The organism is Candidatus Brocadia sinica JPN1 (genome assembly GCF_000949635.1).
GTDB lineage: Bacteria > Planctomycetota > Brocadiia > Brocadiales > Brocadiaceae > Brocadia > Brocadia sinica.
On the sequence record NZ_BAFN01000001.1, the window covers coordinates 3,055,932 to 3,113,602 of the forward strand.

Below are 57,671 nucleotides of genomic sequence, written 5' to 3' on the forward strand. Positions count from 1 at the left end.
TTCATTTTCTTTTGAACATCGTATCCCCTGTAGAGCTTGTCTCCTTCCAGCCTTTTCAACTTTGTATCTATTAATTGCAACCTTCGTAGTGCCTCTATCCGCTCGTTCATAGATTCCTCTTAACAGGTAATGTGCTTACGCCAAACCAGGCAAGACACAAGCGATCAATCCGCGCCGATTCCATCCAGGAATCCTTCCAGTTTGCGGCTTCTGATCGGGTGCTGCAACTTTCGCACTGCCTTTGCCTCTATCTGTCTTACCCTTTCTCTCGTAACTTTAAATATCTTACCAACTTCTTCAAGTGTGTATGTGTAACCGTCACCGATACCGTAACGAAGCTTAATAATTTCCCTTTCACGATACGTCAACGTTTCCAATACACTCTCAATTTTATCTTTCAACATCTCCTGGGTTGCCGCAGATACCGGAGATTCTGCCTTTTCGTCCTCGATAAAATCACCAAAGGAACTGTCTTCGCTTTCGCCAACTGGCCGATCCAGTGAGATTTGATGTCGGGATATTTTGAGAACTCGCCGTGCCTCTGACACGGTGATCTTTACCTCTCTGGCAATTTCTTCTATTGTCGGTTCTCGACCCTTTTCCTGGAGGAGTTTCTTTGAAACATTCCTGATCTTACTCATGGTCTCGATCATGTGTACGGGAATACGTATCGTTCTCGCCTGATCGGCAATCGAACGGGTAATTGCCTGACGTATCCACCACGTAGCATAAGTGCTGAACTTATATCCCCGGCGATATTCGTATTTGTCTACTGCCCGCATAAGACCCGTGTTCCCTTCCTGAATTAAGTCGAGAAAGCTTAATCCTCGATTTCTGTATTTTTTCGCAATGCTAACGACCAGCCTCAGATTCGCCCCGGAAAGTTTTCTCTTGGCAGCTTCATGTTCTCTACAAATATTTTCTACGGATTCTACACGTTGTTTTAAACTCTGAGAAGATTCTAATACTACCTCTTCCAGCTTTGTAAATTGAGATTCCAGGTCTTTATAATGACCATTCGATTTAGAACGCTGTTTGTATTCTATCATTTGTTTTTCTATAGCGTCCATTTCAAGAGCGATCTCTTGAAGTTTTTTCATCATGGGCTGTATCCGTTTCGTGCGAATATTGATTTCTTCGAGCAGGTCTATGCCCTTTCGTCTCCTATTTCTGATTGCACGAAGTAGTTTTATTCTTTCTTTCTCAGAGGTCTGTTTCCGTTTGGCGCGCAGGTAATCTTCCTTGTTTTTTTGAAGGAGTGATTTGAGAATTTTGGCGCTCCTGGGAAATTGCTCCAGAATCTCATCCTTACAATTGTCGACCATCGCGTTTACCTTCAGGGTACGATCAAATGAAAGCTCTCCATTATTCACATCTTCTAATATTCTTAAACAGGTTGCTAACGAAAGATCGGAATGCAACACTTTCTTTAAAAATCTCTTTCTCGTAATCTCTATCTTTTTAGCCAGCATGATCTCTTCGTCTCGTGTAAGCAGAGGAATTTCCCCCATCTGCGTGAGGTACATACGCACAGGGTCATCTATCTTTTCTGTAATTGTTGGAACTTCACCAAACTCTAAGTCGACTTCTGTATAGGTCTCTGCTTCCTCTGCCTCCACAATATCACGACTCTCAATCTCTGTTTCGTCAATCAAATCGATTCCCAGCTCATCCAGCATCATTAAAATATCATCAATCTTTTCGGGAGAAATATCCGCATCGTCGGGCAACATATCGTTCAGTTCTTCATAGGTTAAATAGCCCTTCTCTTTGCCTTTCTGTACAAGCTGCTTAATTTTTTGGTTTAAACTTTCCATCGAAAGATAGACCTCCTTACCAATGCTGTTTATGTAAATGGAGATGATTGATATTTGTCTTCTTTGTTTGTCAAATCCAGTCTCACGCCTGACGGCACAAAGACAATCTCAGTACTATGATTTATTTTTCAAGATATGAATGTGTTTATTTTTTTTATGGAATTCATTCAATAACACGATAATATCTTCCTCGTTGCTGCCAACCTTGATACTCTGTAACGTTTTTTCCTTTGTTTGGCGCCTTTCTTTTTTAGTGTTCCGCTTTTTAAAAAAATGGATACATGCCTCCAACCGCTCGTTCTGATTTGTAATATTTTGAAACTCTTTGGTTGTTATAATATCCATGAGTGTTTTGTTGAGTTGTGCGTCATCTAGTACATGCAATACACCTTCCTCTTTTACCACACTATTTTTATGGTATAGTTCAACGATTTTTTCGGCAATCTTAAAAAGGTTGTTATTGCTAAATTCTTCTAACCCTATTTCTTCTACGACCTTTGGTATAAGTTCATTGTACGATAACATCAAATACAAGAGTTCCCGCTGCGCCATAAAAGAGGCATCCAGTTGATGTCTGATGTCTTGTTTGTTTTGCAGAAAAGGTGCTTGTTTATTGAATTTCTTCAAATGTATCCGTAACGCAGGCTCATCAATAGACATTTCTTCGGCGATCCTTTTGATTTGCAAATTACGTTCAATAACATCAGGCATTTTCATTGCTGTTGAAAGGACGTCATTAATGGCATTTGCCTTTCCATGAATGGTTGACATGTCCCATTTGGATGCGGCCATCTCAACCTTAAAGCTGAAAAAATCCTTGGCGTTATTAACATACGACAAAAATTTTTCAGCTCCTTCCGCCACAAGAAAGTCACATGGGTCGTAATCCTTAGGCAGATGGGCAATTTTGACATCAAATTCTTCTTCGATAAAGATGTCCAGATTCCTATCGGAAGATTTCCATCCAGCAACGTCAGAATCCAGAAGCAGTATTACCTGATTGCAGTACTGCCTTAATTGCTTTAGGTGTTGTTTTGATATAGATGTTCCCATTACTGCCACCGACCATTCGATACCGTTCTGGTACGCCATGATTACATCTGTATACCCTTCCATGAGTATTACTCGCCGTTGCTTCAAAATAGTGCTTTTAGCAATATCAATACCGTAAAGGACGTTGCTTTTGTTGAAAAGAACTGTTTCTGGTGAGTTGAGATATTTTGGAAGCGAATCATCCAGCGCCCTCCCACCAAAACCGATGACTTGTTTTCTTGCGTCAAATATGGGAAACATCAATCTATTACGAAAGCGATCGTAATAGCTATTTCTGTCTTTTTTTGGTATGATCAAACCAGCTTTTTCTAAGAGTTTGTTTGAAATATTGCGTTCATTACATATTTTTATCAATGTATCCCAACTGTCAGGAGCGTAACCGAGACAGAAATTTTTTATGGATTGGTCATTTATCTGCCTTTTCTGTAAATAATCTCTTGCAAATCGTCCTTGTTCGCTCTTGAGCAAAATTTTATGATAACATTTTGCTACAAAATCATTTATGCTTATCAAACGGGTCTTTTCTGCAAGAGAAAATGCCCCCTTTTGATTATGCAAATGAGAAAGGTCTATATGTGACTTGGAAGCTACTAATTTTACAGCCTCAACAAAATCCATATCTTCTTGTTTCATGATAAAATTAAATACGGTTCCACCCTCGCCGCACCCAAAGCATTTAAAAAGTTTTTTTTCCGGATTTACCGTAAAGGAAGGGGTTTTTTCGGAATGAAAGGGACATAAACCAATAAAATTTCTACCGTTTTGTTTTAGGTGAACATACTCGGATATGATTTGAATAATATCTGTGGCATGCTGTATCTCTACAATCTTTTCTTGTGGGATAAAATTTACCATTACTGGGAAAGGATAAATTTTTGGAATAAGATACAAACCCTCAAATTATATCATTAAATTTCATAATGTCAATAAACCCGAAAATAATTCTTTATTATGGAAATGCCAAAAATTCAAATATTTTGTGATAAAAAATATATAACTATTTAGAAACTCTAACGTTAATACCTTTTTTTGTCAAATATTCCTTTACTTCCCTTATAGAGATTGTTCTATAATGAAAAATAGAGGCAGCCAGGGCAGCGTCTACCTTTCCTTTTGTAAAAACATCATAAAAATGTTCTAATTTGCCTGCCCCGCCTGATGCAATAATTGGAATATTCACGGCTTCTGATATGGTTCTGTTCAATTCGATATCAAATCCATCCTTTGTGCCATCGCAATCCATGCTGGTTAGTAATATTTCTCCGGCACCTTTTTCCTCGACTGCTTTTGCCCATGCAACGGCATCTAGCCCGGTAGGAGTCCTACCGCCGTTTATGTAAACCTCCCATTTTGTGGTATTCAGGGTGTCTTTTCTTTTTTTTGCGTCAATCGCGACCACAATGCATTGACTCCCGAATCGCCTTGATGCCTTTGTAACAAACTCCGGATCTTTAACCACTGCTGTGTTGATTGAAACTTTATCCGCCCCTGCATTGAGCAACCGGCGAATGTCATCGATAGTACGAATACCACCGCCAACAGTTAAGGGCATAAATACTTGTTCTGCAGTTTTTTGTACTACGTCGAGAATGATGTTTCTGTTTTCATGGGAGGCTGTGATATCCAGAAAGGTTAACTCGTCAGCGCCCTCCCTGTCATATACAGCCGCGATTTCTACCGGATCCCCCGCATCTCTCAGATTTAAAAAATTTGTTCCTTTAACGACTCGTCCATTCTTAACATCGAGACACGGTATAATTCTTTTGGCAAGCATAATAAAATTAAAGGCCTTGCTTTCATTTGGCGCAAGGAATTTCCTTGTTAAGGTTTTTACTTATACTTCGACTTCGCTTTGTGTGATGTCATTCCGGATGGAGTCGATGAATCTAATTTAAAAAAGAAGAAATTTTTTTCCAATATATTTATAGTAAAGACTTTGCATGAGGTGGAAAAAAAAGAAGTTTAAAAGTCCTTTTCCGGACTGCTGGCCTTTGCGTAGAGTCTCTTCGGTATGCGCCCGGAAAGGAATGCAAGTCGTCCTGATTCGCATGCTAGTTTCATTGCCTTTGCCATTCGTACGGGGTCTTTTGCAAGGGCAATCCCGGTGTTCAGCAGTACGCCTTCACAACCGAGTTCCATGGCTATGGTAACGTCTGACGCCGTGCCAACACCTGCGTCTACAATAATGGGAACCCTTGCTGATTCGAGGATGATCCGTATGTTGTTTTTATTTAAGATACCCTGACCGGACCCTATTGGCGCTCCTGCCGGCATAACGCTGGCGGCGCCAGCGTCTTCCAATTTTTTTGTAATAATAGGATCATCAGAGGTATAGACCAGTACGGTAAAACCCTCTTTTACCAAAACCTGTGTAGCTTTCAGCGTTTCTATTGGGTCGGGCAAGAGTGTTTCTTCGTCACCCAGCACTTCTAGCTTTACCATATCTGACATACCCGCTTCCCGTGCAAGATGGGCTACCCTGATAGCTTCATCGGCAGAATAACAACCGGCAGTATTTGGCAAAATCTTGTATTTCTTTGTATCGATATGATCCAACAAAGATGCTGTTTCATTGATCTTTACCCTTCGAACGGCAACGGTAACGACTTCAGCGCCGCTTGCTTCCAAGGCCTCTTCCATTACCTCCATCGAAGAGTATTTGCCCGTACCAACAAAAAGTCGGGAAACAAATTCATACCGCCCGATCTTTAATTTTGTGCCTTCTATTTTTTTCTCTGCCTTATCCGCCGCCAACAAAAGTTACTACCTCCAAAACATCCTCATCCTTTAGTATCCGCGTGGAAAGTTCCTTTCTAGGAACGACTTTTAAATTCAATTCTACTGCGACACGATTTTTATCGATCTTGCATAAATCAAGCAGTTTCTCTATAGTCGTTCCTTCAGGACATCCCTTTCGTTCGCCATTCAAAGTAACTTTCATTTGCTACAACTTGCCACAGCAACAGGTTTTTTCGACCTTACGTAGGCATCGATTGCCTTAGCTGCCTTTTTCCCGGCGCCCATGGCCAAAATTACCGTAGCGGCGCCCGTTACAATATCCCCACCTGCAAAAACCCCTTCCTTGCTTGTCTTACACGTCTCCAAATCTGCTACAATGTTGCCCCATTTATTTACCTGCAGATCAGGTGTCGTGGATTGAACTAATGGGTTTGGACCGTTGCCAATGGACATGATCACACACTCAGCATCTATCACAAACTCCGACCCTTTTACAGGAATGGGTCGTCTTCTTCCCGATTCATCAGGTTCTCCCAACTCCATTTGCACACACTCCAGACCTTTGACCCAACCCTTTTCATCGCCTAAAATTCGTATGGGATTTGTCAGGAACCTGAATTGTAAACCCTCTTCCTCTCCATGGTGGATCTCTTCGATCCTTGCCGGCATCTCATCTCTGGAACGCCTGTAGACGACGTATACATTTTCAGCGCCCAGACGCAATGCCGTTCTGGCCGCATCCATGGCTACGTTTCCCGCGCCAATTACAGCGACATTTTTTCTCATTGCGATTGGCGTTGCATATGTTGAATTGTAGGCCTTCATCAGATTGACCCTGGTGAGGTATTCATTGGCCGAATACACACCGTTCAGGTTTTCCCCGGCAATTCCCAAAAACATGGGTAGACCAGCGCCAGTGCCAACAAAGACTGCATCGAAATCGTTCTGTAATAATTCATCGACTGTCTGTGCTTTTCCAATAACGGTATTAAGCTCGATCTTGACTCCTAATTTTCGGAGATACTCAACCTCTGATTCCACAATGGTTTTGGGAAGTCTGAATTCCGGAATCCCGTAAACCAGCACACCGCCAGCCTTGTGCAGCGCCTCAAAGATTGTCACATCGTGTCCCATCTTGATCAGCTCACCCGCACAGGCGAGCCCGGCAGGGCCTGCGCCCACAATCGCCACCTTATAACCCGTTTTTTCAGGGATATTAGGTATTTCCACAGTCCCGTGGTTTCGTTCATAGTCAGCAACAAAACGTTCCAGGTTTCCAATCGCCACGGGTTTAAACTTTTTCCCTACGATACAGACCTTCTCGCATTGGTCTTCCTGTGGACACACCCGTCCGCAGACAGCAGGCAGGGCATTTGTTTCCTTTATCTTACGTGCTGCCGCAAGGAAATCACCTTCTGCAATGAGTTTAATAAATCCAGGAATGTCAATACTGACCGGACATCCCTCACAACAAAGAGGTTTCTTGCACTGCAGGCATCGCAAAGCCTCCTGGCGTGCCATTTCCGGCGTATATCCATACGGCACTTCTTCAAAATTCTTTATCCTGTTTTTGGGATCTTGTTCTGGCATCTTTTGTCGCGGAATAGCGCCCATTTTCTTTACGCCGGGTTTTCCGACGCCTGCTTCTGCACCCGAAAGCCCCTCGGCTAATTGATCAATAACGGCATGCCCTTCAGCGGCATGCATGGAGACCGCGGGTTTATGCGTCGTGCCTACACGGTCTTCTGGCGGTTTCCAGCACGAACTGTCCTGACTCACGCTTGGTATTCGCGGCTCCTTGCTATTGTATGTTTTCAAACGCTGCGTTAAATTCTCATAATCTACCAGGTGTCCGTCAAACTCCGGACCATCCACACAAACAAACTTGGGTTTATTATCGATCAAGACCCTGCAACATCCACACATGCCCGTTCCATCCACCATGATTGGATTGAGACTTACGATCGTTTTGATATTATAAGGTTTGGTAAGTTTGCTGACGGCAGCCATGAGCGGAACCGGCCCTACGGCAAATACAATGTCGATCTTCTTTCCCTGGTTTATCAAGTCCTGAAGCGCCTGCGTTGGAAACCCCTTGATACCTTTAGAACCGTCGTCAGTGGCAATCACGAACTCTTTGCTGCACGCCTGCATCTCTTTTTCACAAATCAAGAGATCTTTGTTCCTTGCGCTGATAATTGATATAACATGATTACCGGCATCGTAAAGCGCCTGGGCAATTGGCATCACCAGGGCAATACCCAGACCTCCGCCGATACACACGGCCGTCCCATAATTTTCGATATGCGTTGGATGTCCTAATGGTCCTACGATATCTAAAAGATAATCGCCGGCATTTAAACCGGATAGCTGCCGGGTCGTATCTCCTGCGACCTGGAAGATAATACTAATCGTCCCGCGTGCCGTATCAGAGCCGGCTATCGTTAAAGGTATTCTTTCACCAGGTTCGTCTATACGAAGCATAACGAATTGTCCAGCCTTTCTTTTGCTGGCAATCTTGGGAGCGTCTATCTTCATTAAAAAAGTAGATTCTGCAATCTTTGCCTTTTCAACAATCTTAAACATATCCCCATATCCCCCTACCCATGTATAATAAAATTCAGGAAAAATCTAATAAAATTTTATGGTAACGTATCTGGAGATAAAATGCAAGGGAAAAGAAGGTTTGACAACGTTCGTTGTTCTGCATATAATTGGTTTCTCCCTCTGGATTTGAATTTGGTATGTGGGATTGTCTTGAAGAGACATTTCTCGACAAGCCTCGACGAATTTCCTCTTCTTTTCGCTCTTTACAAATAGAGCCGAGAGTTATAGATAAAAAACCTGTTCAATTGACCAGGCAGGAGTGTATTTAGATGAAAGACGCCAGTATAAAGACGTATGTAGACAATATCCGTGACGTTATAAAACGTTACCACCATTTTCTCATTACCACCCATATCCGGGCGGACGGGGACGGTATTGGGTCTGAAATCGCCCTCTTCTATGCACTTGCGGGTATGGGGAAATCGGTCTTTATTGTCAACGACTCCCCGGTTCCGCAGATTTATAAATTCATTATTCCCGGCACAGGGATGTATGTCTACCCTGAATTCCCGAAAGATCCGGCCGGGGTTGTTTTTGCCCTTGATAGTCCCACCTTAGAGCGCCTTGGTAAAACACAAGAAATTATTCCCCAAGATGCGGTAATCATAAACATTGACCACCATATTTCTAACGAGTATTTTGGTGCTATCAATTGGGTGACAGAGAGCATGTGTGCTACCGGGGAAATTATCCTGACCCTCCTTAAGGAAATGAATATTGATATTACCCCGGATATCGCCACTGCTTTGTATGTATCGATCGTAACGGATACAGGGCGGTTTACTCATAGCAATACTACATCTCAGGCACTCAGGGCGGCCGCGTTTCTCCTCGAACGTGGGGCAAGGCATACGGAGATTTCCAAAAACGTTTACAATGCGAATCCATTTAATTCGGTACAACTGCATGCCCAGGTGCTTAACACGGTCAGCCTCCATGCCGGGAATCAAATTGCCACAATCTGGCTGACCAAAGAAATGTTGGAGAAAGCGAACGTTAATGCTATCGATACGCAGGAATTTGCTGACATTCCCGTGTCTATCGATGGGGTGACTGTTGGGGTATTGCTCCGTGAGATGACGAAGCCTAATTGGGTGAAAGTAAGTCTCAGGAGTAGAAATGGTTTTAACGTAAACGACGTTGCTAAAAAGTTTGGAGGTGGTGGTCATAAATATGCCGCCGGTTGTGAGATACAAGGCAGCATTGCTGAGGTTCAGCAACTCATTCTTGAAGAATTAGAGAAGGTTTTGTTGCAAAAAAGCGGTGTAATTTCGTGAAAATCCGCGGTGAACTATTGCCATGCATATAGATGATATAAAACAAGAGCTGACATCCATAATTAACGCTGTGAAAACTAAGGTTGAGATGGAAAAGGGCTTTGGAATAGAAATAATTACTCTTTCCAAACCAAGCAGGGTAATGAGTCCGCCTTCACGAAATCCTCTTACAGAAAGCAAGCGTATCGAAACCCCTGCTGTCGGCAAACAAATTCAGATGGTGAAGGGAGGGGCGAACGGCCGTTCGCCCACTGTTACAGTAAAGCCATTGGGTGATCAAACCTCTCTGAGTGAAAAAGAGAGAAGGATTCAGATTTTGGAAGAACTAAAACGTGAAATGTTGGCCTGCCATAAATGCCCATTGAGCAAGACGCGTACCAATCTTGTTTTTGGTGTAGGCAATTCCATGGCGAACCTTATGTTTGTGGGTGAGGCGCCTGGTCGTGATGAAGATTTACAGGGCGAGCCTTTCGTGGGTCGTGCGGGTCAATTACTCACGAAGATTATTGAGGCTATTGGTCTGAATCGCAGTGATGTGTATATAGCAAACGTCCTGAAATGCCGCCCTCCGGGAAACCGTAATCCCCTCCCCGAAGAAATCGTCCTCTGCATGCCCTATCTCTTGAAACAGATCGAGATAATTCAGCCAAAGGTCTTATGTGCCCTTGGCACCTTTGCTGCCCAGACCCTGCTCAGCACGAAGGCTCCGGTTGGTACGCTCAGGGGTAAATTCCATGACTACAAGGGTATTCCCATGATGGTCACCTTCCATCCCGCCTATCTCTTAAGAAACCCGAATGACAAGGTGAAGGTCTGGGAGGATATGAAGAAGGTAAGGGATTTTCTGGGTAAATTATCGGAAAAAGATGCACAGGTTTAGATTCCACAATATGGTCTGCTATAGAAGTGTGACATAGCACAATATTTGGCAACTTCCTAGTTCATGTAAAAAATTTCGACAAAATACTATTACCAATCTTTTCTTATCTATTGTTCTCATTTGAATGGCTAAAAAAAGACAGGGCAATCGTATCAAATAAGGCCAGACCTTCCTAATTCAAAATGCTTATTGAGTTCCCTCAGCAAGCCATAGCGATTAAAGCAATGCATGGTTTTTGAGAACATTGTCCATGTTCTGATTGTGGCAATGGATAAATTCAAATGAGCGGTTACTTTTCACTCATTAACACGAGACCGCAATCAGGGCATTCTTTCGTGTCGGGACTCACACAAAAACCACAAGCGGGGCATCTTCCCTGTAATTCCCATTCCTGGGAGGTTTTGATTTCAGGATACTTTTGTGTATGGAATTCCTCAATGCAATCGTGTGCGGCGTGCGCATCTCTTTTTGTCGTTAAAAGAAGATACCGGCATCCGCACTTTCCCGTACTGCAACCCGGAGCCAATGCAATTTTGGAAGAAATGCCGTTTCTCGAAAGTAAATCCGATAACTCCCGGATACCCTCTTTCCCTTCTTCCCTGATTGCAACCCATTCGTCAGGGAGATGAGCGGTAACGTCCGGTTTATTATCCCTCTTTTTTTCGATCTCTTCCGGCATTTTCAGAGGGATGCCACAGTCGGCGCATGCTGAAATATACGCATAATACTCTGATCCGCATTCCGGGCACAGTTTTATTTGCTCAGGAGACATATACGATTATCCGGCAATATTTTGCCATTTTAAAAAGTGTTTATAAGTATAATGAAATATTCTTGCGAGGCTGGCGGTTTATTTTGGTTGCAACTGTGCTGCGTTGCAGTTAAGGCTGTTTTTCTGGTTCAAGAATAGTGGGAGCAACGATTCTCCTTAAACCCGCCCCTTTGGCTGCATCCATGATATCAACGACGGTGCCATAAGATACATTTTTGTCTGCCCGCAAAATAAGGGTCTTGTCGTCCTGTTTTGAAAAGGCATTCTTTAATACCGATACAAGATTTTTTCGCTCGACAGGTTCATTCTGAAAGAATAGCTTCCCATCTCGGGAAATAGTTAAGACCCGCTCCTCAATTTTACTGGTGGAAGCATACTTGGTTGATGGAAGTTCCAATTTGATATTTGGCTGTTCTATAAAACTGGATGTAACCAGAAAAAATAAGAGTATCAGAAACAGCATGTCCACCATTGGGGTAAGGTTTATGATAGATTTTGTAAGACGTTTTTCACGGAATCGCATAGTTATTTATAATTTAAAAGTTTAGGTATTCAAGTCTTAGGAGTTACGAAAGTTATGTGAAGCATAGCAAACTGTTAACACACCCCCCAGCCCCGCTTCATAGAGGGGAGATTATGGCGTTTCCCCTCTAACAAGAGGGGATAAAGGGGTGTGTGTCCTTTATATTAACAAAAAGTCATTACCGAAAGGTAACCAAATTCAGTCTTCTTCGTCTGATTATCTTATTTTTTATCAGAATCTTGAGCAGGATAGAGTTTATTGAGGATATGCATGGAGTATTCTTCCATTTCCAGTACAAACGTATCCACCTTTTTATCAAAATAACTATAGGCAACCAGCGACGGGATTGCAATAAAAAGTCCAAATACGGTTGTTCGGATCGCTTCTGCCAGTCCTGCGGAGAATGCCCTGGCCTGCCCCAATCCCAGCTCGGAAATAATCCCAAAAATGTCCTCTAATCCCAATACCGTTCCAAGCAACCCCAATAAGGGGGCTACTGCTGTAATGACTTCTAATACCAAAAGTCTCTTTTCGAGCGCCTTGGTTTCTTGTCGTCCGGCTGCCTGTATATCAATAAATTTTTCTTCCCGTGTGAGATGGTTGTTGGTAAGGATGCGTCTCAGCAGATTGGAAAAAGGACCAGAAATCACTTCGCATTTGGAGATTGCAAGGGGTATATCTTTTTGACTGCGTATTGCCTCTATGGTCTGGATGATCTCCGGTTTTAGGATTTTATCCCTGCGCAAATTTATTGCCCTTTCAATGATCACCGCAAGAGCTAAAACAGAACAAATGAACAGTGGTATCATGATGGGACCACCACCTATGAGCCATTCCAAGGTATTATCTCCTCCTGTTTATAAAATAAAAATACTATTGTTAAAACTTGACCAGAAAATTTCAAGTTAAGATAAACACGGACAAACAAAGTTTGTCCGTGCCACCCAAAAAACCGCATAAATAAAATGAAAATTCCTATAAATTAGAAAAAATAGAAATTAAACCTCACATCGATTGATGGCTCCTTGATTTTGGAAGGGAAAGGATTCAATGGCGCTGCATTTTTGATCGAGGATACAAGCCGGGAGGCGAGATTAAAATTTCCTGCATCATCCACAATCTTGACTCCATCAATAGAACCGTCGGGTAATACTTTAAACTCTACAATAATCGGTTTGTCCTCTCTGGTTTCTAGTTTTATCTCCGCACGGGTTCCATACCCAAGGAACCAGTACAGGGATATCCTGTCTCTGATATGTTTAAAATAGTCGGCATACTCATGTTTTTTGACGTTAAAAGACGGCGCGCCAGGAATCGATGCATTTGATATCGTGTCCTCAAAAAGCACCGGGTCATTATTGGATCCCTCTGTCTTCGCATTAACGCTGAAAGAGACCTTGGGTTTTTTCGATTCATCCTGGCTTTCTTGCTCATCCAATCCCCGTTCAAGCCTGCGTTGAGGTTCAACGCCTGGCAATTCTGCCGGAGGCGCTGCAGGTATTTCAGGCTGAAGGATTGCGGTATTCTTTGTCTCCTTTGTCTCATTACGGTCTTTCATTTCTGCATCCGTCTTTTCTCCGGGTTCGTGTTCCTCAAGAGACGATTGTTTCCTGAGAGGCGCTAATGATTCTTCTTCTGTTTCAGCTTCCTTGTTTACTTCATCCTGTTTATCCGTAAATAGTACCCCTTCGCTATGGGGCAGGGGTTCTGCTTCTTCTTTCCTGATAGTATGCCCGATGGTGAGCCGTTCTCTTTTCGATGGTTGTGTGGCATTTTCTGCTTTTATCGTTTTGTCCAGTTTGATTGTCTTAACTTCTGTTGCATTCATCTTCCTCTTTTCTTCAGATGGCGCCTGGGACTGCGCCATGTGCAGGGGTTTTACAGGAGGAATCTCTTGTTCCTCCAGTCCTTTGGGCAGATTGGCATAGCGGGGAGGAGTATTTTTGTCGTGGTTACTATCCTCAGGAATAATTGCCTGTGCCGTAACCGCCTGTTCTTGTGGCTGTTGCCGGTTATCATAAGGGGCGCCAGCCTTCCCTTTGCCTAATAACGGGGCTTTAGAGCGCCCTTCAGCGTGGGGTTCATTATTGACCGATTGCTTGTCGTCAGGAAAATTATCCTTTGCTACGGCCCCCTTTTCGCCGATCTTATCCGTTTCAACGTTTGCTTCCTCGTCTTTGGTATTATCGGAAGTGTCGGTAAATATTTTCTGCTTCTTTTTTTCAGCATCTGCATCCTTCTTCGGCTTGTTTTCATTTTGTTCGGTATTTGAATCTGAACTATTTTCTATCCGGGTATCTGCATTTTCAAGTTCCAAGGTAACTGCATATTCACTTGGTTCACGGATAAAACTGTCTCGAAGTGACCTTAAACTGAGAATTTGACTTGCCTGTGGGGACATGAAGATGAGAATAGCGTGTATAGCAAGGGATGCAACAATAAGAAGTGAAAACAGGTTTTTATTGAAAAATTCTGGACGTAGTTTAATGGACATAATTTTGTGCTAAGTATTTGGAGGAAATGCTTTAAATTCATGTCTAGTTGGAAATTACATCAAATGTTAAAAACTTATAATTGATTCCCGATTATTTAGAAAGTGTACTGCATGTGGATTTTGTTGTCAATGAGATTCTCATAGAGGATTCAGACATGAAATTTTGGACATTTGCGTGTGTTCATCCGTGTCATTACCGATTTGGCAGTGCATATTTTTAAGCACAACTTTCGGCAGAACTTTTTTTAAGCCTCGATAGCAGAAAATCAATGATGGAAGAAGCATTGTCATTGATATGAAAAAAGGGTATATCGATTTCGGGTTTTTTGTCGCCAACGACTGCCATTAAGTTCAGGTCATCCTTACATACCAGATCAGCGCCGATTTCTGAACGCAAGACTTCAATCTTCGGAATAGCCTGGGTCTTGTAGCCCTCTGCAAGAATAATATCCATATCGTGTAAGTAGGTGTTCACAATTTCCGGGAGGGGAATCTCTTCGGACGTCATGCGTATGATTCCCGTCATCTTTTGTGAAGCCACAACAACTGCATCGGCCCCGGCCCTGGTGTGCAGCCAGCTATCCTTTCCCTCCTTATCTATTTCGAAACTATGGTGACTGTGTTTAATCGTGGCGACCTTAAAATGTCTGGATTTCAATTCCCGAACAAGCTTTACCATAAGGGTGGTCTTGCCGCTATTGGATTTACCCGCAATGGAGATTATTGGCACTTTTGATTGCATAGGATATTCATTATAAAAGATACGTTTCAGAAATAAAAAAGAATTTTACAGCTTTTCGAAGTATGAATGTGGTAGTGATTTAACCTTGACAAAGCAACTATTGGTAAATTAGAATTTTAAATGAGGTATTTTTATGGATAATACGGAAAAAATAGTGGACAGACGGCAACTTTTTAAAGATTTGTTTGCCTTCATGGGAAACAAAGTTGCGGATTATGCCAGTAAAAAAGTTGATCGTATAATGCCCAAGGGTGATTACCTGCGACCCCCCGGCGCTGTTGAAGAGTCCGAATTCCTTTCCTTGTGTACCCGCTGTGACGAGTGTATCAAGGTATGTCCTGCAAAAGCTATCAAGAAGTACCACGGACTGATGGATGTGGCTGTGGGCACTCCTGTTATTATGCCCAGGGAGAATCCCTGTGTTTTATGTAATGGGTTATTGTGTATTGCTGCCTGTAAAGAGGGGGCTTTGAAGCCCCTTGAGCATGTCGATAAAGTTAAGATGGGTGTCGCCAGGATTAATCAGTCACGATGCCTTGCATGGGGAGGGCAGGATTGTCAACTATGTTATATAAAATGTCCTTTACGGGGTGATGCGATTTATCAGGAGGATGGTAAGCCCGTGATCAATGAAGAGAAATGTGTCGGCTGCGGAGTTTGTGAATACGCCTGTCATACGATAAATAATACCTGTGCAATTAAGGTTATATCGAAAAGGTAGTTTTCGTTTGAAGAAGTAAAATAAGGATGTGAGTTTATGAAAGGGGATGTGATGTCAGACTGTAAGATTCCGTTTACCTGTGAGCTCTGCGAGAAACAGTTATCGTGTCAATTGGATCAGATAGAGCATAACAAGTGGGCAATTGCCCAACGTATGAAAGATATTAAATATAAAATCGTTGTGATGAGCAATAAGGGAGGGGTGGGCAAGAGCACGGTAACAACAAACCTCGGTGTTGCATTAGCCCGAAAGGGCTATAAGGTCGGAATAGCTGATGCAGATATCCACGGTCCCAACATCCCCATAATGCTAGGTGTGGAGGGAAAAAGGCTCAAGGGCAGCAGTGGTGGCGTGCTTCCTTTGGAAGTGTTACCAAATTTAAAAGTTGCATCACTTTCCTTTTTGATAGAAGACCCCTCAATGCCGGTCATCTGGAGGGATTCCGCAAAATGGGATTTTCTCTGCGAGTTGATGGGAAGCGTGTGCTGGGGAGAATTGGATTATCTTTTGGTGGATTTACCACCGGGAACCGGGAATGAAGCTATCTCTATTATTGAGCTTATCGGGAAGGTAGACGGTTCTGTGATCGTTACAACACCCCAGGATGTGGTGCTGTTAGATGTAAGAAAGGCTGTTGTTTTTTCCCGGGATAGCAATGTGCCCATTATTGGGATTGTGGAGAATATGAGCGGCCTCGTTTGTCCCCACTGTAATACACAGATTGATGTGTTTAAAACGGGTGGAGGGGAGAAGATTTGTGGGGAATTGGGAGTAGAGTTTCTTGGCAAGATACCATTAGATCCCGGGATTACGGAAAAATGCGATAATGGCGAGGCATTTGTAGCTGCCTATCCCAATTCTGAGGCGGCGAAGACTTTTGGTGAAATAGTCAGGAAATGTGAAGTCTTTGTCAGTACCCGCAAAGACGAACTCGGTAAAGTTACCGAATACAGGGAAGTGCCTTTTCTCGGCAAGGTCCCGGTAGATCCGGATTTTGTTGAAAAAATCCAGTAACAACGTGATAATTGAACAATTCAGATGAATTTGCAATACGGATAAAAAATGAGAAAATGGTTTGATTGATGCAATTTCCTGTTGAAGATTTTTCCTTATCTATTCTTAAACGGTAATTTCCTTTTCTGATGCCGTTCCTCTTTTCCATTTCGGAGTATCCTTCCCAAAAATTATTTGACAATGTATTTGGGAATAATCGATGAATTAGTGGTTCCTTCGCAGTAAGGTAGCGCAATGTTTCGTTCAATCAAGAACAAATTAATTTTTCTCTTTCTGATCGCTGTCCTTACTCCATTATTGGTAATGCGGCTTATTGCATATCCTTCGGCACAAAAGGCCATCCAGAAAACGACGATAATCAATTTGCAGCTGATCGGTTCCAAAAAAGTATCTCAGGTGAACGAATGGTTAAACAGATTAAAAAGCGATGCGGAACGCATCGCGCGCAATCCGTTTGTAGTAAATGCAGTGAATTTGACGAAAACGGATACCGATTCCATTTCTCAATTTCTCCTACATATACCATGTGAGGCAGGATTTCACAGGTTTATGATTAGCGATGTGTCCGGTAATGTCAGGTTGTCTACGGATGACAAATTGATAGGGTTAAACATTGTTGATGTTGAAGGTTTCAAGCATGCTGTTGAAGGTAAGACCTATATTTCAGATGTCGCATCCTCTGTTTTCTCTGATTTGGATGAAATCGGGACGGGATCTGAAGGATTACCTGTCATGTACGCCTCAGCGCCAATACGAAATAAGGACGGAGCGGTGACAGGAGTGATACTGTTTCAAGTTGATCTGTCCGTTCTCAATAAAGAAATGCATGAGATGCGGTATGGGGATAGTTATGATGCCTATGTCATCAATCAATATGGCCTGATGATTAGTGAATCCAGGTTTGCCAATCAATTAAAACATGTTGGATTAATCAAGGAGAGAACAACACTGGAATTGGCGGTTGTTGTGCCACAAACCGGGCAATTTACCAAAAGCGTGATTTCTTGTTTAAAGGGTGTTAATGGGTTTGATGTAAATGGCTATACGAACTACCTGGGAGAAAAAGTGGTGGGGGTATGGTATCGGATACCTGAGCTGAAATGGGGTGTCATTACAGAAGTTAGTGCCAGCGAAGTATCTTTAGCCATGAATAATTTAAAGAATCCTATCTTAAAAATTCTCTCTTACCTGACTATTGCGGGAGTGGTTTTGGCGGTTGCCGGGATTACATTTGCCCTGGTGATCGGGCAGAAGATTGCCAATCCGATTATGGAATTGATAACGGCTACACGGAAGATGTCTGCCGGGGATTTGTCTCAACGGGTTATGATAAAGACCGAGGATGAAGTCCGCGAGTTGGGGGATGCATTCAATGTAATGGCTGAATCCGTGCAGGAGAAGACAGCGAAACTGCAGGAAACATCGAATTTTTTAAATAGTATTCTGGTAAGTTCTACCGAGCATTCAATCATAGCGGCTGATCTTGAGGGGAATATCCTGGCTTTTAATGAAGGCGCAAAAAGGATGTTTGGGTATGAGCCGGAAGAATTGATTCGAAGATCGGGTATCCAAATATTGTATACAAATGCAGATGTTGAATCGGGGAAGATGAGAAAGATGTTGGAAACAACGCTGGTTACCGGCAGGTATAAAAGCGAAATGCAATTGGTGCGCAAAAATGGAGAGGTATTTACCGGATATAGTACCTTCACTACACGGCAATCTAGCGGTGGGAAACCGATCGGTTTTGTGCTGATTGCAAGGGATATTACGGAACAAAAATTATTAGAGCAGGAACTCCATAGCTATACAGTGCAACTGGAAAAAATTGTTGAAGAGAGGACGCGAAAATTGAGGGTATCAGAAGAAAAATACAGACGTCTCTTTGAGACAAGTAAAGACGTCGTTTTCTTCTGCGATACGGAATGCCAGTTTGCAGACATTAATCAGGCCGGTGTGGATTTATTCGGATATGAGTCAAAAAATGAGATCCTGAAATTGAACCTGGTTCAGCACTTGTTCTTCAGTCCGGCTGAGGGTAAGGCGATTAAGGAAATGGTATGCAAAAATGGTTTTATCAAGGATTATGAGGTAGAATTAAAAACGAAAGATGGTATCAGAGTGCCCTGCCTGATGACGAGCAATCTCAGACGTGATGAACGGAATAACATTATTGGCTATGAGGGGATTATCATCGATCTAACTGAAAGGAAGAAGTTAGAGCAGGAGAAGGACATCATGAATAACATTAACAAGATTCTCGCTTCAAACCTTGACATTCGGGAAGTATATAAGTCTTTCAGCGAGGAACTGAACAAGGTCATCGATTTTGACCGTATGAGCATTACTCTGCTTGATGAAAAAAGGGAAGAGCTTTTGATTTTTGCTGTTTCGAAAGATTACCGTGGTTCCAGGTTGGAAGAGGGTATGCATTATTCTAAATATGGAACACTGGCCGGGAAAGTTGTGGAAGATGGTGAAGTTTACATGGTTAATGACACGTCGCGGGGACGTTTCTCCACAGATCCGATTTTATTTAAAGAGGGGATCAAATCACGCCTGTCGTTTCCTCTGGTATGCAAGGGTGAGATTATTGGAAGTCTTAACTTCGGAAGTAACAATGTTCATAATTATTCAGAAAACCACGTGGATATTATCAATAAGATCGCTCCGCAACTCGCCATTGCAATTGACAACACATGTCTTTTTGATAAAATTAAGGAGTCTGAGGAAAAGTACAGGAATCTCGTTGAGGATATCGAAGATGTAATATTCAGGCTGGATAAAAAAGGCAGATATCTGTTTCTCAACAGTGCATTGAAGAATGTAACGGGATATGATCCACAGGAATTTTATGAAAACCCTTCCATTCCCATGGAAATGATTCATAAGCACGATGGTGAATTCGTCAGGGAAACAACACGAAAGGTGCTTGCCGGAGAATTAAAAGTATCTAAAGATTTGGAATATAGAATCTATTGTAAGAATGGCGAGGAGTTGTGGATCTCCCAGAATACCTATCCGATCAAAGACAAAAAAGGAAATATTATAGGCATTGAGGGGATTATGCGGGACATAACGGACAGCAAGAGAATCGAAGAACAGATAAGGCGCTCCGAACGGTTGGCCTCGATAGGTGAGCTGGCAGCCTCGATTGCCCATGAAATCCGTAACCCTCTGGGCGCCATATCGAATTCAGTGGGGATGTTGAAAAGAGACTTATCTTTGAAGGATGACGATCAGAAGTTGTTTGAGATGGTTGTGGAGGAAACTGACCGGCTCAATAGTATTATTACCAACTTCCTTACCTTTGCACATCCCGCCGAGTATCATTTCGTCAGGAGTGATATACTTGAGATCATTGACGAAACACTGTTTTTGTTAGAGCAGGATGCGCGGTTTCATGAAGAAATCAGGATTGTAAAAATTTATGAGAATGATATTCCCAGGATTTATGTAGATCGAAATTGGATCAGGAAGGTCTTTTGGAATTTATTGGTAAATTCGATTGATGCAATGCCACGAGGCGGAAAAATCTTCATTCGTGTGAGAAGGCCGAAGGTCCATGACAATAACGAGATAGAAATTGTGGTCGCAGATACGGGAATGGGAATCCCGTCTGAAATTATCAGGAAGATATTTGAGCCCTTTTTCACTACAAAAAAATCAAAAGGCACCGGATTAGGACTTTCCATTGTGCATCGTATCGTAGACAACCATGGCGGCGTAATAGATGTGAAGAGTAAGCAAAACAAAGGGACCATATTTACGGTTAGATTGCCGGTAAAAAATAAACAAATGAAGACCATTTCAGTATAGTTTTCCACAAGGTGTATGTTCCATATTCTGGTTGTTGAAGATCAAAAAAATATGCGAGAATCTCTCGTGATAGCTTTTAAGAGGGCCGGCTATACTGTCGATAGTGTTGAAAGCGGAGAAAAGGCCGTGGAATTTCAAAAAAACCACGTCTGTGATTTGGTCGTCGTGGACCTTAAAATGGAAGCCATGGACGGTCTGGAGGTGCTATCGCTCATTAAACGTATTACTCCATCGACAGAGGTTGTTGTCATGACGGCCTTCGGCACGATTGACAGTGCAATTCAGGCGATGAGGAATGGCGCTTACGATTACGTTACCAAGCCTTTTCAACTTTCTGATATACTTTCCGTGGTTGAACGGGCATTAGAAAAGAAACGCTTGTCAGACAAGGTCAATAGCCTCCAAAAAGGGATTCGGGAAAAGTACAAATTTGAGGGTGTTATTGGCAATTCTCCTGTGATGATGCGGCTCCTGAATATCCTTGTGGAACTGACAAACAGTGAAAGTACTGTCCTGATTACCGGGGAAAGCGGGACTGGTAAGGAGTTGATCGCGCGTGCCATCCATAGCAATAGCCTCAGGGCTGATAAACCATTTGTTGTGGTAAATTGTGGGGCATTGCCGGAGAACTTGCAAGAGAGCGAATTGTTTGGACACGTCCTGGGTTCGTTCACGGGAGCGGTAAAAGATAAAAAAGGTATCTTTTTAGAGGCGCAGGGCGGCACCTTGTTTTTAGATGAGATTGGCGAGACATCGCCTTCGACCCAGGTCAAACTCCTTCGATTCCTGCAAAATGGCGAGATACGGAAGGTCGGTGATAATAAACCAATTTACCTGGATATCCGGATTATTGTAGCTACAAATAAAGATCTTGAGGAGGCTACCAAAAATGGATCCTTCCGAAAAGATTTATTTTACCGGCTTAACGTGATCAGAATTCATTTGCCGCCACTCAGGGAAAGAAAAGAAGATATCCCTCTTTTACTCAACTATTTCGTGAATATGTACTCGAACAAGCTGAAAAAAAGACCGCCGGAGATATCCGGAGATGCACTGACACTACTCTTGAAGTACCCGTGGCCCGGGAATGTCCGGGAATTGGAAAATGTAATTGAGCGGGCTGTTACGCTTGCGAAGGGTAGCCACATAACCATTGCTGACCTGGCGTTGCAAAGCGCATCACCGGCGGATACTGTAAATGTTATGATTGAAATGGGAGGTATCCGGGCTGCCCTGGCGCAGGAGGAGAGAAAGACAATTATTGAATCCCTGCGGAAACACGCCGGAAATCGTAAACAGGCTGCATGCAATCTGGGAATTTCCACGACAACCTTATGGAGAAAGATGAAAGAATATCAGATAGTGTCGAAGACGAGTTATAATACGGAAAATACTTAACGCAGCACTTCCGCGGCTAAATCCCCCTTAACAAAGGATGTGGAGGGGGTTGTAAAAAATTTTTTAAAAGAGGTTTTTACAGGATACTAAAAAGATTCATATCATGAGCATTGTAGATAAATATTTGAGAAGGATAAATCGGCTAAGAATATCGATAACAGACCTCTGTAATCTGCGATGTATTTACTGTAGACCGGAGAGCGGATTGGATCTCTCGAAGCATAAGGATATTCTCACCTACGAGGAGATCGTGACTGTTGTGCGGCATGCCGTAAAATTGGGGATTAAAAGTTTTCGCCTGACAGGTGGAGAACCGCTTTTCAGGAAAAATATAGAATACTTACTTCAGATGTTAGGAAATGTTCAAGGTATCGAAGATCTTGCCATGACGACCAATGGTATCTATCTGAAGAACTATGCAAAGATGCTAAAGGAAATCGGGTTATTCAGATTAAACATCAGCCTCGACAGTTTGGATGAGGCAAAGTTTGAAGAGATCACAAGGGGTGGGAAATTAAGAGACGTCTTGGATGGGATTGAGGAAGTACTTCATCTGGGATTTAAAAATACAAAGATTAACGTGGTTGCCATGAAGGGAATTAATGACGACGAATTCGGGGAGTTTGCGAGACTTACCCTGGAACGCGACCTCGAAGTCCGTTTTATTGAGTACATGGCAATGAATAAAGAGAATCTGGCCTCCGGGGACAAATATATACCTATGGCTGATATTATTGATATCATTGAAAGGAATAACGAACTCATATCGCTTCCTCCGCCCATGCTTGGCAGTGGCGCTGCAAAAACATACAAGATCAGGGGCGCTATGGGAAAACTTGGATTTGTGTCTGCAGTAAGCCAGCCTTTTTGTAATTCGTGTAACCGCCTCCGCTTGACCTCTGACGGGAAGCTGCGCTCTTGCTTGTTATCCGGAGGCGAGATTGATTTAAAGACCATTCTGCGAAACAATCCCACCGAACAGCAACTTACCGATGCCTTTCTCCGTGCGGCAAACCTGAAACCTTCTGTGCATTCCGGCAAGGGGCACGTCGTGATGCACCAGGTGGGGGGATGAATAGTATCTTCCAAAAATAATTTTGACATTCCCTGCTCAAAACATACAGGGACAAGTTTTAGCAAAAAATCAGCGGAAGAAAACTTATTATAATGCAGGAGATTCCGAAACAATACTGAAACCAGGTTCAGCACATGGTTCGGAATGACAAAAGTGGAAAATGTCATGCTTAATCCTGATTTTCATTAGGACAAGCTTATTGCAGCATCTCCTATCAGAAAATACCCTTCCGACTTGTTCGGGTTAGGTTTTTTCCCAACCATTATTGCAGTACAGAAACCCGCATCCATTTCCTCTTAAGTTCATTCGAAAATGTTTCATTTGCCGCTTCCATAAAAAGCATAGGTTTTGTCATTCAGCCATACGCGGGGAATTCCGATACAACAACTCCTTAATCAAAAGAATGCGCAGTAATTCTATAATATGTATCGTAAACGTCTCAAATAAGTTAACATGCTGTTCTTTTTGTGTCATTTCCACTGGATTCCTGCTTTTGCAGGAATGACAGCTTTCCCTTTTTGTTTACTATACGGGTCTTTCGATTCTAAGTAATTTGCATATGCAAATTATTTGATTTGCATAATATTTATTTTATGGTATATTCATAGCGATGCATGACCGCTGCTAAAGAACCCCCTCTTTTTCCTTCCTTCGCAAGGGGGGGAACACAGGGGGGTGTTAAAAAAACTTGCTAAAGAGAAATAAGATGATTAGTTCAAAAGAAATAAGAGAACTCCGTGAAAAGATGGGGGCAACTCAGGCTGAATTTGCCAAAGCCCTGGGGGTGAGCTTTTCAACCGTAAGCAGGTGGGAAAGCGACAAGGCACAGCCTACCGATACACAGGAAGAACAGCTTATTGCGTTGAAACAATTGCTCGAAAATAAAGAGGTTGCCATTGATGCCAAAAAGCTGAAAAAGATGCTCGCCTTGATGGGCATTGGCGGGGTTATTGCTATTGCAATAGCCGCCGGATTATCAATCTCCAACCCGTTAGGCGCTGCCATATCTTCCCTGATAAAAGGCTCCGCAACAGGGAAGCTCCTGGATTTGTTTAAAAAAAACAAGAAGCATGCCGATAAACATTAGTTCCTTACAAAAAATATTTTGACATTTTCAGGAAAAATATTTTTATCAAAAACCGGAGTACCAGGTAATATCAAGCCCCGTACTTGATACGGGGTAATTTGTAATGTAACTAACTTTTAAAGTTTTTAGAAGACTAATCCGAACGAGTCGGAAGAGTATTTTTTGATAGGAGATGCTGAAATAAGTTCAGTATGACATTTTGCGTTTTGTCATTCCGAACTTGTTTCGGAATCTCTTGTATTATATTAAGTTTTCTTCCGACTCGTTCGGGTTAGGAATTGGAGGACAATACGGTGAAGAATATCATTTCTAAAAGACTCGACAAAGACAAACTCTATGGGACAATATATGAAGCCCTGGATGAAATATTTGAGTATCGGAAAGAGTTCAAACAAAAATACCCAAGGAAAGCAGGAATGACAGAAAAAATTAAAAATAAAATGAAACATCCATGAGCCGTTGCTCACAAAGAGAGAAGATTTTTTAGTTTCTGCCTTTTATTATTTTTTGTAACACTTTAGTTCTTTGAAAAATTAACAAGCGATTTTATAGGCCAACCCAGAAGGCGTTTTTACCGTAAGAGCGTTAAAACGCAAAAAAACGCTGGCGTCAGTTTGCCATTTATGGTATAAAGGGCTTCAGAGAAAAGGAATCTGATTATGAAGCCTATCCTATTCCACTACCGTTCACGAGAACTGCATGCAGACGATATAGCCTTTATCAAGGCTCTCACTGAGCGTCATTTTCTCAGAGGGCGAAGTTATATTTCCCGTGAACTCTGCAAGAGCTGGAACTGGATGCAGCCCAATGGCAAGTTGAAAGAATACGCAGCACGAGACCTCCTTCTGAGATTGGAAGAGCAGGGATTGGTTTCGCTTCCGTCACGAATACGGCCGAAAAACAATCTCAAACCCAAGGTCTTTGATCAGATGCCCCTTTTCGTCAAAAGAACACTGGAAGGTGCCATCACCGAGTATGAAACCCCGACGGTCCAGGTGGTAAGAGACCATCAAGAGAGGTACCTCTGGGGTTATCTCCTTCATCACTACCACTACCTCGGATGTCCCCGGCTTGTTGGCGAACACATCAGGCACATCGTACATATCGGCAACCAGGTCGTTGCCTGTCTTGGATGGGCAAGTGCCGCATGGAAGGTCAAAGACCGTGATCGTTTCATCGGATGGGATGAGTCTACCAAACGGACACACTTGCATTTGATTGCAAGTAACGTGCGATTTCTCATTCCACCCTGGGTTATGATCAAACACCTTGCATCCAAGGTATTATCCCTCGCCCTCAGGCGTTTGTCACATGACTGGAAATCCGTCTATGGCCATCCCGTGTATTTGGCTGAAACCTTTGTTGATACTGCACGGTTTCAAGGCACCTGCTACCAGGCAGCCAATTGGATGCGTGTTGGTAAAACCAAGGGGAGTGCAAAACGGGGCAATCGCTATCAGTATCATGGCCAACCTAAGGAACTCTACCTGTATCCTCTCCACAAAAATTTCCGGAGGTTTCTTACTCATGACCAGGGATGAAGCCATAGCTATTTTGGAGATGGACAGAGAGGATGCGATTCAAGCTATCCTGATACTGGCCGAGAAAGCAGAGAAATATGACCGACTCTGCGATCAACCGAGACCAACTACCCCTCCCGGCATGACACCGCCGTATCTCAAACCCACAAGCAAAAGGAAAAGACGGCCTTGTGGCAGGAAACACGGACATAAGGGGATTTCCCGGAAACGGCCGGAAAAAATAACTGCCTATCAGACACATACCCTCAAGAGTTGTCCTGATTGCCACCAGCCACTGCAAAATCCGGTAAGAACGTATAAGCGATACATCGAAGATATCCCACAGATTGATCCGGTCGTGACTGAACATACGGTTCATGGTTCCTGGTGTTCTTGTTGTAGAAAGATTGTCCAGCCTACGGTCACAGACGCGTTGCCAAATGCCCGACTCGGATTGCGCCTCGTTGTCTTTACCGCCTGGCTTCATTACTTAGTCGGCATAAGTATAAACAATATCGTAAAGATGGTTTCCGTATTTTTCAACTTTCACATAAGCGCCGGTGGTTTAACCCAGGCTTGGAAGTCCCTTGCAACACTCCTGGAATCACGGTATAACGATATTGGACAAAAAGTCTCCGCAAGTGCCGTTTTACACGCAGATGAAACAGGGTGGCGGTTGAACGGGAAAACCCATTGGTTGTGGTGTTTTACCACCAAAACCCTCTGCTACTACCTCATAACACGCAATCGGGGATCGCCTGTCATAAAAAAGTTCTTAGGCAGACTATTCAAGGGCATCCTGATTTGTGACTTCTGGGGCGCTTATAACAAGATAAACGCACTGGCAAAGCAGCGGTGTTTCTATCATCTGTTCACGGAACTGGTAAAAGTCGACACATACAATCGGTCAATTCCATGGAAAGCTTTCCGGAAAAAACTCTCTCGTGTGCTCAAAGACGCATTGCGGTTATCGGAGGAAAAGAACCATTTGAGTCCAGAATGCTTTCTTCGGTTGAAAAAGAGATTACATTATCGGCTTGAACAGTTTTTGATAACACCCTATCAGGATAAAGACGCACAAAGACTGATCAAACGTCTGAATCGCCATAAAGAGGAACTCTTTACGTTCCTGGAACATGAGGGCGTGAGTCCCTATAATAACCATGCTGAGCAACAGATGCGAAAGCCGGTATTGACTCGAAAGATCTCACAACAAAATCGTTCTGCTCAAGGTGCGAATACCCAGGCTATCCTTATGACATTGCTTCGCTCTGCGGAATTACAAGGTGCTAATCCCGTTGAAAACCTTCTGGCAATTGCCAAAAACGCCCTGACGGTAAAAACGCCTTCTGGGTTGGCCTATAAAATCGCTTGTTAATTTTTCAAAGAACTAAAGTGTTACGATTTTTTTTCTTTGTGACCTTTGTGTCTTTGTGTGAAAAAAAACAATTTTCGGGTGAAAATTCTCTTACCATCAAGCTCGTGAAAAAGGGAGAGGCGCACATGCAGTATTTCACTGCTTTCATTTTCTCCATATTCTTATTCATTTCAGGCAATCTCCTGGCATCGCCACCGATGATTTCCGGTGGAGGTTATCACAGCCTTGCCCTGAAATCAGACGGTACTGTCTGGTCCTGGGGACGAAATAATTTCGGACAACTTGGAAACGGGAAACATTCTAAAAAGAACATACCAGTATTAGTAAAAGAACTTGAAGATGTGATTGCCATTGCTGCCGGAACATGGCATAGCATGGCGCTAAAATCCGATGGCACCGTGTGGACATGGGGACTCAATAATTATGGACAACTCGGCGATGGAACCTTTAGAAACCGGAAAACACCGGTGCAGGTAAAGAATCTTACGGACGTCATCGCGATTGCAGGCGGTTACCTGCACAGTCTGGCTCTGAAATCGGACGGTACCGTGTGGGCATGGGGGAGCAACTGGAGCGGACAGCTGGGGAATGAAACCATCGTGGGTGCCTCAGAAATACCGATTCAGGTAAACAGCCTCTCAAATATTTCTGCAATTGCCTGTGGCGGTGACCATAGCCTTGCCATACGATCATCAGACGGCACCATCTGGGCATGGGGAAACAACTTTTATGGACAGCTAGGAAACGGGTCTGGCACAAACACTACCGCGCCAGTGTTAGTTAATGGACTGAGCGATGTATCAAAAGTAAATGGGGGATACATTCACAGCCTTGCATTGGTATCGGACGGAAGCGTATGGACATGGGGAAATAACCGGTACGGACAGTTGGGAGACGGGTCGACACGGGAAGAAAGACGCACTCCGGTACAGGTAATGAATATCGATAGTATAACCAGCATATCTGCCCGGGGATGGCACAACCTTGCCTTACATTCGGAGGGAAAGGTGTTTTCGTGGGGAAATAATTCCAATGGACAATTGGGAGACGGGACACGTACCGAAAGGCATATTCCTGTTGAGGTTAAAGAATTAGAGGATATTACCGATATTAGTACAGGCTGGCAGCACAGCCTCGCCTTAAAATCGGATGGGACGGTTTGGGCCTGGGGAGATAATAAATTTGGGCAGTTGGGAGATGGGACTTTTAAAGACAGGAAGACACCAGTACCAGTGAAAAATTTCAGTGTAAATTATGATTAAACCAAAATAGAAATATTAGACCGCGTTCTAGATTGCACCTACAAAATTCTGAATTCTATAAATTTTGCGAATAGCCCTGGCGCGGCGTAGCTGCAACAAAATAACCACCCCTGTTTTCCCCTCCTTAGCAAGGAGGGGATCAAAGGGGAGGTAAAAATTTACTAAAACTTGTCCTCATGAAACGTGTCCCTGCAAAGAGGGGAATGGGGAAAAGGTAACAATTTAGATTTTTGAAAAATCCAAGGAAAACGGCACACAGCCCTGGTAGGGGTGACCTGTTTGTAGTAATAGAAATAAAATTCGATATTGTAAAAAGCTCCGTAGGCGCGGCCTGTACTATGCCTAACCCGAACGAGTTGGAAAAGTATTTTCTGACAGGAGATGCTGAAATAAGCTTGTCCTGATAAAAATCAGGATTCAGCATGACATTTTCCGCTTTTGTCATTCCGAACCATGTGCTGAACCTGGTTTCAGTATTGTTTCGGAATCTCCTGCACTATAATAATTTTTCTTCCGACTCGTACGGGTTCGTTTCTTAAAAACTATAGAAAGTTCGTCATATTACAAATTGGCTTATATACCTTGTATTACAAGGCATTTCAGTTCTTAATAAAAATATTTTTGCCGGAAATGACAAAATTATCTTTGGAAGCCTATTGGGGCTGCGTTGTTCATTTTTTCCCCAAAGTTTTTCAAAAGGCTAAATTGGTATGGGAAAAGAAGTTTTTACGCTGTCATACTAATAAAGGACACAGATGCTGAAATTATTAAAAACAAACCCATGGATTGGATACGCAATAGTTGCCAGCGTTATGCTGTGTTTTATTGCCGTAATCTTCGTGCTGGATATTAACCCGCTAAGGAAACCGGTGAAGTAGGATGAGGTTCTACAGGTGTGCAGAGAAGTCGTGGAAAAGACCGGTGATATACCTGCATCTGACGGCAAGATGGAGGATGTAAGGCAGGTGGTGCATTTTCTCAGCAACACCCTTAAATCCCTTGAAAAAGAACACGTAATGCAGGCAATACCAGAATTGTCCGAACTGGGAAAACAGTTTGAAAAGGCCATCAGTAGCTGGGGAACGGTTACAACTTCAGTTGATAGCAGTCAGTAGTCAGCCGTCAGTTGACTGTTGACAGTTGAAAAGCAAGAAAAGAAAATTTCAATGAGGCTATGGAAATTTATAGTATAGGAATTTTCATCCCCCATTTACATGGGGGCAGGTTTATTTAAGCGGTTTCTGGGTGGCACGGACAAACTTTGTTTGTCCGTGCTTATCTTAACTTGATCGTATAGGAATTTTCATTTTTTTAATGCGGGTTTGCGGGAAGGCGTTGTTGTAAGGCCTGTAATTACAAATAGATATGGCTGTGTCTCTGGTTGCTAAACGTTAATAAGAGCATTTACGGGCCTGTCTGCCCTGCCGGCACAAACAGGGAATGGAGGGTTGAGCTTCGCTTTCTCTTCGAGTTGTACCTTAACCCAACTTACCAATGTTGAAATTATCCGATGAAGAACCCACCCCTTACCCCTCCCGAGAGGGGAATAGATGAAATCCCCTCTCGGGAGGGGGGTAAGGGGTGGGTAAATAATAAATGAACACAGAGGTACAAATTGTGTCATATCTTGTGGGAGAAAAGAGTCCGCCGCAGGCGATATGTTCAGCATATGGTTTACTGCTCGCTCCCAAACTCCTTCCCCATTTTCATGAGGACATGGTTTGGGAGTGTAATGGACGAGAAACTCAGTTTCTTTGCAATGATGTTCCTAAACAGATGCTTCAACAGGTTCAGCACATGGTTTGGGAACAAGGAGTGGCGGTTTATTTAAAGGCAATTTTTCAAACAGCTAAGATGTTACCATAATCGGAATATTCCTGGCGCTGTAATGTCATAATAAAATCCCCTTAGAAACTAAGGGGATTCAGGGGGTTGTCTACTCACACAACACCATACGGAACTATTGTAAAAAAACAACAACATGAAGAAAAATTTCCTGTTTATCGTTCTATTGTTTCATTTAATGTGGTATGTGAATACAGCCACTGCTCAGAGCGGTTCTGAGCTGGTAATCAATGGCGTGGTAAATGATACTATTAATAACGCTGTATCAAAGGAGCAAGTGGACAAAATATCGAATGCCATGTCAAAGGCAGCGGATGTATATTATTCCGCTAAATCATCTGCCATAGAGACACAAAGACTTTTAAGCGGTACGGCAACGCAAGGAACCCAACAAACACAACAAACAAAAAGGCGCAGTAAGATACTGGAGATTTTGAAGAAAATCGAGACTGTTTTTCTGGATGCATCGTTAAACAGCAACAACCACCAATAGGAGACCAATTATGTCATGGCTAAACATCCGGGGGAAGATATACCATTGCCTGAAATGTCCTGAGATTATTAAGGTCGAATACGAGGGAGGCGCTTGCTTAACACAAATCGGAGATGATCGGGTATATGAACAAATGGCGCTAACGCAAAGGTATGGCCAACCAACAGCAAATCCTGATGTTGAAGGCTATTACCTGCATGATGAAGTCATTTGTGAGACGTGTTTTAAGGAGCGTTATATAAAAGGTGGGCAATATGAAGTTGCAATGCATATGGAAGCCCTTTGTAATCGTCTTTCGGGAATTAAGGATAAACATGCAGAGAACATCAGAAAAGCGACTGAATCAGCATTCAATAATTGGTTAGAAAACATTTCGCCGGGTAATTTTCGTGAAATAAACACATCAGCCTTTGATAAAACAATCGGCCTGAAAATATTTACATTGCGGGGAAAGCGCAGGGACTTAATAGGACAATTTGTCTCCAGCGCCAAAGATTCAATAATTTTTTTTATTTACAATCAGGTTAATAGTGATACATCTCTTCAGGAGGTAATCGGACAGTACGCTTTGGAAATACAACCAGTCATTGAAAACATAAAAAAATTACTGGCCGATCTTAAAGGAAAAATCTTTATGGCACACAGAATAAATAAGCCGGAAAATTTGAACGACTATGTCCGGTATGAAATGACGACAAGGACTCCCGTAGAATCAACGCCGGACAAAACCGTTTTTTATGATACGAACATGAGTAAGCATGATATCACAGAATTTATGAATTTCTGCGACCCTTCAAACCAGATTGAAATCGATGAGGACAAATGGATAGGTAAATTAAAAAACAGGCTGGAAGCGTTACAGGGTTAAACAGAAAACAGACGATAATGGCAATCCGAGGTATTTTGAATTTCAAAGAGTAGGATGGGTCAAGCGAAGCGGACCCATCACAAAGCTGATCACCTGCGTTCCTCTTAACCATCGTGAACTTTAGATGCAATAAAAATTATTTTTACTTTTTTCAACGAAAGGGGTTAAATATGGCTGCTCGTGATTGTGACGTGTGTGGCGGTCGTGGATACACGAATGAAATATGTCCCTTCTGTAATGGCAGTTCTTCCAAGTATGTTGATGATGGGAATGAGGAAGATTAAATGGATAGCTCCACAAAATATACCATGTATGTTTTGGAAAAATTGATACTGCATTTCTGAATGCAGAGCAGGATGGTAACAATCACAGAACAGAATGTAAGCAGGTAAAAATACTACGATGTAGTACTGTATTTTTTAGAATTTAATGGAGAATAAACTTATGGAGTTAGAAAACAAAAATAATATACAGACTCAAATAGTTTCTCATCCACTAACAAAAATGGAATTTGAAGACCTGTTTAATAACAACAGGAAATTGTTTAATCTTTATAGTGAGTTTATAAAACAGAAGATTGGGAATTCGCTTGGATTGCCTCTGGATATCGTTAAAACAATTACACTAGGTAAAGCATCAAGTGGAGAATTTGTAATCTTTTCTGAGAATGTTTTCAAAGGGCTCAAAGAAGGTAGATATTATCAGCCTGTATCCAAAAAAGATGGATTGGTTTCTACGGTAGCGCATAATAGTAAGGATGGTACAATTGTAGAGCATGGGAGAGTAGGTCGCAGAATGACATCGGTGCTTAGCGTTGGGATCGGGGTTGCACATGCTATTAGTAATCTTGATATGCAGAATCAATTAGAGGAAATAAAGGATGCCGTAGACAGGATACATAGATTTCAGTTGTCGAATAGAATTGGTGATCTCAAAGGTGTTTATGATACGTTACAAAACTGGTTAGATAGGGTATCAAGGGAGGGTTTAACTGTAGTAAATCAAATAAAAGGACAGGATATTTCAGAACGTTTAGATAAGTTAGAACAACAATTTTTTGAAACGGCAAAATCAGAACTTGAAACAGTCAAGAATCCCGCTGATTATGGGCGAGGCAAAATGGAATTCATTAAACATATAAAATTCATTTTCACAAAAACACCGGAACAGAAAGCTAGGGAAAAATTAAAAGCAGTGTTTGAAGATTTACAATATACAAAAATTTGTAATTTTCTAAATATGGTAGTTTGCGGGGAGCTTGAAGATGTTAATGCTTATCAAAGATCTAGTGAGCGATTATACTTAAAATTTGAGAAGATATATAATGAGCTTGATAGAAAGTGTCAATATTCAACAGAAGTATATCGAGCTTTAAAAGAAGGAGATATTTTAGTGCAAGAATTAAATTGTATTGATAAACGCCGAAAACCTGAATTATCTATTGAGGTTGAATCTGATGGAGAAAGGAGAAGTTAATATGTCTCAAGAAAAGAAAAATTGTAAGGAATGTGGAATGCTTTTTACCCCTGGTCCGAATAATTCTGAATATTGTCCAGAACATCAAAGGAAGAAAACTTCTATTTTGAGTTATATTAAAGCAGGAGGGATGATTGCAGGAGGTGTAATAGCATATATTTTTCTTGCGCCATTTTTGGGCAATAGGGATGATGATGCTTCTATTTGAGGATTTTGTTTTTGTGTTTAATACTGTGCTATACTTTATTTGAAAAATAATATTTGGTGGTAATCCGCTATGCCAAGGTCGTGGGGTGTGGGCCTTTAATCAAGCGCAAGGATTGGGTGTGTAATAAATTTAAATAGCAAAATTAAAGCCCTTCTCTATAAAGTACTGGGGAGGTAATTTATGCTCAAAGGATGGCCAATAATTTCACAATTAGAAAATCAAGACCCTTATTTACCAATTGATTCTAAACACGTAGAACAAATTTGTAATGAATTGTCAACTTTTAACAATGAACTTAAAAACGATCTAATCAAGCTGCTCCGTTCTAATAAATTTGGTAAATGGGCTTCTGGATTAAACGGAGAATACAAAACATCTGACGAAAAACTCTTCAATTGTTATTTCTCAAACCAAGCCTTTTCTCCAGATGTGCTATCAAGACCTCCACGACATTTAGGTGGACCGATATGTGCGGTCTTGTTTTACTTATCATTTGATTTACAAAATATGCTTATAGAGCATATGAGAAGAATATCAAGTGCTAAGATAATTCCATTCAGTAATGATGAAAAAAATTTAAAAAGCAAACATCGTATTTACCAATTCGTTGAATTTGAACAAGTAATACGTGTAATTAAATCGGTTCAATATGAGTTAGAAAGCTTTTACTCGATGTCGGAAAACATTTTTTGTAACAACGCTCAGATCTTAAAGCCTCCCACAAATAATTGGTCGTTCGACTTTGAACAATTACAAGAAACAGTATTATTAGGATTTATGCGAGGACCTGAAGGTATAATCAATCGGGGAATCCTAAGTAGTGCAATAGTAGCTGCGGGCGTTATTCGTTCACATTTAGAAGCAGTTCTTTTTAGAAATGATTTTCAAGCATCCTTAAATATGCAAAATTTAATAAATGCAAAAAAAATGTGATGAAGCACTAAAAATTCATAAAAACAATGGCAATTTACATAATAACGAAATTACATGGGTAGAAAAAACTTATGGATTATTATCAGGTTCGGTGCATCAGGGGTTAGCGCTGTCGCGAGGTGAAATTTGGATGATGATCCGTGTTGTTAAGCATATTTCGAATAAGCTCTTAAATAAAAATTTAAAAAAAATTCGGATAACTTTATGAAAAACATTATTGTAGTCGCTGATAAAGATTTAAAAAGTTTCGGAAGAGAACTTGTTCATGCAATATCGAAAACAAAAATAGCAAAGGCATCATTGTTTACACCTAAACAATATACCGATAACGAATATCAAATCGGAGGTACTCAGTGTGTCATCTTCTTGGGGAAAAATGATGTGTCAAAAGATTTCATTCCCTTAATTCAAAAGAAATATGAGAAACACGGCATTGTTTGGGGATATGACGCTTCAAAGACTGTAGTTTATATTGAATCTACTAATGTGGATTTAGATAATTTGAAAAAGGAATTTAGCCTAATTAAAGAAGAAAGAAAAGCTTCTTTTGATAAAACTTGGATTTGCGGAAATGCTATTATTGACATATTGTTGTACGAATTATGGTTTAAATGGTTCGATCCAATTTATTGGATTTCTTATTTAATAAAGTACAAAAAGAAAATAAAATTAACAAAAGAATTACAAATGAAACTTGGAATCATCTCATTTTTAAAAGACGGATTTGATGAATTTGTAAAGGTTGATTTGACATGAATAACTTCAAAGATTCGTTTCAAAAGACAATGGAATCTTTTGGCGGTTCTTATGGAAGCTATGGTGGCGAAAATTATGTAAATGAGGTTCAAGAAGAAATTGAAAAAACAGTTCACAAAATAATTGAAATTGGAAATACTAAGGTGTACCCCATTGTCTAGACAATTATTTAATAAAAATAAGATAGAATTTTAGTATTGTTTATGCGAAGTATCTTTTAATTATTTGATGAGCAGGAAAACGGAATGGAGCGGAGCGGAATGGAGTTTTTCTGCTCATCCGCTGTGCATTTCTCCGTTCTTGCTTTCTTGCCATTTTTACCCGGTCAGTTCAAGAGTATTTACCATCTCTCCTTTCCGTGCCTTTTTGTTACTACAATACAGCGTTGCTGGCGCTCTGTATTCAAGCGACTGATGTAATCTCTCGTTGTTATAAAAATCAAAATACCTCCTTAAACCATCCACTGCCTCTCTTACCGTCTTATAGTCTTTTAAATACACCTCCTCGTATTTTATCGACCTCCACAAACGCTCTATAAAAATGTTATCAAACACTCGTCCCCTTCCATCCATGCTGATCTTTACCCCGGCTCCCTCTAATTTCCCAGTAAACGCATTGCTCGTAAACTGCGATCCCTGGTCCGTGTTAAATATCTCAGGGCATCCCTTCCTTATTGCCCTGTCTAATGCTTCCAGACAAAATCCCACATCCAGGGTTATTGATGTCTCCCACGACAGCACATACCGACTATACCAGTCCATTATTGCCATGAGATATACATACCCCTGATTGAGCCGTATGTACGTTATATCCGCACACCACACGTGATCTGGATACTCTATACTCAATCCTCTGAGTAAATATGGGTATTTCTTGTGTCCTTCACCTCCTTTACTTAGCCAAGGCTTCGGATAGATCGCATATAATCCCATCTTCCTCATTAACCGTTTTACCCTCTTAGGGTTTACCTCATGCCCTTCCTTTCTTAACCATGCCGTCAACCGCCTTACCCCATAAAACGGATACCCCGTATAATACTCATCTATCAGGTTCATCAATTGAAGATTATATGCACTCTCACCAATCGCCTTATAATAAAAGACTGAACGGGATATCCCCAGTAACTCACACTGCCGACTTACACTTATCTCCTCATTTTCTGGCTCTATTAACCTCTTCCTTTCCTCAACCGTTGATCCCAACTTTTTTTTTCAGCCAATCCAGTTCAACCTTCAATTGCCCTATCTGCTGGTACAACGACGCACGCAATTCATCCTCCTTTCTGGCATCTTGCACCTTCTTCAGCGAAAATATCCTCGGTATCTCTTCTATTACCTGCTTCTTCCACTGTGCTATCTGCGTTGGGTGTACCCCATATTGCCCTGCTAGCTCGTTTGCAGTCTTCTCCCCCTTTATCGCTTCTATCGCTACTCTCGCCTTAAATTCCCCATTATATTGCTTCCTCTCCACCTCTTATTTTATACCCCCTTTCCAAACCTTTTTCTCTTCCATGCCTGCCTTTAGCCAGGCATGATTTTCTATCTTAACATACTGTCCAGTTTTTGGGGTACATTATATACCGACAAAAATATTCATTATATTAAAGGAGATATTGCCGAACCGTGGCATGCTGGAACTACCAATATTTATGCAGTTACAAAGGGCATAGAAGGAATTGATGCAGTAGTACCAAGAGATAGAACTCCGATCGATATTACTGCCTATAGTCCAATTGAATATTTAAAAGAACAACTAAAAGCACAAGTAAAATATTATAAAACTCCAGAAGCTACGGTAAAAGCGATAAGCAATCCTAAATATGATGGACTAATAAAGATTGTCCCATCCGATCAATTAGAAGCTGTCAAAGAAGCTGCATATCAACTGTACTTAAAGAATCTCCAGACAAGACCTGAAATGGCAAATCAATATCTGCATACCTATCAAGCAGCAACGGATAGGCTAAGCCTGGAAAATGCGCATAGTACACCCCTTTCTGAAAAGGAAGCACTTGCTATTGCTAAAGAAATTATCAAGGATAAATTTGATCCTGAAAGACATGGCCTAAATACACTGAATTTTATCAGTTGGTCAGATATTGCACGCCAATCAGGAGAAGCAGCCCTTAATGCCGCCGTCATTACTGCCGTTTTAAAATCGGCTCCACATCTATGGACAACCTTAAAGACCTTTCTTGACGAAGGGAGAGTAAATAAAGAATCACTTCAAAAACTCGGATTCTCAACCTTGAAAGGTTCTTCAGAAGGCGCCCTGAGAGGTGGAATTTCTGCTGCATTAACTGCTTCATGTAAAGCGGGTCTTTTAGGAGAGGCTTTTAAAAATGTTGCTCCCACAGTAATTGCCGCTGCCACTGTTGTTGCTTTAAATACAATGCGTAACTCAATAGCATTATATGAAGGCAAATTGTCCCCTGGACAGTTTGCAGAAACCTGCATACGTGATGTTTTTGTAATAAGCTGTGGTGTTTTAGGGGCAAGCACGTTCCAAACGATTATACCTATACCACTTCTCGGCGCTCTTGTGGGTAATTTTATAGGAAGCACGTGTGCCGTGTTAATTTTTGAAGGGAGCAAATCCGTTTTCTTATCATTCTTTATTGAATCTGGTATTTCTTTCTTTAATATCGTTAAACAAGATTACATTATCCCACGGGAAATCCTTGAAAGATGTGGCTTTGATTTAATTCAGATTGATAAGATCGAACTTGATACAATCGAATTAGACACTATTAAACTGGACAAACTTAATTTAAGCACATCCAAAACGGAAGGTATTGACATTACGTTATTGAAAAGAGGGTTGATTAACGTTAATACGATAGGATATGTATATTAAGCAGAGAACGGGCGATCGGATCAGGTCTTTCTTTTTGATGTAACGAGTTTCGCAGGTTGGGCGGGAATAATTTGAATCGTTGAGTTTCGCTCCATTCAACCCAAACTACGTAATTGAAACACACCCCTCTAACCCCTCTCAAGAGGGGAATAAACCTGTCCTCTACTTCGGTTGAGGAAAATCCCTCCCGGGAGGGGTGCAGGGGTGGGTAAATTTCACCTCATAAATCTTTTCGAAAGGAAGGTTACCATGAGTACGATTAAGAAAGTCGTAAATATTGCCAAAAAGAAATTAGGCCGCAGTGTGAATGAGGCGAAGGATTGGATAAGACAGGAAATCAAAAAGCTTACCGAAGGCGAAATCACACTAACGGAAGGTTTTATTAATGACTGCATCAGCGAATTCACACAAAACCATTCGGTCGAATTACATGATGGGTGTCTTGTATACAGTGGAGAAAACCTTATACCGGTTGCAAAGAAAATTGAGGTTACGTGTGCGTATGATTCGTGCGATTTTCGTAACGATACGAAGGCGATAATCATCAAACTCTTAGACCTCAAACCTTTTTACCTGAAACCGGCATTACTTGCGCTCCCCATAAAATTTCCATTTATAAAAACTTCAAAGAATGCAGAGGACACAAGATTGGTCACCTGCCATCTGAACGAAATCCCTTCACTCAAGGACAACAAGATACTGAACAGCCCATTTATGAAGTATCTCACGATAGAATACCTGAAATGCGAAGAGGGCAAGGTCACGATAAAACTGGGGAGGGCAGGAACCCTGGAAGACGTTATCAATGATGCTGTGGCAATTGTATCAAAACAGGAATAATTTGAATCGTTGGGTTTCGCTTCGCTCAACGCAAACTCAATAATTTGAAAACAGGTCTATATTTTCTGACAGTCTGTTGACTTTCCATTTCAATTCTGCTAGCTTTAAAATATAATTTCCCTGATGGGACTTGATTATGTTACAATGATTCACCGAAAATTCAGAGAAATACATAAATAATGACTTTAAAACGGAAGATAAATTATGAAATTACTTAATTGTCGGATTTTACTCAGGAAGGAACCAGAGGGCGGTTATACAGTAATTGTTCCTAGTTTGCCAGGCTGTATTACATATGGAGATACTATTGATGAGGCAATCAAAATGGCAAAAGAAGCAATTGGGCTGTATATAGAAAGTTTGAAAACACATGGTGAAGAAATACCTACCGAGGAGGATACCTTAGAATATACCTTAACGATAAAATCTCATGCCTAAACTTTCCCCCTCTTACTCCTCAACAGGTCATTAAGCTCATTGAAAGAAAAGGGTTTATTCTTGATAGGACAAAAGGCAGTCATCATATTTACTACCACCCAGAAAACAAAAGAAGGGTTGTTATCCCATTTCATAAAAAAGACCTGCCTATAGGAACCTTGCATGAAATTTTAAAACAAGCAGGTATAAGTCGGGAAGAAATACACGAACTTCTGAAATAATAATTCAAAATGCTTATTGAGTTTGCTCAGCAAATATCAATATATTGTACTGACACTCCCCAAAATACCCCTGCTAATGATAATTTGCTGTGTGAACTCAATAAGCATTTTTTGTAATAAGCTGTAGTGTTTTAGGGGCAAGCACGTTCCAAACGATTATACCCATACACTTCTTGGTGCTCTTGTGGGTAATTTTTAGGGAGCACATGCGCCGGGGGTAGAGTAGGGCCGCATCTTAAAAGTTAAATAATCATACTTTTATTTAATAATATTTAACAGGTTGTCCGGGAATTCAACGACAGCCACAAGCGATGTGACCCTGTGAACTTCTCTATGCCATGTTTATCAGTAATTTTCCATTGACAAATATTTTACAATTAAGTAAACATAAACAAATGCGTACAGTAAAGCAAAAAGATTGAAATAATTACGGAGTTAAAATTATGATAACGATAAAGAAAGAAGCGCTGGAAGTAATTTCCAGGCTGCCTGATTCAGCTAATATGGACGATATTATGTATCATCTTTATGTTTTAGATAAAATTAGAAAAGGGCAAGAAGCGATAAAAGACGGTAAAATCATTTCAGTTGAAGAATTGAAAAAAGAAATGAAATCATGGTAGTCTGGTCTATTCCTGCAAAACAGGATTTGAAGGAGATATATGATTACATAGCAAGAGACTCGAAATATTATGCAGAAAAGGTTTCGCAAGGCATTGTAGAAAAATCTGAACTGTTACATAAATTTCCCAAAATTGGAAGAGTTGTTCCCGAAATTGGCGAAGCGAATATTCGGGAAGTGATTGTCTACTCATATCGTCTTATCTACGAAGTATCATCCGATAAAATTGAAATTCTCACACTAATTCATTGCAAGCAGGATTTTTCATCGGCAAGTTAAATCTTTTTATTCATAATTGCCTTGAGTGCTTTAACTGATTTTTGATAATCGTCACCACTGCCTCCTCTATCAACATAAAAAAATCAATGCTTCGCTTAATTTATCAGCGCGATTCTTTGCTTAATTACAGCAGGCTCAAGTTTGCATGTCTGTGCGTAACTGCACACAAGCAGGCAACATTAACCCACTGATGGAAATTATCAAATATAAATTTAATCCCGAAAGACACAGCTTAAATTAAGGGTATTTATCGGTTGGTCCGATATTGCCCGCCAATCGGGAGAAGCAACCCTTAATGCTGCCGTCCTTACCGCCGTTTTAAAATCGGCTCCACATCTATGGACGACCTTAAAGACCTTTCTTGACGAAGGGAGAGTGAATAAAGAATCACTGCAAAAACTTCGGCGGGTTCAGGTTTATAACCTGAACCCATGAATTTATATGGAGAATAGCGCTGTATACAATCGATAGCAAAGTAAGCAGTATAAAGCATGGGTTCAAGTTGAAAACTTGAACCCGCGGATGAAGTTTTTAAAAATGTTGACCACTATCGCCATTGCCTTGCCTTTTTAACACAGGGAACAGACTGGAAATACTGAAAGGCAACCGCAAAGGTCAATTTAGTATCAGAATCAATGATCAGTGGCGCATCTGTTTCATATGGCGGGACGTGGATGCCTATGAAGTAGAAATAGCGGACTATCATTAGAGAGAGGTGTGTCATGAAGAAAAAGTTACATCCTGTACATCCCGGCGAAGTCCTTTTGGAAGAATTCCTCAAGCCAATGGATATAAGTCAGAACAGCCTCGCGCTTAATATTGGTGTGCCAGCGCGGAGGATTAATGAAATTGTCCTTGGCAAGCGTGGAGTAACTGCTGATACTGCCCTCAGACTCGCAAGGTTTTTTGGAACATCTGCGGAGTTCTGGCTTGGTTTGCAAGCACAGTACGATTTAGATGTTACTGCTGAGAAGCTTGGCGAACGATTGGAGCAGGAAGTACAGAGATATACGAAGGTTGGATAAAGCTGAAAAACCAGCATTCCGAAGTCTTTATCACGGGAAGATGAGAGAAGAAATATTTTCAGTGATCATGATGGCCGCATTTCGTTTCTGAAAATTTTGGGAAAAATGTCGGACAGGTTTGAGGTTGAAGTTTATGCCTATGTTCTCATGAATACTAAATCGTGGTTTATTAATCTATCTTTTATGGGGTACAGGTTGGTGTAACAATCAAGAAATCGGATTACCATTTATAGACATCCTTTCTAAGTCGAACATGATAAATAACTACGGCCTTATTTTCAGTGTCAACCTGATAAATTACACGATAATCTCCAATTCGCAAACGATAGCTTGTCTCCGAGCCTTTCATTTTTCTGGATTGAACTGGAAAAGGGTTATCAGCAAGTCCTCCAATAGCATCAAGAATCTTTGGAATGAATTGTCTGTCAATTTTTCTCAGATCGTGTTCTAACGAACCTCTTGGCTCAATTTTATAAGAGCCCATCGGCTTTTAACCTTTTTTTAAGTTCTTCAAGACTAATAGCTGGTTCGTTTTTGCGCTCTGCTATGACTGTTAGATCGTGAATATCTTCTAACAGCTCTTCATAATCCTCAAGCGGTAAAATAACAGCTGTCTTGTTACCTGATTCATCTACTATAAATTGAGTGTCCATCATTCACTCCTTTCGTAAAGCGCTTTAAATCAAATAGGGAAAAATCAATGAACTGAATATATCAAGGCCTTTTACCGCTGTCAAGCAAGTATAATTCATAGTTACCAGGATGCCTGAGAATAGAGATTTTTGGGCCATGCAGGAGTCATGGTCAATGAAAGGGGCAAGATATAAGGGATCTTCATATTCCAATCGTAATGAAAGGTTCTTCAGAAGGCGTCCTGTTTGCTGTAGCTTGGATTAAGCGATAACGAATCCACCTTTCCCTGGTTGCGTGCGTTTACGCACAGGCAGACTGGAAATATTATTGGTGGATTCGGCGTAAAAACCAACGCCTTAATTGTTCGATTGAGCCTCACGACGAAGTCCACCCTACTCATAATTTAAGTACAACCAAAACGGAAGGTATTAACATTCCGTTACTGAAAAGAAGCCGTTTGTTACTACTGATAGGGAATTCTTGAAAATTTCCGAGGAAATGGATTTGGTACTATACGATGGAAAAGTTTAATGAGTTTCTGTTTGACAATTAATTATAAGATGTATAACATCAAATAAGACATAGCTAATAAATCATATATAGATATTGAGGTAAGACAATGAAGACATTAGTAAGTGATCGGGGGCAAGTAGTTATTCCAAAAAAGATACGGGAAACTATCCATATCGGCAAAGGTGATGAGTTGGAGGTTGAGGTTGTCGGAGAGACCATTGTTTTAAAGCCAATCAGGAGATTTAAAGCCAATAAGTGGCAGGATTATGCCGGAATAGGAGAAGGGATTGTGTCCGCCCATCTTAAGGACAAGAAACTTGCAAAAGATATGAATCTGCCTGTTATAACCGATGATCCTGAATTTAAGAGCGTCGGAAATATTATTAAAGTCATACCATTAACATCATAAGAGACCGGTATTATATGAATATCGCTGAAGATTTTTTATGAGGAACTCTGAATTAAGCACAGAGTAAAGCAGTTATCTCCAAAGGTTCAATCGAGATTAGTTGGAGTGGAAATAGGGATTAAATGAAAATGATTAAAAGAGAGGACATAGTATCTGAGAGGGGTAGGTCATCCTTGATTAGTGATTTAATTTTTTTCCCGTAACAATTAGTCAGGCAATTAAGATGTCACCATATCTGATTTTAATTTGACAGGGGTACAAAATGGGCAAGCACGTTCCAAACGATTATACCTGCATCCTTACGCCGTTTTAAAATCGGCTCCCCATCATACGGAAGCACTTTACAAAGAAACGAATAAGAATTTTGATGAAATGAAAAAGAGTGTTATGGACTTGTCATACCAGCTTGGCAGATTAAGAGGTAATCGCATAATGCCGCTCAGTGAAATTCTAATTGCTGAATTGGGTAGGGTGCCGGAAGATGTTCAAAATATCCTCTTGTCTTTAAAGGATGTTTGGATCAAATCTCTATGAAGTATGCTGTAAGGAAAAACGTTGTCTGGTAACGCTGGATTTGGATTTTGCGGATGTAACCCGCTTTCCTCCAGGTTCATCAAGTGGAATAGTTGTCATTCGTATTCACCGGAATCCAAGTTTTGCTTTACTGGAACAACTGGTACGGCAATTTCTGCAGGCACTCACTCAAATCCCGTTGAGAAGAAGCTTTGGGTTGTTGAGGTTGGTCGAATCAGGATTCATCAGCCGGAAGCAGAAGGAGGCTAATGAATCATATATAATATTGAGGTAAGACAATGAAGACATCAGTAAGTGATCGGGGGCAAGTGGTTATCCCAAAAAAGATACGGGAGACAATCAAAAGAATTAGAGATTTCTTTAATTTTATCACATGTGTATCGTAAAATATAACGCCTGTTGTTTCTTCTTTGTGAACAAAAATCCATTCCCTAAAGTCCTTGTTTTCTGTTAAAAGTAGTGCCTGAGTATGATTTCACAAAATTTGACGAAAGGGTATCCTCCTCTCATGCTCTACGTTCTCTTCTTTTTACAAAAGGCTTTTAATTTATCGGGGGGAAATGTATTAATTACGTTCTTTGCCTCCAGCCATCCCCTGCGCGCTATTCCCACGCCCAATTCAATCATCCACATCTGATCCAGATGGTGGGCATCCGTACTAATTGAAATCATGGCTCCTGTCTCCTTGGCCTTTCTGCAATTGATGTCGTTCAGGTCGAGGCGGTCATAAAAACAATTAATCTCAAGGGCTGTACCCGTCTCTGCGCAGGCCTCTATGACCTTATCCAGATCTACTTCATATCCCTCACGCTTACTGATCAGGCGTCCTGTGGGATGGGCAATGATATTCACATACGGATTGCGAATTGCTGCAATCATTCGCTCGGTGATTTTTTCTTTTCCCTGTTTAAACCCGCTATGGATGGAGGCTACAACAAGGTCAAGTTTTTCTAATATTTTGTCTGGAAAGTCCAATGACCCATCGGCCTTGATGTCCACCTCTGTTGCCTTAAGCAAGGTAAAACCTTTAAATTTTTTATTGAGTTTATCGATCTCCTCAATCTCTTCAAGCAGTTCATCATCTTTCAGACCATTCGCCACATGAAGCGACTTTGAGTGATCAGAGACCACAAGATATTTATAGCCCATCTTCATAGCATGCCTTGCCATCTCTTCGAAAGTAGGAATACCGTCACTCCAATTAGAGTGATTATGGAGATCTCCCTTTATATCGGAAATCTCGATGAGTTTTGGCAATTTTCCCGCCTGGGCAGCCTCAATCTCCCCCCTGTTTTCACGCAACTCGGGCGGTATCCAATCCATACCTAAAATCTTGTAGATATCGTCTTCTAACTGCCCGCCGATTTTTTTGTCTCCCTTGAAAATGCCATACTCACTGATCTTTAATCCCTTCTTCTTGGCGATCTCACGGAGGTGGATATTGTGCTCCTTTGAACCGGTAAAGTACTGCAACGCCGCACCAAACTCATCTTCACGAACAACCCGTAAATCTACCTGCACACCCTCCTCTACACGCACGCTTCCCTTGGTATCACCTGCCGCCAATATCTGCGTTACCCCCCGCATATTCACAAAAGATTTGATAATTTCCGTACCTTCTGTACCAGAAACGAGGATATCGATGTCTCCAATTGTTTCCTTCATCCTTCGCAACGAGCCCGCCGCCTGGATGTCCCTGATCTGGGGATTATGCCTCAACCCTTCTATAATCCTTTTCACAACAGGATACGCCATTCCAATGGATATACGCTGCTGACTCGTCTTGAACAACTCAATTCCCTTAACTATGTTTTCAATTTTCTTATCACCGATCCCAAATAACCCTTGTAATTTATCCTCTTGTAAGGCTTTCTCAAGGTCGTTCAAACTGGCTATACCTAATTCCCTGTTTAACATGGCCACGGTTTTTGGGCCCAAACCAGGTATCTGCATGAGGGCAACCGTTTCTTCAGAAACGCCCTTCATTACTTCCTCATATTTAGACATCTTTCCTGTGTTTATATATTCAACAATCTTTTCGGCCGTACCCTCTCCTATACCGGGGATATCTGTCAATTTTTCTGCCCTTGCGAGATCCTCTATATCCCCGGTTAAATCACCAATTACCCGAGCGGCCTTCCGGTAAGAATTTATGCGGAAAGTATTCTCCCCTTTAAGCTCCAACACATTGGCAATCCGTTCAAATAATGCCGCAATCTCGTGATTTTTCACTTAAGGAATACTCCTGATCTTTTCACTACCAGACAAAAGAATTCAATGGATTTTTTTAAGCGTCCAGACCATGAACAGCCGCATTCAGCCTGACACCTGTTCCTGACAGGTGAGGGCTGATCACCGAACGTCCCTGAGAATATCTGATTACACCAGAGGATTATACCAACAACCGTAAAACACATCAAATTTTATTTATTGACATGCACACGACACTTTCGCATAATCTAAACGTTTTAAAAAATTTGATTAATAATTTCGGCCACTAAGGGGCAAAAAACACGAAGCTATGAACTCTTTGTGCCATTGTATCTTTGTAGCAAAAAAGGATTTTCGCAAAAAGGAGATGATACGAAATGGGTGAACAGGTGATTGGTATTATTGGAGGCAGCGGTCTTTATAATATTGAAGGAATTGAGGGTGTAAAATCTGTATCGATCGATACACCCTTTGGCAAGCCTTCCGATAGTTTTACCATAGGTTCCCTGGAAGGTTGCCAAGTGGCTTTTCTGCCGCGGCACGGTAAGGGACATACGATCTTACCATCAGAACTTAACTTCAGGGCCAATATTTACGGGATGAAAAAACTGGGCGTGGAACACATCATTGCCGTTAGCGCCGTGGGAAGTATGAAGGAGGAAATCCAGCCCCTCGATATCGTTATTCCAGACCAGTTTTTTGACAGGACACGAGGCAGGATCAGCACGTTCTTTGGTGAGGGGATTGTGGGTCACGTAAGTTTTGCTGATCCGGTATGCGGGGTGCTTGCTGATACATTGTTCAATGCCGCTAAATCAATAGGTGTCCGTGTACACAAGGGCGGTACCTATCTTTGCATGGAAGGTCCCTTATTCTCTACCCGTGCAGAATCGAACGTATACCGGCAGTGGGGAGTCAGTGTTATTGGTATGACGAATCTTCAGGAGGCAAAGCTGTCGCGAGAGGCAGAGATCTGTTATAGCACCCTGGCCATGGCTACGGATTATGACTGCTGGCATGTAAGCGAGGAGGCAGTAACACTGGAAATGATCATTGGAAATTTAAATAAAAACGCCGAAACTGCAAAACGGATTCTTAAGGAGGCCATTCCAAAAATTGACAAAAAAAGGACGTGTTCCTGTGCAACGGCAGTACAAAATGCCATTGTAACCCACAAAGACCTTATTCCAGAAAATACCAGGAAGAAACTCGAAATTATCTTTGGTAGATATCTCAGATAGTCTCTATTGCATTAGAGAAAAGCTTGCTAAAAATTTTTGAAGGGGAGAACATCACATTACTATAAACTTTTGAGCATGATTCCCGCCCCAAATCTCCCCGTTTCCGTGTTCTGGTGGCGGTATGAAAAAAATAGTGTATGATTACAATGAGTACACATCTGTGCAACTTCTATATTCCCCCTGGGGATACCCATTTGCATCAGTTGAGTCTTGTTTGCCTCCCATAAATCGAAATAACCCTTACCATCAGGAGTTCTGTTATTAATATAGCCTTTCTCATTATGAAAGGCCTCCTCAATTTGAACGATAGTTTCATGGCCGATCTCATAACAACACGGACCGATGGAAGGGCCAATTCCCACAAGAATATCTTGAGGCGAACAATTGAATTTTTCCCGCAATATCTTCACCGTGTTGTATGCTACCATGCGAACCGTTCCCCTCCATCCTGCATGGGCAACTCCAATTACCTTTTTCTTCGCGTCAAAGAATAAAATAGGAACGCAATCGGCCTGGAGAACCACAAGGCAGATATTGGAAGTGCCAGTCACCATAGCGTCAGTGGCGCTTATTGCTGTGTCATAATGAAATGCGCCACTGCCTATTAACTCCTTGGGTACGATTTTTACATTACAGCCATGGACTTGCTGTGCGATGGTAAAATTACTCAGGGGAATTTCAAGGGCTGAGGCGAGCCTCTTGCGGTTCTTGAGCACTAGTTCCGGATTATCACCAACATGAAATCCCAAATTGAGTGAATCATACGGTGGATTACTAAGGCCACCATTTTTCGTGGATACAAAATGGCAGATTTCTCCGTATTTTAGCAGATGCTGAAAAAACCATAGCGGTAATGAGTTTATACTTTTTGCGATCATGTATTGAAACACTATTATGATAAAAAACAAGGGCGTTGAGTTCATAAAACTCAACGCCCTCTTTTACACGAATAGTATGATGTAATCAACAAAATACTAGACGGCCTTTTCACCTCTTTCGCCTGTACGGATACGGAGCACATCCTCGACTGGAGAGATGAAAATCTTCCCGTCGCCGATGCTCCCTGTCTGGGATTCCTTTGTAATACACTGAACAATTTTTTCTACTTCATCATCAGAAACAACCATCTCAATCTTCACCTTCGACAACAAATCAACCCTGAATGTCCTTCCACGCCATTGCTCGGTTATTCCTCGCTGGGCGCCATGTCCTTTTACATCGGTGACGGTCATACCAGGATAGCCTAATTCTTCCAACGCGTCCTTGACAATGGATAGTCGCTCTGGTCTTATTATTGCCTCAATTTTTTTCATGTACAAACCTCCTTCATAATTTTAATGCCCTAATTTCTGCTGCAACAAGTCGGGTCATTTTGTTCTAAGTATAACAGGACAATAAATAATTACGTGCTTTCGGTTTCGTAATAGTGGTAAGCAATTTCTTTGTGTTGAGAAATATCCATACCAGCAATTTCTTCCGATTCGCTTGGCCTCAAACCAACGGTTGCATTTACAAACCAGCCTAATAGCGTTGTTATACCAAAAGACCATGCCCATGCGGCCAGGATACCAATCCACTGTTTTCCGATGATAGCAACGTTGCCGTAAATTAGACCATCAACCCCGAGAGGGTTTACGGATGTGCTACAAAAGATCCCGGTAGCAAATGCACCCCAGGTTCCGCCCATAGCATGCACCCCAATTACGTCAAGGGCATCATCATATCCCAAAGCCTTTTTCATCTTTGTTACACAATAGAAGCAAATCAGCCCTCCACCAACACCTATTGCAATTGATGCCATAGGGCCAACAAAACCAGAGGCCGGTGTAATGGCAACCAGACCCGCTACGGCGCCAGAACAAGCGCCAAGGATCGTTGGTTTCTTATGATGTATCCATTCCAGCACAGACCAGGTAAATCCCGCGGCTGCCGCTGAAGTATTGGTGACTACAAACGCGCTTGCAGCAAGGCCATCGGCAGCAACTGCGCTTCCGGCATTAAAGCCGAACCAGCCAAACCACAGCAAACCAGTACCCAACATCATAAACGGCAAATTATGGGGAGGTTTTATTTCTTTCGGGAACCCTTTCCGTTTCCCCACAAGCATCATCAGGGCGGCACCTGAGGCGCCAGAACAAATGTGAACCACGGTTCCACCTGCAAAATCCAATGAACCAAGCTTTAATAGCCAGCCATCAGCTGCCCAGACCCAATGCGCCATAGGTGCATAAACTGCTCCCGTCCATAAAAGGACTAATAATAGCCAGCCATTAAATTTAAACCGTTCAGCAAAGGTACCCGTCATCAGTGCAGGGGTAATAATAGCAAACATACATTGAAATATCATGAAAGTTAAATGAGGTATTGTTGTTGCATAGAGGTCACTTGGCGCCTGCCCAACAGCGCCTGCCCCCAACCCACACCATTGGAGACCGCCAATAAACCACGACCCCGGAGCGAAAGACAGACTATATCCCCAAAGTACCCATTGCACACTTACGATGCACATGACAATAAAGCTCAACCACATCGTATTTACCATATTTTTCGCCCTTACCATCCCCCCGTAAAACAAGGCAAGGCCGGGCGTCATAATCAAAACCAATGCCGCCGATGTGAGCATCCATGCATTATTACCCTTATCGATTTCCGGTACATCAGCTGCCAACGCATTTGATGCAAATAGCATTATCATCGACAATGCAAAAATCGATGAAATGCCTAAAAAGGCCCCTTTTCTCATAAACCTCTCCTTCTTAAAGTTATAAATAAACTCCTCACCACAAAACCGCATACAAAGTGACACCATGAAACAAACGGTTTTCCACCGGATGAAACAACCACTTCATAAAGCTGAATTATTTCATCCTACCACCCCCTTCCTCTAAAAAACTTAGTTTTCGCACGGTCTAAGCTTTATTTCCCACAGGTAACCAGCCAGACTATCCATGTCTTTTTGCAGAAAGAGAGAAGGCTCTTTTTCCTTCATTCGGTCAACGACGCTCTTACATCTCCGTTTTGAGTATAATAACGATACGTCCGATATCTTTAACGGGTTGTGACAGGGTACACAGTTATTCATATATACACCTTCAGTAAAGTCGGCAACATCTTTCTTCGAAATCTCTTTGAGCGACTCAAATTCGGCAAGTTTTCCTTTATCAATTTCGCCTTTTTGGTATTTTTTAAATAAATCAATTATCTCCTGTTCGTCCTGTGTAAATCTTTCTTCCTTCTCCATCTGCATCCTGTTAAATACATGCAATATATCCTCCTCAACCCAATTTTTATGAGAAAATATATATTCCAAAATATGGCATTGACCGCACTTCTTGCTCAGGGTTGCTTCCATGTTTTCTTCGGAATGTATTACTGATTTTAAAATTCCCTTATCATCTTTATTTGCCGAAATCAACAACTTTGCATCTGTGGGAGAACTTATGATCGTTATGCCCTCGGCCAAAGCGATATAAGGCATAAGACCAAAAAAGCTTTTCTCCCTTCCTATTTCAATCTCGGTATTATCCCTGTAATAAAAAATACGTCTGCTTATCTCGTCATAAACTACTTCCTTTGGCAGTACATACAATCTTTCTTTGTATCTCTTATGATTGGCAATATTTCTGGCGCCTTCATCAAGCACTAACCGGATATAAACTCGTTTATCTTTGATAATTAACGATTCTTTCCGTACGATACTGTCCTTAACGGCAATCTCCTGATTATTTTTTTCTGAAATCCCGTTAACTACGTAATTTTGAGAAAATACGGGAAAAGGCAACAACCCAGGAATGAGCAACGGCGCCACAATTACCACAAGATAAAAATACAGTTTATGATTATGCATAATTAAACTATAAGCCTTATCTCTGTAAGCGTACCACAAAAAATCATGGAATGAACGAGGAAGCCTACCATAAATCAACGACAAACAGGTACTAATTTATCTTTGTACACCACTGCACCAACATAGGGCATACAACATCGTTATGCTCTTTCAGTCTGACAGGAGATAAATTGCATATCTCAACGAGAGGTAATTAGCACTAAGCATACCAAATTATAATTTATATACAAAAAAATATTTTAATAGTTTACTAATAAATATATTAGAACTTATTTTAAATTTTAAAATATAAATTTGCATGACATTTGCTAAGCTTGTCCCGGTGGCCGATTTAAACCAACAACATCGCAACCCGGCGACACAACAGATTTTTGTCTTTTTATGACCTGTAATTACAGGAAAGACCTAAGGAATGACAAAATTTTTCCCAGAAAAGGCTTTTTTCCCGAGAAAGGGATTTTGAGTTTGAAACGAAATCAGTGTCTGAGTAATACAGTAAAAAAAGAATTAAAAATAGGGAAAGGTGCCAGGAGAGAGCAAAAAACTTATTTGTCATCACTAAAATCAAAGAGAAAACAAACAAGTTCTTTTTTAGAAAGGGTTTTTGAATTTTTGGGGCAATTGAACAATTCAATTCATAGTTCTGCAGTATCTCAATAGTCCCCAAATCAAATTCCAGGATAACAACTTGTACCATGTTCATAAATATCTATTCCAGAACGTTCGATATTGACAGGTACCCTCAGCCCCAGGAGGCGCTTCATAACAAAGAAAAACAAAAAACCTACAGAAAAACACCAGGCTATCAATGTAACACAGGCTATAAACTGTGCTAATAATTGCCAGCCAGAACCCGTAATCAGACCTTTTACGCCACCATACGTCCCGTCGGAAAAGATACCCACTGAAAGCAAACCCCAAAGACCATTTGCCCCATGAACCGAAATGGCGCCCACCGGGTCATCTATCTTCAGCCTGGTTTCAATAGTATACAAAGAAATCCTTGTGATTAAACTGGCAACAACGCCTATGATAATTGCAGCCCAGTGTGGAACATATGCCCCGGATGCCGTAATTGCAACACAACCTGCCAACGCACCATTACAGGTCATAATAACATCCGACTTTTTTGTCATGCAAAATGAAAGATAAAGGAGGGTTATAGATCCCGCCGCTGCCGAGAGAAAAGTATTTACCGCAATAATCGATACGCGAAGCTCAGTAACCGCAAGCGTACTTCCCGCATTAAAACCAAACCATCCAAAGATCAAGGTAAGAGTCCCTATTACGATATAGAGCAGGTTGTGGCCGTGAATCACATTAGGACTGCCGTCCGGATTATATTTTCCGTACCTCGGCCCCACCATCCACGCAGCGACAAATGCAATCAAACCGCCAATTCCATGTACGATCCCTGAACCTGCAAAATCTCTGGCGCCCACACCAAATGGTAACAACTCCAGCCAACCCTTACCCCACATCCAGTGTCCAAATACAGGATAAAATATGCCACACAAAAAGATACTGTGAATTACATGTACATGAAACTTTAATCTCTCTGCCACAGCGCCCGTGACGATTGTACAGGCAGTTGCGGCAAACATAATCTGGAACATCCAAAGTACCGATGTGGATACATCGTAGGAATCCCCAAGCAAGAGGAATCCGCTGTAACCGATGAATTGATTCCCGCCCAAGAGTCCCGGCGCCAACCGTGAACCACCGAACATAAGGCCAAAGCCAAAGAGCCAAAAAACAAATGCACCGACACAAAAATCTATAAAGCTCATGGCCAGATAATTGAGCGTATTCTTCTTTTGAATAAAACCGGCGCCAAGGAACGTAAACCCCGCCTGCATATTAAAAACCAAAAAAGCACTCAGCAATGTCCATGCAAAGTTCACCGAAAATTTCAATCCCTGGATACTTTCGGAATAGGTATTGGCGCCACTCGGGTCCCCGGCAAATACATCGATGACGTGGAAAACCAGCAGGCCACACAGTAGGACGAATAGAAAAGTATATCTCTTCAATTTTCTGCTTCCATGAAAACTGCTGATATTGTCCCGCTAAAAGCGGGACAATATCAGCAACACAACGCCGGACTTTATGACACGGCGCTTAGATTGCCGCCTCGCCAGACTCTTTAGTGCGGATGCGATATACGTTTTCTACGTTGAAAACGAATATCTTTCCATCCCCAATGCTTCCTGTCTGGGATTCATTAATGATCGTATTAACAATTTTATCCACGTCGGTATCCTTAACGGTAATCTCAATTTTGATCTTTGACAGGAGATCAACCCGGTATCTTCTTCCACGCCATACCTCACTGATACCTTTTTGGCTACCATGTCCTTTTACCTCGGTAACAGTCATCCCCGGATATCCCAACTCAGTCAAAGCATCCCTGACGATGTTAAATTTCTCCGGTCTAATTATAGCCTCGATCTTTTTCATGAAAAAACCTCCATCCATTCAAATACTATCTGATTACATTAAAATCACAAATGCAGTCTATTTCCTCATTTTGTCTTGTTTTTTTCCGTCTTTATCCTTGCATACACCCATCGGCCAAGTTTTTCTGAATAAATCTTCTCTCTTTCTCTATCCTTACTTAAAGCTTCTTCGAGCAGAGATTGCTGTTCTCGTTCCTGCTCCAAATCAATTGCGGCTTCACCTGTCAGAGGCGTAAGGAACTCTTCTTCAACAGGATAACAGGGAGAACCGTGAATATGTATATCAACACCTTCATGTTCCGTAAGTTCTGAAACCCTTAAACCCATGGTATATTTTAACGCGAAGAATATTGCTGCGCCCCATGCAAATGCCCATGCTATGGCAACGATTGTTCCAATAAATTGAGCAAGCAGCTGCCATCCCGATCCCATTATTAAGCCATTTACTCCCTGATACGTACCATCAGCAAAAATACCGATAGCCAGCATGCCCCAGATGCCGTTTGCAGCATGGACGGCTACTGCGCCGAGTGGGTCGTCGACTTTAAACACAACCTCAACCAGCCATAAAGCACCCCTCATAATCAACCCGGAAAGAAGTCCGATAACAGCAGCTGACCAGGGGGCAACATAAGCACATGGAGCGGTAATGGCAACCAAGCCAGCAAGCGCGCCGTTGCAAATGAAAGGCACATCAATATAACCCGTTAGTGCCCATTGTACAAAGAGCATTATGCTAGCGCCTGTTGCGGCCGCTATAAAGGTATTCGTTGCGACTACCGATATGCGCAAATCAGTTGCAGCAAGCGTACTCCCGGCGTTGAAGCCGAACCAGCCAAAAGCAAGCACCAAAGTCCCTATCACCACATAGACAAGATTATGACCTGGAATAGCATTCGGCGTTCCGTCCGGATTGTACTTTCCTTTTCTAGGTCCCAATATCCATGCCCCCACAAATGCCATAATTCCACCAATTGTATGGACACAGGCGCATCCTGCAAAGTCTTTTACTCCTGCGCCAATTGGAAGCGCGCTTAACCATCCACCACCCCACACCCAATGTCCATATATTGGATAAATTAAGCCACACATCATGAAACTATATATGATGTACGGTACAAATTTCATCCTTTCAGCCACGGCTCCTGCAATAATCGAAACAGTCTTTGTGGCAAACACCATCTGGAAGAGCCAGAACATAATGGTTTGGACATCATATGATCTCCCGCTAAGGAAAAACCCATCCCATCCGATAAAAGAATTACCATACTCTAGTCCAGGCACCAGCTTAGAACCCCCAAACATCAGGGCAAATCCGAAAATGTAGAAAACTACCGCACCGAACGTGGAATCGATAAAACAATGTGCCATATATCCCAGCATGTTCTTTTGCCTTAAAAATCCACCTAAAAAGGCAAATCCCGATTGCATGCTGAAGACCAAAAAAGCCCCCACCAATGTCCAGGTAAAATTAACGGCATATTTCAATCCGTCAATACTATCTGTATAAGTTGCTGAACCATTTGGGTCGTTTGCCTCAATAATCCCTAATCCGAACGTAAATATTCCCAAAGTTATAACTAACAACCACATACTTATCATTATTCTATTATTGGTAACAAATTTCATAAATTTCGCCCCTCTCCTCGCAAAATACTACCTTTTATCCAAATTAATTACAACAAATTAAATAATTTTTTTATTTTATATTAGCCCACCTCCCTCTGTAACCTTTTGCACAAAATGATATTAAAAACATAGGGTATTTACTAAACTAATCTAATAGGAGCAATTATTGTTCCCATGATGCCTTAAGAATATCTACAAGGTATTTTACAACACATTTTGCACTTTATATATTCTTTATTAATGAAGAGATACAATTTATTTTCACCACGACATTATCGTCATGAGCATTACTTATTGAAGATATTGGCATTGTTCACCATTCTTAACCTCTTTCCTCAATCCTTTTCCATAATCTCTTTGTAAAATTGGAGTTATAGAGTGATCTCAAATTACAAACCAAAAATATCCCACTGGCTTATTCCAGCCACAATGAATTATAACCCCCTTAATTAAAAAAGTTTTTTAAATTTTCATTCACAAATAGCTTAATTTTTGGTACAAATGAAAAAGCGCTGGTGTTGGGGAAAAGCCTTGGTAGTAACCGGCTCAGTTTTGGGCTTATCTGAGCAGCTTCGGCACCGGCGCACTTCTTATTTATTATTATTATGACCACCGCTGAAATTGAAAAAATAGACCGCCAGGCCATCGAAAAGATAGTCGATGGACGCCATAAGATAAAAAAAGAGATTGCAAAGGTCATCGTAGGGCAGGAAGAGGTAATCGATTATCTCCTCATCGCCCTCTTTTGCAAAGGGCACTGTCTCTTTGTGGGGGTGCCGGGACTTGCCAAGACATTGCTGGTAAGCACGCTTGCAGATGTCTTAAACCTAAAATTTAACCGCATCCAATTTACTCCCGATCTTATGCCCGCAGACATTACCGGCACTGACATCTTAGAACAAGACCATGCCACGGGAAAAAGGTTTTTTAAATTTATCAAAGGCCCGATCTTCTCCAATATTCTCCTTGCCGATGAAATCAACCGTACACCTCCGAAAACACAAGCAGCGTTGCTTCAATCAATGCAAGAATACAAGGTTACCGCTAGTGGAACCACATATGCCCTCAATCTTCCTTTTATTGTATTCGCAACGCAAAATCCCATCGAGCAGGAGGGCACATATCCCTTACCAGAGGCACAACTGGACCGATTCATGTTCCAAATCGACGTCAAGTATCCCTCCAAAGAAGAGGAAATAGAAATTGTACGAACTACAACATCCCCTTTTAAACCAACAGTTGCCAAAATCTTCAGTCCCGAAGAAATAACGAGCCTTCAGGACCTCGTAACAAGGGTACCTGTAGCCGATTATGTGCTTGAATATGCCATAAGATTAGTTCGTGCTTCGAGGCCAACTGACCCAAATGCACCCGACTTTGTTAAAAAATGGATTAGTTGGGGGGCGGGACCCCGCGCTTCTCAATATCTCATCCTTGGGGGCAAGGCACGTGCATTACTCGACGGCAGATATGCAGCCACTTGCAATGACGTTCGGGCAATTGCCAAACCTATACTGCAACACCGCATCATCACGAATTTCAATGCAGAGGCGGAAGGAAAAACATCCTTGCACATCATTGAGCAATTACTCGACACCATAAAAGAACACCTATAATATATACGAATTTAAAGAGACAAACAGATGTAGTCCCCTTAATTCATTACTTATCTAAGACAAATTAACTCTATGCCAGAAAACCCCTTCGACCCTGTAACACTCTCAAAGATAACCAACATGGAATTACGTGCAAAACTTCTGGTAGACGGAGTTTTGTCCGGTATTCACAAAAGCCCCTATAAAGGTTCCAGTATCGAATTCCTTGAGCATAAAGAATACTCGCCGGGAAATGAGATAAAACATATCGATTGGAAGGTACTGGCAAAGACAGATAGATATTACATCAAGCAGTTTGAGGAAGAAACGAACCTCAAATGTTACATATTCATCGACAGCAGTGGCTCAATGGGATATAAATCAACCGGTATCAGTAAGTTTGAATATGCTGCTACCCTTGCGGCTTCACTGGCGTATTTATTATTGAAGCAATCCGACCTTGTTGGGCTGATCAGCTTTAGCGACAAGGCGCTGCAATACATACCCCCGAGGTCACGCCTCACACACTTGCATGTCTTGCTGAATGCCCTCACGGAATTAAAGACTGCGGGGAGATCAGACACCAGTGCCATATTAAACGAATTTGTCGAAAAGATTGGCCGCCGTTCTTTAATCATTATCATATCTGATTTTTTTGATGACACAAAAAAAATAATCCATCAGTTGAAATATTTCCTGTTCAAAAAAAATGAGGTTATCTTGTTTCATATACTTGATCCATATGAGCTAACGTTCCCTTTTGAAACGATTACCTTTTTTGAATCAATGGAAGATGAGAGGCGCATTTTGGCAGACCCTAAATCCATGAAAGACCAATATCTTTCTGAGATTAACCACTTTATTGAACAATTCAGGCAATCCTGCTTTGAAAATCAAATCGATTACTGGCTTATCGATTCTTCGACTCCGCTAGATCAGGCGCTTATCAAGTTTCTGGCAAGAAGAGAAACCTCTTTGCGCCCAACTCACAAGGGCTGATACGAAACAGTTTACGTGCTATGGAAGGTAAGCAATAAGCGTTGCATTTTGATAGGTATTTTTTATCTTTGATTTTTAATTTTTATAAACATGCTCTCCTTTCTTAATCCCCTTTTATTGTTGGGCATACTGGGTGCAAGCATCCCCATCATTATCCATCTCATAAACAAGAAAAAGGCCGTCTCGCATAAGTTTGCAGCCATTGACTTTCTCCTGGAAACAAAAAAACGCATCTATGTAAAATTCAAACTTCGCCAGTTAATCCTTTTAATCCTCCGGGCTTCCCTGCTCGTCTTCCTTGCAACGGCCCTTGCAAGACCACTTATAAGAAACTTCGGCGGGGTCGCGGAAAAAAACATCCCTACAAGCAACGTTATTATCATAGACGACTCGTACAGTATGCAGTATTCAGACCGTCACGAACCGTTTTTTGCATCTGCCAAAACTGCCGCAAAGAAGATCGTTGATACCCTGACAAAAGACGATGATGCCGCTGTAATTACCTGCTCCGGCATAGCATCGCAGGTCCTGCCTGAACTCGATTACGATAAAAAACACCTTTT

58 protein-coding genes and 1 pseudogene (2 of these 59 cut by a window edge) are annotated in these 57,671 nt (G+C 41.6%); 36 read left to right on the forward strand and 23 right to left on the reverse strand.

Translation table 11 applies throughout. The annotated features are described in order from the left end of the window. From BROSI_RS13845 to BROSI_RS13875, 7 genes are all read right to left on the reverse strand, one after another. Positions 1-110, reverse strand: partial view of a zinc ribbon domain-containing protein gene (locus BROSI_RS13845; RefSeq protein ID WP_052564393.1) — the beginning only. It extends 625 nt beyond the left edge of the window; 110 of the gene's 735 nt are visible here — the first part of the coding sequence; the start codon lies at positions 108-110; the stop codon falls past the left edge of the window. A gap of 54 nt (positions 111-164) precedes the next feature. Then, a complete protein-coding gene (gene rpoD / locus BROSI_RS21135) occupies positions 165-1,817 on the reverse strand; it encodes an RNA polymerase sigma factor RpoD (RefSeq protein ID WP_052564394.1) in 1,653 nt (550 codons plus the stop codon). Positions 1,818-1,931: 114 nt separating this feature from the next. Further along, positions 1,932-3,725 carry a DNA primase gene (gene dnaG / locus BROSI_RS13855; RefSeq protein WP_052564395.1) on the reverse strand — a complete coding sequence of 598 codons (1,794 nt, stop codon included), beginning with the start codon at positions 3,723-3,725 and terminating at the stop codon, positions 1,932-1,934. Positions 3,726-3,867: 142 nt separating this feature from the next. Continuing rightward, on the reverse strand, positions 3,868-4,644 hold the full coding sequence (hisF, locus tag BROSI_RS13860) for an imidazole glycerol phosphate synthase subunit HisF (protein ID WP_052564396.1): 777 nt from the start codon (positions 4,642-4,644) through the stop codon (positions 3,868-3,870). Between the two features lie 188 nt (positions 4,645-4,832). Next, positions 4,833-5,597, reverse strand: coding sequence for a thiazole synthase (locus BROSI_RS13865; RefSeq protein ID WP_052565849.1), 765 nt, complete (start codon positions 5,595-5,597; stop codon positions 4,833-4,835). 13 nt (positions 5,598-5,610) lie between these two features. Then, positions 5,611-5,811 (reverse strand): sulfur carrier protein ThiS, encoded by a 201-nt coding sequence (gene thiS, locus BROSI_RS13870; protein WP_052564397.1) that lies wholly within the window; start codon positions 5,809-5,811, stop codon positions 5,611-5,613. Continuing rightward, positions 5,808-8,195 carry a bifunctional dihydroorotate dehydrogenase B NAD binding subunit/NADPH-dependent glutamate synthase gene (locus BROSI_RS13875; RefSeq protein WP_052564398.1) on the reverse strand — a complete coding sequence of 796 codons (2,388 nt, stop codon included), beginning with the start codon at positions 8,193-8,195 and terminating at the stop codon, positions 5,808-5,810. The genes thiS and BROSI_RS13875 overlap by 4 nt, the downstream gene beginning before the upstream one ends. Positions 8,196-8,485: 290 nt before the next feature. Between BROSI_RS13875 and BROSI_RS13880 the strand changes: the two genes are divergently transcribed. Both BROSI_RS13880 and BROSI_RS13885 read left to right on the forward strand, forming a co-directional pair. Continuing rightward, positions 8,486-9,493 (forward strand): DHH family phosphoesterase, encoded by a 1,008-nt coding sequence (locus BROSI_RS13880; RefSeq protein WP_052564399.1) that lies wholly within the window; start codon positions 8,486-8,488, stop codon positions 9,491-9,493. Between the two features lie 22 nt (positions 9,494-9,515). After that, positions 9,516-10,373 carry a uracil-DNA glycosylase gene (locus BROSI_RS13885; protein WP_200891753.1) on the forward strand — a complete coding sequence of 286 codons (858 nt, stop codon included), beginning with the start codon at positions 9,516-9,518 and terminating at the stop codon, positions 10,371-10,373. Positions 10,374-10,662: 289 nt separating this feature from the next. On the opposite strand, the gene BROSI_RS13890 is transcribed toward BROSI_RS13885, so the two are convergent. The 5 genes from BROSI_RS13890 to mobB all read right to left on the reverse strand — a co-directional run bounded on the left by BROSI_RS13890 (position 10,663) and on the right by mobB (position 14,904). Continuing rightward, on the reverse strand, positions 10,663-11,145 hold the full coding sequence (locus tag BROSI_RS13890; RefSeq protein ID WP_052564400.1) for a hypothetical protein: 483 nt from the start codon (positions 11,143-11,145) through the stop codon (positions 10,663-10,665). A 109-nt stretch (positions 11,146-11,254) separates the two neighbouring features. Continuing rightward, entirely contained in the window at positions 11,255-11,668 is a 414-nt protein-coding gene (locus BROSI_RS13895) for an ExbD/TolR family protein (RefSeq protein ID WP_052564401.1), read from the reverse strand. 221 nt (positions 11,669-11,889) lie between these two features. Next, positions 11,890-12,507 carry a MotA/TolQ/ExbB proton channel family protein gene (locus BROSI_RS13900; RefSeq protein WP_052564402.1) on the reverse strand — a complete coding sequence of 206 codons (618 nt, stop codon included), beginning with the start codon at positions 12,505-12,507 and terminating at the stop codon, positions 11,890-11,892. 143 nt (positions 12,508-12,650) lie between these two features. Beyond that, on the reverse strand, positions 12,651-14,162 hold the full coding sequence (locus tag BROSI_RS13905) for an energy transducer TonB family protein (protein ID WP_052564403.1): 1,512 nt from the start codon (positions 14,160-14,162) through the stop codon (positions 12,651-12,653). 217 nt (positions 14,163-14,379) lie between these two features. Further along, positions 14,380-14,904 carry a molybdopterin-guanine dinucleotide biosynthesis protein B gene (mobB, locus tag BROSI_RS13910; protein ID WP_052564404.1) on the reverse strand — a complete coding sequence of 175 codons (525 nt, stop codon included), beginning with the start codon at positions 14,902-14,904 and terminating at the stop codon, positions 14,380-14,382. Positions 14,905-15,037: 133 nt separating this feature from the next. On the opposite strand from mobB, the gene BROSI_RS13915 reads away from it, so the two are divergent. The 20 genes from BROSI_RS13915 to BROSI_RS19975 all read left to right on the forward strand — a co-directional run bounded on the left by BROSI_RS13915 (position 15,038) and on the right by BROSI_RS19975 (position 34,918). After that, positions 15,038-15,625 (forward strand): 4Fe-4S dicluster domain-containing protein, encoded by a 588-nt coding sequence (locus BROSI_RS13915; RefSeq protein ID WP_052564405.1) that lies wholly within the window; start codon positions 15,038-15,040, stop codon positions 15,623-15,625. Positions 15,626-15,661: 36 nt separating this feature from the next. After that, positions 15,662-16,639: an Mrp/NBP35 family ATP-binding protein gene (locus BROSI_RS13920; protein ID WP_230400691.1), complete on the forward strand. Its 978-nt coding sequence runs from the start codon at positions 15,662-15,664 to the stop codon at positions 16,637-16,639. 234 nt (positions 16,640-16,873) lie between these two features. Then, positions 16,874-20,458 carry a PAS domain S-box protein gene (locus BROSI_RS13925; protein WP_052564406.1) on the forward strand — a complete coding sequence of 1,195 codons (3,585 nt, stop codon included), beginning with the start codon at positions 16,874-16,876 and terminating at the stop codon, positions 20,456-20,458. A gap of 15 nt (positions 20,459-20,473) precedes the next feature. Further along, complete coding sequence (locus BROSI_RS13930) at positions 20,474-21,856, forward strand: sigma-54-dependent transcriptional regulator (protein WP_052564407.1); 1,383 nt, start codon at positions 20,474-20,476, stop codon at positions 21,854-21,856. Positions 21,857-21,959: 103 nt separating this feature from the next. Next, positions 21,960-22,931, forward strand: a complete 972-nt coding sequence (gene moaA, locus BROSI_RS13935) for a GTP 3',8-cyclase MoaA (protein ID WP_082059216.1) — start codon at positions 21,960-21,962, stop codon at positions 22,929-22,931. A gap of 706 nt (positions 22,932-23,637) precedes the next feature. Further along, positions 23,638-24,018, forward strand: a complete 381-nt coding sequence (locus tag BROSI_RS13940; protein ID WP_052564409.1) for a helix-turn-helix domain-containing protein — start codon at positions 23,638-23,640, stop codon at positions 24,016-24,018. Positions 24,019-24,311: 293 nt separating this feature from the next. Continuing rightward, a complete protein-coding gene (locus tag BROSI_RS19970; protein WP_157842544.1) occupies positions 24,312-24,473 on the forward strand; it encodes a hypothetical protein in 162 nt (53 codons plus the stop codon). A gap of 204 nt (positions 24,474-24,677) precedes the next feature. Next, on the forward strand, positions 24,678-25,559 hold the full coding sequence (locus tag BROSI_RS13945; protein ID WP_052564410.1) for a Druantia anti-phage system protein DruA: 882 nt from the start codon (positions 24,678-24,680) through the stop codon (positions 25,557-25,559). Continuing rightward, positions 25,546-26,916, forward strand: coding sequence for an IS66 family transposase (gene tnpC / locus BROSI_RS13950; RefSeq protein ID WP_052564411.1), 1,371 nt, complete (start codon positions 25,546-25,548; stop codon positions 26,914-26,916). Before BROSI_RS13945 ends, tnpC begins: the two co-directional genes overlap by 14 nt. Before the next feature lie 125 nt (positions 26,917-27,041). Then, on the forward strand, positions 27,042-28,178 hold the full coding sequence (locus BROSI_RS13955; RefSeq protein WP_157842545.1) for an RCC1 domain-containing protein: 1,137 nt from the start codon (positions 27,042-27,044) through the stop codon (positions 28,176-28,178). A gap of 755 nt (positions 28,179-28,933) precedes the next feature. Further along, entirely contained in the window at positions 28,934-29,056 is a 123-nt protein-coding gene (locus BROSI_RS21045) for a hypothetical protein (protein WP_261338855.1), read from the forward strand. 15 nt (positions 29,057-29,071) lie between these two features. Continuing rightward, entirely contained in the window at positions 29,072-29,293 is a 222-nt protein-coding gene (locus BROSI_RS13960; protein ID WP_052564412.1) for a hypothetical protein, read from the forward strand. A gap of 481 nt (positions 29,294-29,774) precedes the next feature. Then, positions 29,775-30,044, forward strand: a complete 270-nt coding sequence (locus BROSI_RS13965) for a hypothetical protein (protein ID WP_052564413.1) — start codon at positions 29,775-29,777, stop codon at positions 30,042-30,044. 115 nt (positions 30,045-30,159) lie between these two features. Continuing rightward, positions 30,160-30,516 carry a hypothetical protein gene (locus BROSI_RS13970; RefSeq protein ID WP_052564414.1) on the forward strand — a complete coding sequence of 119 codons (357 nt, stop codon included), beginning with the start codon at positions 30,160-30,162 and terminating at the stop codon, positions 30,514-30,516. A gap of 10 nt (positions 30,517-30,526) precedes the next feature. Beyond that, the gene (locus BROSI_RS13975; RefSeq protein ID WP_052564415.1) at positions 30,527-31,384 is read left to right on the forward strand and encodes a hypothetical protein; all 858 of its coding nucleotides are present in this window, start codon (positions 30,527-30,529) and stop codon (positions 31,382-31,384) included. Positions 31,385-31,828: 444 nt separating this feature from the next. Beyond that, complete coding sequence (locus BROSI_RS13980) at positions 31,829-32,860, forward strand: hypothetical protein (protein WP_052564416.1); 1,032 nt, start codon at positions 31,829-31,831, stop codon at positions 32,858-32,860. A 1-nt stretch (position 32,861) separates the two neighbouring features. Next, the gene (locus tag BROSI_RS13985; RefSeq protein WP_052564417.1) at positions 32,862-33,068 is read left to right on the forward strand and encodes a hypothetical protein; all 207 of its coding nucleotides are present in this window, start codon (positions 32,862-32,864) and stop codon (positions 33,066-33,068) included. 180 nt (positions 33,069-33,248) lie between these two features. After that, the gene (locus BROSI_RS13990) at positions 33,249-34,001 is read left to right on the forward strand and encodes a hypothetical protein (protein ID WP_052564418.1); all 753 of its coding nucleotides are present in this window, start codon (positions 33,249-33,251) and stop codon (positions 33,999-34,001) included. 204 nt (positions 34,002-34,205) lie between these two features. Beyond that, positions 34,206-34,757 carry a hypothetical protein gene (locus BROSI_RS14000; RefSeq protein ID WP_052564420.1) on the forward strand — a complete coding sequence of 184 codons (552 nt, stop codon included), beginning with the start codon at positions 34,206-34,208 and terminating at the stop codon, positions 34,755-34,757. Beyond that, positions 34,754-34,918: a hypothetical protein gene (locus tag BROSI_RS19975; protein ID WP_157842546.1), complete on the forward strand. Its 165-nt coding sequence runs from the start codon at positions 34,754-34,756 to the stop codon at positions 34,916-34,918. The genes BROSI_RS14000 and BROSI_RS19975 overlap by 4 nt, the downstream gene beginning before the upstream one ends. A gap of 156 nt (positions 34,919-35,074) precedes the next feature. Here BROSI_RS19975 and BROSI_RS19215 read toward each other — a convergent pair. Beyond that, a protein-coding gene (locus BROSI_RS19215; protein ID WP_420886059.1) for an IS3 family transposase occupies positions 35,075-36,227 on the reverse strand; the annotation gives its coding sequence in 2 pieces (ribosomal slippage) (positions 35,075-35,960 and positions 35,959-36,227; 1,155 coding nt in all). A gap of 60 nt (positions 36,228-36,287) precedes the next feature. On the opposite strand from BROSI_RS19215, the gene BROSI_RS14015 reads away from it, so the two are divergent. From BROSI_RS14015 to BROSI_RS14040, 8 genes and pseudogenes are all read left to right on the forward strand, one after another. Next, positions 36,288-37,613: a hypothetical protein gene (locus BROSI_RS14015; protein WP_052564421.1), complete on the forward strand. Its 1,326-nt coding sequence runs from the start codon at positions 36,288-36,290 to the stop codon at positions 37,611-37,613. Between the two features lie 249 nt (positions 37,614-37,862). Then, positions 37,863-38,453 (forward strand): hypothetical protein, encoded by a 591-nt coding sequence (locus BROSI_RS14020; protein WP_157842547.1) that lies wholly within the window; start codon positions 37,863-37,865, stop codon positions 38,451-38,453. Between the two features lie 204 nt (positions 38,454-38,657). Then, the gene (locus BROSI_RS14025) at positions 38,658-38,891 is read left to right on the forward strand and encodes a type II toxin-antitoxin system HicB family antitoxin (RefSeq protein WP_200891754.1); all 234 of its coding nucleotides are present in this window, start codon (positions 38,658-38,660) and stop codon (positions 38,889-38,891) included. A 29-nt stretch (positions 38,892-38,920) separates the two neighbouring features. Next, on the forward strand, positions 38,921-39,112 hold the full coding sequence (locus BROSI_RS21450; RefSeq protein ID WP_420886085.1) for a type II toxin-antitoxin system HicA family toxin: 192 nt from the start codon (positions 38,921-38,923) through the stop codon (positions 39,110-39,112). A gap of 443 nt (positions 39,113-39,555) precedes the next feature. Further along, a complete protein-coding gene (locus BROSI_RS14030) occupies positions 39,556-39,735 on the forward strand; it encodes a hypothetical protein (protein ID WP_052564424.1) in 180 nt (59 codons plus the stop codon). Then, positions 39,729-40,013 (forward strand): type II toxin-antitoxin system RelE/ParE family toxin, encoded by a 285-nt coding sequence (locus tag BROSI_RS14035; protein WP_052564425.1) that lies wholly within the window; start codon positions 39,729-39,731, stop codon positions 40,011-40,013. Before BROSI_RS14030 ends, BROSI_RS14035 begins: the two co-directional genes overlap by 7 nt. A gap of 577 nt (positions 40,014-40,590) precedes the next feature. Continuing rightward, positions 40,591-40,722 (forward strand): annotated as a pseudogene (locus BROSI_RS21455) (type II toxin-antitoxin system RelE/ParE family toxin); the annotation flags it as partial. Positions 40,723-40,735: 13 nt separating this feature from the next. Further along, entirely contained in the window at positions 40,736-41,038 is a 303-nt protein-coding gene (locus BROSI_RS14040) for a HigA family addiction module antitoxin (protein ID WP_052564426.1), read from the forward strand. Positions 41,039-41,258: 220 nt separating this feature from the next. Here BROSI_RS14040 and BROSI_RS14045 read toward each other — a convergent pair whose 3' ends face one another. Then, a complete protein-coding gene (locus tag BROSI_RS14045; RefSeq protein ID WP_082059218.1) occupies positions 41,259-41,522 on the reverse strand; it encodes a type II toxin-antitoxin system RelE family toxin in 264 nt (87 codons plus the stop codon). Continuing rightward, positions 41,509-41,694 carry a hypothetical protein gene (locus BROSI_RS14050; protein ID WP_052564427.1) on the reverse strand — a complete coding sequence of 62 codons (186 nt, stop codon included), beginning with the start codon at positions 41,692-41,694 and terminating at the stop codon, positions 41,509-41,511. Before BROSI_RS14050 ends, BROSI_RS14045 begins: the two co-directional genes overlap by 14 nt. A gap of 596 nt (positions 41,695-42,290) precedes the next feature. Here BROSI_RS14050 and BROSI_RS14055 point away from each other — a divergent pair. Then, a complete protein-coding gene (locus BROSI_RS14055; protein WP_052564428.1) occupies positions 42,291-42,593 on the forward strand; it encodes an AbrB/MazE/SpoVT family DNA-binding domain-containing protein in 303 nt (100 codons plus the stop codon). Positions 42,594-43,104: 511 nt separating this feature from the next. After that, positions 43,105-43,401 carry a DUF5615 family PIN-like protein gene (locus BROSI_RS14065; RefSeq protein WP_052564430.1) on the forward strand — a complete coding sequence of 99 codons (297 nt, stop codon included), beginning with the start codon at positions 43,105-43,107 and terminating at the stop codon, positions 43,399-43,401. Between the two features lie 239 nt (positions 43,402-43,640). Here the strand turns inward: BROSI_RS14065 and polX are convergent, their stop codons facing one another. Continuing rightward, positions 43,641-45,359, reverse strand: a complete 1,719-nt coding sequence (polX, locus tag BROSI_RS14070) for a DNA polymerase/3'-5' exonuclease PolX (RefSeq protein ID WP_052564431.1) — start codon at positions 45,357-45,359, stop codon at positions 43,641-43,643. A gap of 356 nt (positions 45,360-45,715) precedes the next feature. Between polX and mtnP the strand changes: the two genes are divergently transcribed. After that, complete coding sequence (gene mtnP / locus BROSI_RS14075; protein ID WP_052564432.1) at positions 45,716-46,579, forward strand: S-methyl-5'-thioadenosine phosphorylase; 864 nt, start codon at positions 45,716-45,718, stop codon at positions 46,577-46,579. A 59-nt stretch (positions 46,580-46,638) separates the two neighbouring features. On the opposite strand, the gene pgeF is transcribed toward mtnP, so the two are convergent. From pgeF to BROSI_RS14115, 7 genes are all read right to left on the reverse strand, one after another. After that, positions 46,639-47,502, reverse strand: a complete 864-nt coding sequence (gene pgeF, locus BROSI_RS14080; protein ID WP_052564433.1) for a peptidoglycan editing factor PgeF — start codon at positions 47,500-47,502, stop codon at positions 46,639-46,641. Positions 47,503-47,553: 51 nt separating this feature from the next. Then, positions 47,554-47,892: a P-II family nitrogen regulator gene (locus BROSI_RS14085; RefSeq protein ID WP_052564434.1), complete on the reverse strand. Its 339-nt coding sequence runs from the start codon at positions 47,890-47,892 to the stop codon at positions 47,554-47,556. Positions 47,893-47,981: 89 nt separating this feature from the next. After that, positions 47,982-49,322 carry an ammonium transporter gene (locus BROSI_RS14090; protein WP_052564435.1) on the reverse strand — a complete coding sequence of 447 codons (1,341 nt, stop codon included), beginning with the start codon at positions 49,320-49,322 and terminating at the stop codon, positions 47,982-47,984. A gap of 150 nt (positions 49,323-49,472) precedes the next feature. Continuing rightward, positions 49,473-50,426, reverse strand: a complete 954-nt coding sequence (locus BROSI_RS14095; protein WP_052564436.1) for a hypothetical protein — start codon at positions 50,424-50,426, stop codon at positions 49,473-49,475. A gap of 668 nt (positions 50,427-51,094) precedes the next feature. Then, the gene (locus BROSI_RS14105; RefSeq protein WP_052564438.1) at positions 51,095-52,459 is read right to left on the reverse strand and encodes an ammonium transporter; all 1,365 of its coding nucleotides are present in this window, start codon (positions 52,457-52,459) and stop codon (positions 51,095-51,097) included. Positions 52,460-52,547: 88 nt separating this feature from the next. Then, positions 52,548-52,886: a P-II family nitrogen regulator gene (locus BROSI_RS14110; protein WP_052564439.1), complete on the reverse strand. Its 339-nt coding sequence runs from the start codon at positions 52,884-52,886 to the stop codon at positions 52,548-52,550. A 65-nt stretch (positions 52,887-52,951) separates the two neighbouring features. Further along, positions 52,952-54,514, reverse strand: coding sequence for an ammonium transporter (locus tag BROSI_RS14115; RefSeq protein ID WP_052564440.1), 1,563 nt, complete (start codon positions 54,512-54,514; stop codon positions 52,952-52,954). A 605-nt stretch (positions 54,515-55,119) separates the two neighbouring features. On the opposite strand from BROSI_RS14115, the gene BROSI_RS14120 reads away from it, so the two are divergent. From BROSI_RS14120 to BROSI_RS14130, 3 genes are all read left to right on the forward strand, one after another. Next, on the forward strand, positions 55,120-56,130 hold the full coding sequence (locus tag BROSI_RS14120) for an AAA family ATPase (protein ID WP_052564441.1): 1,011 nt from the start codon (positions 55,120-55,122) through the stop codon (positions 56,128-56,130). 120 nt (positions 56,131-56,250) lie between these two features. Beyond that, a complete protein-coding gene (locus BROSI_RS14125; RefSeq protein ID WP_230400694.1) occupies positions 56,251-57,108 on the forward strand; it encodes a DUF58 domain-containing protein in 858 nt (285 codons plus the stop codon). A 90-nt stretch (positions 57,109-57,198) separates the two neighbouring features. Beyond that, on the forward strand, positions 57,199-57,671 hold the beginning of the coding sequence (locus tag BROSI_RS14130; protein WP_052564443.1) for a vWA domain-containing protein. It continues 1,657 nt past the right edge of the window; the window shows 473 of its 2,130 coding nt (coding positions 1-473); the start codon lies at positions 57,199-57,201; the stop codon falls past the right edge of the window.

What these genes read in the sequence shown, in the direction of transcription:
- BROSI_RS14030 (WP_052564424.1), top strand. Translation starts at nt 39,556, where the DNA reads ATGATAACGATAAAGAAAGAAGCGCTGGAAGTAATTTCCAGGCTGCCT.
- BROSI_RS21045 (WP_261338855.1), top strand. Translation starts at nt 28,934, where the DNA reads ATGCTGAAATTATTAAAAACAAACCCATGGATTGGATACGCAATAGTT.
- BROSI_RS13885 (WP_200891753.1), top strand. Translation starts at nt 9,516, where the DNA reads ATGCATATAGATGATATAAAACAAGAGCTGACATCCATAATTAACGCT.
- BROSI_RS13940 (WP_052564409.1), top strand. Translation starts at nt 23,638, where the DNA reads ATGATTAGTTCAAAAGAAATAAGAGAACTCCGTGAAAAGATGGGGGCA.
- BROSI_RS14055 (WP_052564428.1), top strand. Translation starts at nt 42,291, where the DNA reads ATGAAGACATTAGTAAGTGATCGGGGGCAAGTAGTTATTCCAAAAAAG.
- BROSI_RS14090 (WP_052564435.1), bottom strand. Translation starts at nt 49,322, where the DNA reads ATGAGAAAAGGGGCCTTTTTAGGCATTTCATCGATTTTTGCATTGTCG.
- BROSI_RS14025 (WP_200891754.1), top strand. Translation starts at nt 38,658, where the DNA reads ATGAAATTACTTAATTGTCGGATTTTACTCAGGAAGGAACCAGAGGGC.
- thiS (WP_052564397.1), bottom strand. Translation starts at nt 5,811, where the DNA reads ATGAAAGTTACTTTGAATGGCGAACGAAAGGGATGTCCTGAAGGAACG.
- BROSI_RS14110 (WP_052564439.1), bottom strand. Translation starts at nt 52,886, where the DNA reads ATGAAAAAGATCGAGGCTATAATTAGACCGGAGAAATTTAACATCGTC.
- BROSI_RS13965 (WP_052564413.1), top strand. Translation starts at nt 29,775, where the DNA reads ATGAACACAGAGGTACAAATTGTGTCATATCTTGTGGGAGAAAAGAGT.
- mobB (WP_052564404.1), bottom strand. Translation starts at nt 14,904, where the DNA reads ATGCAATCAAAAGTGCCAATAATCTCCATTGCGGGTAAATCCAATAGC.
- BROSI_RS14045 (WP_082059218.1), bottom strand. Translation starts at nt 41,522, where the DNA reads ATGGGCTCTTATAAAATTGAGCCAAGAGGTTCGTTAGAACACGATCTG.
- BROSI_RS13875 (WP_052564398.1), bottom strand. Translation starts at nt 8,195, where the DNA reads ATGTTTAAGATTGTTGAAAAGGCAAAGATTGCAGAATCTACTTTTTTA.
- BROSI_RS13985 (WP_052564417.1), top strand. Translation starts at nt 32,862, where the DNA reads ATGTCTCAAGAAAAGAAAAATTGTAAGGAATGTGGAATGCTTTTTACC.
- BROSI_RS14020 (WP_157842547.1), top strand. Translation starts at nt 37,863, where the DNA reads ATGAGTACGATTAAGAAAGTCGTAAATATTGCCAAAAAGAAATTAGGC.
- dnaG (WP_052564395.1), bottom strand. Translation starts at nt 3,725, where the DNA reads ATGGTAAATTTTATCCCACAAGAAAAGATTGTAGAGATACAGCATGCC.
- BROSI_RS13975 (WP_052564415.1), top strand. Translation starts at nt 30,527, where the DNA reads ATGTCATGGCTAAACATCCGGGGGAAGATATACCATTGCCTGAAATGT.
- BROSI_RS14120 (WP_052564441.1), top strand. Translation starts at nt 55,120, where the DNA reads ATGACCACCGCTGAAATTGAAAAAATAGACCGCCAGGCCATCGAAAAG.
- BROSI_RS13920 (WP_230400691.1), top strand. Translation starts at nt 15,662, where the DNA reads ATGAAAGGGGATGTGATGTCAGACTGTAAGATTCCGTTTACCTGTGAG.
- BROSI_RS14035 (WP_052564425.1), top strand. Translation starts at nt 39,729, where the DNA reads ATGGTAGTCTGGTCTATTCCTGCAAAACAGGATTTGAAGGAGATATAT.
- BROSI_RS13990 (WP_052564418.1), top strand. Translation starts at nt 33,249, where the DNA reads ATGCTCAAAGGATGGCCAATAATTTCACAATTAGAAAATCAAGACCCT.
- BROSI_RS14085 (WP_052564434.1), bottom strand. Translation starts at nt 47,892, where the DNA reads ATGAAAAAAATTGAGGCAATAATAAGACCAGAGCGACTATCCATTGTC.
- BROSI_RS14125 (WP_230400694.1), top strand. Translation starts at nt 56,251, where the DNA reads ATGGAATTACGTGCAAAACTTCTGGTAGACGGAGTTTTGTCCGGTATT.
- BROSI_RS13970 (WP_052564414.1), top strand. Translation starts at nt 30,160, where the DNA reads ATGAAGAAAAATTTCCTGTTTATCGTTCTATTGTTTCATTTAATGTGG.
- BROSI_RS13890 (WP_052564400.1), bottom strand. Translation starts at nt 11,145, where the DNA reads ATGTCTCCTGAGCAAATAAAACTGTGCCCGGAATGCGGATCAGAGTAT.
- rpoD (WP_052564394.1), bottom strand. Translation starts at nt 1,817, where the DNA reads ATGGAAAGTTTAAACCAAAAAATTAAGCAGCTTGTACAGAAAGGCAAA.
- BROSI_RS14040 (WP_052564426.1), top strand. Translation starts at nt 40,736, where the DNA reads ATGAAGAAAAAGTTACATCCTGTACATCCCGGCGAAGTCCTTTTGGAA.
- BROSI_RS14050 (WP_052564427.1), bottom strand. Translation starts at nt 41,694, where the DNA reads ATGATGGACACTCAATTTATAGTAGATGAATCAGGTAACAAGACAGCT.
- pgeF (WP_052564433.1), bottom strand. Translation starts at nt 47,502, where the DNA reads ATGAACTCAACGCCCTTGTTTTTTATCATAATAGTGTTTCAATACATG.
- BROSI_RS14115 (WP_052564440.1), bottom strand. Translation starts at nt 54,514, where the DNA reads ATGAAATTTGTTACCAATAATAGAATAATGATAAGTATGTGGTTGTTA.
- BROSI_RS13980 (WP_052564416.1), top strand. Translation starts at nt 31,829, where the DNA reads ATGGAGTTAGAAAACAAAAATAATATACAGACTCAAATAGTTTCTCAT.
- mtnP (WP_052564432.1), top strand. Translation starts at nt 45,716, where the DNA reads ATGGGTGAACAGGTGATTGGTATTATTGGAGGCAGCGGTCTTTATAAT.
- BROSI_RS13915 (WP_052564405.1), top strand. Translation starts at nt 15,038, where the DNA reads ATGGATAATACGGAAAAAATAGTGGACAGACGGCAACTTTTTAAAGAT.
- hisF (WP_052564396.1), bottom strand. Translation starts at nt 4,644, where the DNA reads ATGCTTGCCAAAAGAATTATACCGTGTCTCGATGTTAAGAATGGACGA.
- BROSI_RS13955 (WP_157842545.1), top strand. Translation starts at nt 27,042, where the DNA reads ATGCAGTATTTCACTGCTTTCATTTTCTCCATATTCTTATTCATTTCA.
- BROSI_RS14000 (WP_052564420.1), top strand. Translation starts at nt 34,206, where the DNA reads ATGAAAAACATTATTGTAGTCGCTGATAAAGATTTAAAAAGTTTCGGA.
- BROSI_RS14065 (WP_052564430.1), top strand. Translation starts at nt 43,105, where the DNA reads ATGTTTGGATCAAATCTCTATGAAGTATGCTGTAAGGAAAAACGTTGT.
- BROSI_RS13930 (WP_052564407.1), top strand. Translation starts at nt 20,474, where the DNA reads ATGTTCCATATTCTGGTTGTTGAAGATCAAAAAAATATGCGAGAATCT.
- moaA (WP_082059216.1), top strand. Translation starts at nt 21,960, where the DNA reads ATGAGCATTGTAGATAAATATTTGAGAAGGATAAATCGGCTAAGAATA.
- BROSI_RS14095 (WP_052564436.1), bottom strand. Translation starts at nt 50,426, where the DNA reads ATGCATAATCATAAACTGTATTTTTATCTTGTGGTAATTGTGGCGCCG.
- BROSI_RS13925 (WP_052564406.1), top strand. Translation starts at nt 16,874, where the DNA reads ATGTTTCGTTCAATCAAGAACAAATTAATTTTTCTCTTTCTGATCGCT.
- BROSI_RS13895 (WP_052564401.1), bottom strand. Translation starts at nt 11,668, where the DNA reads ATGCGATTCCGTGAAAAACGTCTTACAAAATCTATCATAAACCTTACC.
- BROSI_RS14015 (WP_052564421.1), top strand. Translation starts at nt 36,288, where the DNA reads ATGATTTTCTATCTTAACATACTGTCCAGTTTTTGGGGTACATTATAT.
- BROSI_RS13945 (WP_052564410.1), top strand. Translation starts at nt 24,678, where the DNA reads ATGAAGCCTATCCTATTCCACTACCGTTCACGAGAACTGCATGCAGAC.
- BROSI_RS19975 (WP_157842546.1), top strand. Translation starts at nt 34,754, where the DNA reads ATGAATAACTTCAAAGATTCGTTTCAAAAGACAATGGAATCTTTTGGC.
- tnpC (WP_052564411.1), top strand. Translation starts at nt 25,546, where the DNA reads ATGACCAGGGATGAAGCCATAGCTATTTTGGAGATGGACAGAGAGGAT.
- BROSI_RS13880 (WP_052564399.1), top strand. Translation starts at nt 8,486, where the DNA reads ATGAAAGACGCCAGTATAAAGACGTATGTAGACAATATCCGTGACGTT.
- BROSI_RS13905 (WP_052564403.1), bottom strand. Translation starts at nt 14,162, where the DNA reads ATGTCCATTAAACTACGTCCAGAATTTTTCAATAAAAACCTGTTTTCA.